Here is a 57203-nt window from a genome sequence, read left to right as displayed (position 1 = left end):
AAATGAAGCCTGACGCGGCCGCCAAGGCCTGGCTGAAAAAGAATCCACAGGTGCTCGATACCTGGCTCGCTGGCGTGACCACCATTGACGGTAAACCAGGCCTGGAGGCCGTGAAAGCCAAGCTCGCGCAGCCTTGATTTAGGAAGCATCGCTTACGCCGGGCGAGTTCGCTCGCCCGGGCTGTTTATTTCCTTGCATGCGGACGTTCACTACCATGCTGATTGATCAGAAAATACCCTTAGGCCAGTACATCGCGGGCTTCGTTGAATGGTTGACGCAAAACGGCGCCAGCACCTTCGACGCAATCGCCGTGTCACTGGAAACGATGATCCACGGCGTGACTTTCGCGCTGACCTGGTTCAACCCGCTGGCATTGATCGGCCTCATCGCGCTACTGGCACACTTCATCCAACGCAAATGGGGCCTGACCGTTTTCGTCATTGCCTCCTTTCTGCTGATCCTCAATCTGGGGTACTGGCAGGAAACCATGGAAACCCTCGCCCAGGTGTTGTTCGCCACCCTGGTGTGCGTGCTGATCGGCGTGCCGTTGGGCATCGTCGCCGCGCATAAACCGATGTTTTACACACTGATGCGTCCGGTGCTCGATCTGATGCAGACCGTGCCGACCTTCGTGTACCTCATTCCTACCCTGACCCTCTTCGGTCTGGGTGTGGTCCCGGGTCTGATCTCGACGGTAGTGTTCGCGATTGCCGCGCCTATCCGCCTGACCTACCTGGGTATTCGCGATGTTCCGCAGGAATTGATGGACGCCGGCAAAGCCTTTGGCTGCTCGCGCCGTCAACTGCTTTCACGGATTGAACTGCCCCACGCCATGCCAAGCATCGCGGCCGGTATCACCCAGTGCATCATGCTGTCGTTGTCGATGGTGGTGATTGCGGCACTGGTGGGCGCCGACGGCCTGGGCAAACCCGTGGTCAACGCACTGAACACTGCTGATATCGCCCTGGGCTTCGAAGCAGGCCTGGCGATCGTACTGCTGGCGATCATGCTCGACCGTATCTGCAAACAACCCGACGCTAAAGTAGGGGGTGACGCATGAGCATTATTCGCTTCGAAGACGTGGACGTGATCTTCTCCAAAGACCCGCGCGAGGCGCTCAAACTCCTCGACCAGGGCATGACCCGTGACCAGATCCTGAAAAAGACCGGGCAAATCGTCGGCGTTGAAAAAGCCACTCTGGACATCGAAAAAGGTGAAATCTGCGTACTGATGGGCCTGTCCGGCTCCGGCAAATCCAGCCTGTTGCGCTGCATCAACGGCCTCAACACCGTCAGCCGTGGCAAGTTGTTCGTCGAGCATGAAGGCAAGCAGATCGACATCGCGTCCTGTACCCCGGCAGAGCTGAAAATGATGCGCACCAAGCGCATCGCAATGGTGTTCCAGAAGTTCGCCCTGATGCCTTGGTTGACGGTGCGCGAGAACATCAGCTTCGGCCTGGAGATGCAGGGCCGGCCGGAGAAGGAACGGAAAAAACTGGTCGATGAAAAACTCGAACTGGTGGGCCTGACCCAGTGGCGCAACAAGAAACCCGATGAGCTTTCCGGCGGTATGCAACAGCGTGTGGGCCTGGCCCGAGCGCTGGCGATGGACGCCGACATTCTGCTGATGGACGAACCGTTCTCGGCCCTCGACCCGCTGATCCGCCAGGGCCTGCAAGACGAACTGCTGGAACTGCAAAGCAAGCTGAACAAAACCATCGTGTTCGTAAGCCACGACCTCGATGAAGCCCTGAAGCTCGGCAGCCGTATCGCGATCATGAAAGACGGCCGGATCGTCCAGTACAGCAAGCCGGAAGAGATCGTGTTGAACCCTGCGGACGATTACGTGCGCACCTTCGTCGCCCACACCAATCCGCTGAACGTATTGTGCGGTCGCAGCCTGATGCGCACCCTGGACAAGTGCAAACGCATCAACGGTTCGGTGTGCCTGGATCCGGGCGGCGATTCGTGGCTGGACCTGGCCGAAGGCAACACCATCAAAGGCGCACGCCAGAACGGCTCAAGCCTGGACCTGCAGAACTGGATACCGGGGCAAGCGGTTGAAGGCTTGGGTCGTCGACCAACGCTGGTGGACTCCAACATCGGCATGCGCGATGCGCTGCAGATTCGTTACCAGACCGGCAATAAGCTGGTGCTGCACGACAACAACAAGGTGGTCGGGATTCTCGGCGACAGCGAGCTGTACCACGCGCTGCTCGGCAAGAACCTGGGGTAAGCAGCAGACACAAAAACGCCGCGAGATGATCGCGGCGTTTTTGTTAATGCAGATATTTGGCTTGGAATACTGACAACTGTGGCGAGGGAGCTTGCTCCCGCTTGAGTGCGCAGCACTCACAAATTCTTGGGGTCGCTTCGCAACCCAGCGGGAGCAAGCTCCCTCGCCACAACAGCTTTACCGCATCACTTCTGATCTCAGCTATAAACCCGGCCAAGAAGCTGCCGATGGCTTTCAAACTGATCGAGCACGTCACGGGTGATCTGATCCTGAGTGAAGCCCATCAGGTCATAGTCCTGGCTGCCGTTATGCAGGTACACCTCGGCGCGGTAGTAACGTGCGCGCGGTTCATCGGCGCTTTCAGCAGACACCGTGTCACTCGCCGCCGCCAGATAACCGTCCAGGCTCACTTCGTAGACAAAAGGGTTGCCCTCTTCCATCTCGATCCGCACGCCCATGCAGCGTTTCGACTTGCCCAACAGCGTCTGCACATCCAGACCCTGAGCACGCAATTGCACAGCCGCATCTTCCAGCGCCGGGCTGACTTGCTTGTCCATGAAGCGCTGAACGATCGACTGGTTCGGTTGCAGATCCAGTTGGGTCAAACGCTCGCTGAAACCACGACGACCACGCGCTGCCAGCTCCGCTTGCTCCTGTTCGATTTGCACGTCCTGGCGCATGGCCTTGTGCAAGCCAAACATGAAGAACACCAGCACTACCGAGAACGGTAGCCCCGCCAGCACCACCATGGTTTGCATGGCTTCGAAGTTACCGGCGAACAACAGACCGATGGTCACCAGGGTGATCACCGCCGACCAGAAAATCCGCAGCCAGTGTGGCGCATCTTCGTCGACGTTGCCGCCCTTGCACGAAAGATTGGCCATCATCACCGCGCCGGAATCCGCCGGGGTCAGGAACAGCACGAAGCCGACAAAAATCGACACGCCGATCACGATCTTCGACGCCGGGTAATGCTCAAGCAACTGATAGATCGCCATCGACGGCTGTTGCAGCGCCGTCTTCCCGAGCTCCACCGCCCCATGGTTCATCACCAGGTCCAGAGCCGAGTTACCGAAGATCGACAGCCAGGCCAGGGTGAAGCCCAGCGGAATCAGCAGCACACCGGCTACCAGTTCACGCACCGAGCGACCACGGGAAATGCGCGCGATGAACATGCCTACGAATGGCGCCCAGGAAATCCACCAGGCCCAGTAGAACAGGGTCCACAGGCCCAACCAGCGGTCGGACTTCTCACTGTCGCCTTCATACACATAGAGGTCGAACGTCTTCAGCACCACGCCGTTCAGGTAGTCACCGATGTTCTGCACAAAGCCGTTGAGCAGGTGCAGGGTCGGGCCGAACAACAGCACGAAAATCAGCAGACCGCTGAACAGCACGATGTTCAAGTTGGACAGACGGCGAATACCGTTTTCCACGCCGGACACAGCAGCGATGGTCGCCACCGTGCTCATCACGATGATCACGATCAGCAGGTTGGTATTGCTGTGTTCCATGCCAAACAGGTTTTCCAGCCCCGACGACACTTGCAGCGAACCAATCCCCAGGTTCGTCACCAACCCCAGCAAGGTCACGAACATGCCGAAGCCGTCCACCGCATGACCGGCCGCGCCTTTGACCCAACGCTCGCCGACCAGTGGATACAGCGCCGAACGCAATGCCAGCGGCTGGTTATGACGGTAAGCAAAGTACGCCACGGCCAGACCGACCAGGGCGTAGATCGCCCAGCCATGCAGCCCCCAATGCAGGAACGTCAGCTGCACCGCCTGACGGGCCGCAAGGTTGCTGCCGGCCACGCCTTCCGGCGGATTGAAGTAATGGTCCAGCGGTTCGGAAGCACCGAAGTACAGCAACGAGATGCCGATACCCGACGAGAACAACATCCCCGCCCAGGCGCCGTAGCTGAAGTCCGGGGTGTCGTCCTTACTGCCCAGTTTGAGTTTGCCGTAGGACGAAAACGCCAGGCCCACCACAAAAACCAGATAAGCGGCGATCACCACCATGTAGTACCAGCCGAAGCTGCGGGACAACCAAGCCTGGGCAATGCCGAGCATTCTGCCGGCCTCTTGCGGGGCGATGATCAAAATGGCGGTCAACAGCAGGATCAGCGCGGTAGAGGTGTAGAACACCCAACCGTTGACCGTCACCTTCTCGGGCGGGGTCTTTATTAGAGAGGCAGAACTCATGGCACAGAGGCTCCGGCAGTGCGAGAGAAGAACACAAGGCAACGCGGTACCCGACCAATCGGTTAGTTGGCAGCCGACCGGCGGGTGATATAAAGACACCCCGAAAAAAGCCCGAAACCCTTGGAACGCCTGTGCGTATAGGTTTCGAGCATTTTTGGATGTCGTTTTTCCGCCAACTACACGTAGGAAAAACCCGTAGGTAGCGACGATTTGTCGCAGATCTTATTCTTTGTTGATTGAACGTTCAATCAAAACAAAATAGACTGGCCTTCAATCCGGTAGCCGTTTTTCGTCCACCGGAAGGCCTAAGGAGATGTGCAAGATGCCCAAGGTCGGTATGCAACCCATCCGCCGCCAGCAATTGATCGAAGCCACGTTACAGGCCGTCGATCAGGTCGGCATGGGGGACGCCAGCATTGCGCTGATCGCCCGTTTGGCCGGTGTCTCGAATGGCATCATCAGTCACTACTTTCAGGACAAGAACGGCCTGATCGCCGCCACGATGCGGTATCTGATGAGCGTCCTCAGCGAGAACGTCACCACGCGCCGTCAGGCGATGGCAGATGACAGCCCACGGGCACATCTGCAGGTGATTATCGAAGGCAACTTCGACGCCAGCCAGGTCAATGGCCCGGCAATGAAAACCTGGCTGGCCTTCTGGGCCACCAGCATGCACCAGCCGTCTTTGCACAGGTTGCAGCGGATCAACGATCACCGTCTGTATTCCAACCTGTGCTGCCAGTTCCGCCGTGCGTTGCCGCTTGATCAAGCACGCAGCGCCGCCCGTGGCCTGGCAGCCCTCATTGACGGTTTGTGGTTGCGCGGCGCGCTGTCGGGAGACGCTTTCGACACCGAGCAGGCGCAACGGATCGCTTACGAATACATGGATATCCAATTGGCCAAGCAGGTGAGTTAGAGCACACATAAAACCGCTCAGCCCCTGAACCGCTACCGACCGCGATGCCAATGCTATACGGCACGCCCGGTGGTCAACGCCAACCACTTAATGCTCTTGCGAGGACACTATGGCCCGTTTCGAACTGCAAAAACTCTACATCGATGGCGGTTACTCCGACGCCAGCAGCGACGCCACCTTCGAAGCCATCAACCCGGCTAACGGTGAAGTCCTCGCAACTGTACAGCGTGCGACCAAGGAAGACGTTGAGCGCGCTGTGGTCAGCGCCGAAAAGGGCCAGAAAATCTGGGCTGCGATGACTGCCATGGAGCGTTCGCGCATCCTGCGTCGTGCCGTCGACATCCTGCGCGAGCGCAACGATGAACTGGCCGCCCTGGAAACCCTGGACACCGGCAAGGCGTACTCCGAAACCCGTTACGTCGACATCGTCACCGGCGCCGACGTGCTGGAATACTACGCAGGTCTGGTACCGGCCATCGAAGGCGAGCAGATTCCGCTGCGCACCACGTCTTTCGTTTACACCCGTCGCGAGCCGCTGGGCGTCGTGGCCGGTATCGGCGCCTGGAACTATCCGATCCAGATCGCTTTGTGGAAATCCGCGCCTGCCCTGGCGGCCGGTAACGCGATGATCTTCAAGCCAAGCGAAGTCACTTCCCTGACCACGCTGAAACTGGCCGAGATCTACACCGAAGCTGGCGTTCCGGCTGGCGTGTTCAACGTTCTGACCGGCAGTGGCCGTGAAGTCGGCACCTGGCTGACCGAACACCCACGCATCGAAAAAATCTCCTTCACCGGCGGCACCGACACCGGCAAGAAGGTCATGGCCAGCGCTTCCGCCTCGTCGCTGAAAGATGTGACCATGGAACTGGGCGGCAAATCCCCACTGATCATCTTCGACGACGCCGACCTGGATCGCGCCGCCGACACCGCAATGATGGCCAACTTCTACAGCTCCGGTCAGGTCTGCACCAACGGCACTCGCGTGTTCGTGCCAAGCCACCTGAAAGCCGCTTTCGAAGCCAAGATCGTTGAACGCGTTGCGCGCATCCGCGTTGGCAACCCGGAAGACGAGAACACCAACTTCGGTCCTCTGGTCAGCTTCGCCCACATGGAAAGCGTGCTGGGTTACATCGCCAAAGGTAAGGAAGAAGGCGCTCGCGTCCTGTGCGGCGGCAGCCGTCTGACCGACGGCGAATTCGCCAAAGGCGCGTTCGTGGCTCCGACCGTGTTCACCGACTGCACCGACGAGATGACCATCGTTCGCGAAGAAATCTTCGGCCCGGTGATGAGCATCCTGACTTACGAAACCGAAGAAGAAGTGATCCGTCGTGCCAACGACACCGAATTCGGCCTGGCGGCTGGCGTCGTCACCAAAGACCTGAACCGCGCTCACCGCGTGATTCATCAACTGGAAGCCGGTATCTGCTGGATCAACGCCTGGGGCGAGTCCGACGCCAAGATGCCGGTCGGCGGCTACAAGCAGTCGGGTGTTGGCCGTGAGAACGGCATCAGCTCGCTGAATAACTTCACACGCATCAAATCGGTACAGGTCGAACTGGGCGATTACGCCTCGGTTTTCTGATCTGACGCGGTTCTGGAGTCGCGGTCCTTTGTGGCGAGGGAGCTTGCTCCCGCTGGGTTGCGAAGCGGCCCCGACTCCTGGCACCGCATTGATTCAGACAGAACACGGTCGCTGATTTGCGACTGCTGCGCAGCCGAGCGGGAGCAAGCTCCCTCGCCACAAGTGAGTGGTGTATCGGCGACCCGCGACCTGACCAACTTCAAAGAGGGTGCATTCAATGTCCCAAGAATTCGATTACATCATCATCGGTGCCGGCTCGGCCGGTAACACCCTGGCGACCCGTCTGACTGAAGACGAAGGCGTCACCGTCCTGCTGCTCGAAGCGGGCGGCCCGGATTATCGTCTGGATTTCCGCACGCAAATGCCGGCCGCCCTGGCGTTCCCGCTGCAAGGTCGTCGCTACAACTGGGCGTATGAAACCGATCCAGAGCCACACATGGACGGTCGCCGGATGGAATGCGGTCGGGGCAAGGGCCTGGGTGGTTCTTCGCTGATCAACGGCATGTGCTACATCCGCGGTAACGCGATGGACTACGACAACTGGTCGAAGCTGCCCGGTCTGGAAGACTGGAGCTACCTCGACTGCCTGCCGTATTTCCGCAAGGCGGAAACCCGTGACATCGGCCCGAACGACTACCACGGTGGCGACGGTCCGGTCAGCGTGACCACGCCGAAAGCCGGCAACAACCCGCTGTTCCACGCGATGGTTGAAGCAGGCGTGCAAGCCGGTTACCCGCGTACCGAAGACCTGAACGGCTACCAGCAAGAAGGTTTCGGCCCGATGGACCGCACCGTGACGCCGAACGGCCGTCGCGCCAGCACCGCTCGCGGTTACCTGGACGTCGCCAAGAAGCGTTCGACCCTGACCATCGTCACCCATGCCCTGACCGACAAGATCCTGTTCGAAGGCAAACGTGCGGTCGGCGTGCGTTACCTGATCGGCGCCGCTGAAGAGCGCGTTGAAGCCCGCGCCCGCAAGGAAGTGCTGCTGTGCTCCGGCGCCATCGCTTCGCCGCAGATTCTGCAGCGCTCCGGCGTTGGCCCGGCGGAATTGCTGAAGAAACTCGACATTCCGGTAGTCCACGACCTGCCGGGCGTCGGCGAAAACCTGCAAGACCACCTCGAGCTGTACCTGCAATACGCCTGCACCCAACCGGTCTCGCTGTACCCGTCGCTGCTGCTGCACAACCAACCGGCCATCGGTGCCGAGTGGCTGTTCAACGGCACCGGCATCGGCGCCAGCAACCAGTTCGAGGCCGGTGGTTTCATCCGCACTCGTCCGGAATTCGATTGGCCGAACATTCAGTACCACTTCCTGCCTGTCGCGATTAACTACAACGGCAGCAACGGTGTGAAAGAGCATGGCTTCCAGGCGCACATGGGTTCCATGCGTTCGCCAAGCCGTGGTCGCATCCAGGCCAAGTCCAAGGACCCGCGCCAGTACCCGAGCATCCTCTTCAACTACATGGCCACCGAGCAGGACTGGCAGGAATTTCGCGATGGCATCCGCCTGACCCGTGAAATCATGCAACAGCCAGCGCTGGACGCCTTCCGTGGTCGCGAAATCAGTCCGGGCATCGACGTGCAAACCGACGAGCAGCTGGACAAGTTCATCCGCGAGCACGCCGAAACCGCGTTCCACCCGTCCTGCTCGTGCAAGATGGGCACCGACGAAATGGCCGTGGTCGATGGCGAAGGTCGTGTGCATGGCCTGCAAGCCCTGCGCGTGGTCGATGCCTCGATCATGCCGATCATCACCACCGGCAACCTGAACGCGCCAACGATCATGATGGCCGAGAAAATCGCCGACAAGATCCGTGGTCGCAAGCCGTTGCCACGTAGCAAGGCTGCTTACTACGTGGCCGGTGATGCACCCGTGAAGGGTAAGCCAGTGCGTGAAGTGGGGCAGACTACTCAGTAACAATTAGCGCACTTGTTTCAACCAAAACCGCCAACCTTCCTGGGTTGGCGGTTTTTTTTGGCCACAAACTTCACACATCAAACAACATCCCTCATCCGGCAACTAAAAATCAATTAAAACACCTCAACAAAACTCGTAACACTTGTATTCCCCACGAACTTAAGAACCTCCATTACAATCCGCCCCGGCGCTTCAGCCGGATAAAAATAATTTTAATGGAGACCAAGACATGCCTGACATCGACCTTACTAAGGAAGCGAGTTATTTTCGAGAAAAAATATCCAAAGAAAAAACAATTACCCTGGACTTCGGTTACTTGACCGGCGTTATTGAATCCTGGTGGAATAAAAACAACCATCAAGAAACGCACATCTTAAAAACACAATTGGTTAACCTTTTTTTAACTTACCTACGTGCTGAAGACACCTTCTATTTTGACAAGGTAGGACTGGCAAATGGATGCGCGGCCGTCTGCATTAAAAATGTATTCAGCCTTGACTCACCCAAACTTGCCTTGACCGTGCATGAGGCATTGGCTGACCTGTTTCATCTCACCGATATAAAATACGAATACGAAGAACACAAAGCGCTGTATCTAAAACCCTTTGCAGAAAAATATCGAGAATGGGGTAATGGTCATGGCGATATCACACCGCACTCCGATGACCTGTATGAAAACCTAAATGTTGATTACCTGGCTCTGACCGTTTGCCGTGATATTACAAAAACCCCCACCGCCTATTACTTCCCAAGCGATCTACTATGTGACTTGAATGACGAGGAAATGCACGAATTATTGACGATGCAAGCAACGTTCATTTCTGGCAAAAATGTCAGTGGCTTAAAAAAACGGGTTCGTCATGTAGTTGAGTTCTCTGAACTCTACGGTTTTCATTTTTCGCTGGATTTCCGCATTGATTCGGAGAATGGAGAGCGGATGCGCGCAACAGATGGCGGCCAGCACCTGCTGGACAAAATCCGGGCAGGCCTGCCAAACGCAAAATGCCATGTTTCAACAGCCGAAACCGGCACGTTCCTGATCGTGGCCAACCACAAGATATTGCATGCCCGTCCGATGCTGAACATCGATGCCAGCGAGGCTCGCGAACAAGCGCACACCTCGACATTCAACACAACACCTCGATTACTGTTCCGAAGCAAGGGCCCTAGAAAGCATTACTTCCCGCTGGATGAAACAACCTATACGCGGGAAGCCCATTGATGGTGACTCAAGATACGTCCGCTCGTTCTTCGGCCGTCACCGTTTTTGTTGAAGGTGCACGTGACGCAATAACATTTGGCGTCGCGTTCATTTTTCTCTACTTATCCATAGGCATTTTAAGCGCAACGCAGTCGTTATCGCTAAGCCAGGCGCTTGCAACCACCCTGTTAATATTTTCCACGCCACTGCAATTTCTGCTAATACAAAGCCATAACGACGGATGGATATTGCTCCCTATTATCGTGGTGCTCAACGCTCGCTTCGTACTACTTTCCGCAACACTTGCTCCCTATATAAGAAACACTTCCACCATGAAGTCCATGGCTTCCTTGATTCTGATCACACCGTCGATATTCACAGGGTGCGTTACTCGATTCAAGCGAAAAACCGAACACCCCTTCACTTACATGATCGGCCTTGGCATTCCCATATTTGCTGTATCGATTATCTGCACCTACATCGGTTTCATCGCCGGTGCAGAACTCACCTCACCGGTCATCTATGCAGCGATGACACTTCTGCTACCGCTACAATTTACCGCTTTGGCCGGCAAGCATTGGCCTCACTATTCTGAAGTATCGAGTTACTGGCTTGGCTTTATCGGTGCGCCACTGCTGGTCTATCTATTCAAGGATTACAGCTTGCTCTGCACACCTTTTATAATCGGTGGATTGATCGTGTTAATTGAAAACAATTACAAAAAACGAGGTGACCTAGCCCCATGACAATCTGGCTCCTAATTGCATTTTCCGCCTTTACCGCTTTTGCATTTCGTGCCCTTCCGTTTGCATTCAAAAACAGCACCGCACTAACGCAAACCCAAGGTTCCTTTTATCGATTCATCAGCTACAGCGCGCAAGCGATGTTGGGAGTCATCATTTACGACACTGCATTCAACAAAAGGGATGCTCTGACCCTGATACAGCAATTTGAAACGCTGGATGCACTGAAGCTGTTCTTGCTGGTCGGCACCTTCATCGTGGTCGCAAAAACAAGAAAAATTCTGCCTGCTTTTTTTGCAAGCCTATTCATTTATGTTGCAGCTTTCGTTTATTTGAACGGCTAAAAGCAGTCCTTTGCCTGACAGGGGGATTGTTCGCGAGCAAGCTGCAATGGCTGTTCGCGAACTGAATCGTCAGCCAAGTCGTCATGCGCCGTCTGCACTTTCTTAATCCTTCCCGAATCTGATCCAAACTTGATCCTCCCCCCGTGCAGGCCTACTCTAGCGCCACGCAATCGTTTCACTCCTCCCCTCGCAACACCGCTTCGTCGTCACGCCATACCAAGGAGGTTCCCGAATGTTCGATTTCCATCCCCAGCTCAAGCAGCGTTTTGCTGCCTTGCGCACGGGCGCTGAATTCTTTTCGCTGCGTTATGTGCGCGAGTCCGGCCAGTACCTGTCGGTGCGCAAGAACGTCGCCGAACCGCCAAGCCTGAGCCGCGATGAAGGCGCGATGCTGACCGTTCGGGTCAATGGCGTCGAAGCCTATGCCGCGACCAACGATCTGTCCCAATCCGGCCTGCAAGCCGCGCTGGAGAAAGCCGAGCAACAAGCCCGTCGACTCAAGCCTCACGCCCTGCTCGACCTGCGCGAGCAAGCCGTCTCCAGCGACCGCGCCGACTATTTCTCGCCCAACTTCGACCAACCCTTTCCGTCCCTGAGCGATTGCTACCAACTGCTCGGCGCCGAATCCGCCGCCGTGCCCAAGGACGAGCGGCTGGTGAACTGGCAGGCGAGCATCGGCATCACCAACGTCGAGCAAATCTACCTCAACAGCGCCGGCGCCGAACTGCGTCAGGCCCAGCGCTTCGTCTACCCGAGCGTGGACGTCACCGCCTACGACGGCAGCGACAGCCAGACCCGCACCCTCGGCCGCGAGAACTTCGGCCAGCAGGGCGGCTTTGATGTGATCAGCCGTTGCGGCCTGATCGGTGCCGGCCCGAAAGTCGCCGATCAGGCACTGCAATTGCTGCTGGCGCCAAACACCCCGCAAGGCCCGCGCGATCTGTTGCTGATGCCTGATCAGATGATGCTGCAGATCCACGAGTCCATCGGTCACCCGCTGGAACTGGACCGCATCTTGGGCGATGAGCGCAATTACGCCGGCACCAGTTTCGTCAAGGCAGAAGACTTCGGCAGCCTGCAATACGGCTCCGAACTGCTCAACGTGACGTTCGACCCGGACATCCCGGAACAGCTCGCCAGCTACGGGCATGACGACGATGGCACTGCCGCCAGCAAGCAATTTCTGATTAAAGAAGGTTTGTTGCTGCGGCCATTGGGCGGTGCGCTGTCGCAATTTCGCGCCGGCATGGATGGCGTTGCCAACAGCCGCGCGTGCGGCTGGAACCGTCCGCCGATCGACCGTATGGCCAACCTCAACATCGAGCCCGGCGATCAGCCGCTGGAACAACTGATCGGCAACATCGAGCACGGCATTTTGATGAGCACCAACCGTTCTTGGTCCATCGATGATGCGCGCAACAAGTTCCAGTTCGGTTGCGAATGGGGCCAGTTGATCGAAAACGGCGAACTCAAGGGTGTGGTGAAGAACCCGAACTACCGGGCGATTTCCGCACAGTTCTGGAAAAGCCTCAGCGCCGTCGGCGATGCCAACACCGTCAAAGTGCTAGGCACGCCGAACTGCGGCAAGGGCGAACCGAATCAGGTTATCCGCGTCGGCCATGCGTCGCCGGCCTGTGTGTTCAGCCATGTTGATGTGTTTGGAGGAGACGCCTGATGAGTACATCTAATAAAAGCCAGGCCGAATCCTTCAAGGCATTGGTCACTTGGTTGCGCGACGCGATTTGCGAACCAGAGCAGTTCACCCTCAGCTACGCCGCCGAGTCGTCGGCCTTCGTGCGCTTCAACCATGCCAAAGTCCGTCAGGCCGGGCAGGTGCAGCAGGCGAGTGTCGGGTTCAAACTGATTAACGAGGGTCGTCATGCCGATCTGAATATCACGCTGTCGGGCGACCCCGAAGTCGATCTTCAGCGTCTGGCCGAAGGCCTGCAACAGTTGCGCGAAACCCTGCCGCTGTTGCCTCAGGATCCGTACCTGCTGCTTAACCAGAACGACTGGCAGAGCAACAACGTGCAGGAGCATCCGCTACCGGACACCGAGCAAGTGGTCGCTGAAATCACTCAAGCTGCCGAGGGGCTGGATCTGGTCGGCTTCTATGCCGCCGGGCCGATCAGTCGCGGTTTCGCCAGCTCCTCGGGCGCGTTCGGCTGGCATCAGGCCAACAGTTTCAACTTCGATTTCAGCCTGTTTCATGAAAACGGTCAGGCAGTGAAAGCCAGTTATGCCGGGCACGACTGGAACAGCGAAGGGTTTGCCAAACGCTTCCAGCAGGCCCGCGAGCAACTGGCGTTTCTGGGTCGGCCATTGCGCACGCTGCCGCCCGGCGAATACCGCGCCTACCTGGCGCCGGCAGCACTGGAAGAAATCATGGGCATGTTGAGCTGGGGCGGGTTTTCGGCCCAGGCGATTGCCAGCAAACAGAGCCCGTTGCAGAAGTTCTACGCCAGCGAAACCTGTTTCAGCCCCGACGTAGGGTTGAGTGAGCAGATCAGCGGTTCCTTGAGCCCGGCGTTTTCCGACGAAGGTTATCCTCGCGATGATCTGGGGTTAATCACCAAAGGCATGGCCAATGCCCGACTGATCAGTTCCCGCAGCGCCGCTGAATACGACCTCACTGCCAACGGCGCCAGCAGCCATGAATACCCGACGGCGCTGGTCATGCAAGGCGGCAACCTGGAGCAGGCGGAGATCCTCAAGCGCCTCGGCACCGGGCTCTACATCAGCAACCTGTGGTACCTGAACTACTCGGACCAACCGGCGGCGCGCCTGACCGGCATGACCCGGTTTGCGACCTTCTGGGTCGAGAACGGCGAGATCCAGGCACCGGTCAGCACCATGCGTTTCGATGACAGCGTCTACAGCCTGCTCGGTTCGCAGCTGGAAGCGTTGACCCAGGAACGTGAGCTGATGTTGTCGGCCAGCACCTACAGTCAGCGGGCGACTGCTTCAGCGTTGTTGCCCGGCGCGCTCGTCAGCCGATTGACCCTGACACTGTAAAAAACATCGCGGGCAAGCCCGCTCCCACATGGACGGTGAGCATCCTGTGGGAGCGGGCTTGCCCGCGATGAAGCCACCACGGACTACCTGATTCACACAACCAAGAGGTCCCATGCCCAACCGCCCCCCCCTCGACGCTGTCACCGCCCGCTGGGTACCGTGGGTTGTGGCCATTGCCTTCTTCATGCAGTCCCTCGACGGGACGATCCTCAACACCGCCCTCCCCGCCATGGCCCGGGACCTGGCCGAAGACCCGCTGCGCATGCAGGGCGTAATCATCGCCTACATGCTCACCGTCGCCTTATTGATCCCCGCCTCCGGCTGGATCGCCGACCGCTTCGGCACCCGGAAAATTTTCTTCGGCGCGATCCTCCTGTTCAGCTTCGGCTCATTGCTCTGCGCTTTGTCGAGCACCCTGAGCATGCTCATCGGCGCCCGGGTGATCCAGGGCTTGGGCGGCGCCTTGATGCTGCCGGTCGGGCGACTGGTGGTGCTGCGCGCGTATCCGCGCTCGGATCTGGTGCGGATCATGGGGTTCATTACCATTCCCGGCCTGCTCGGCCCGCTGATCGGCCCGACCATGGGCGGCTGGATGGTGCAATACCTGACCTGGCACTGGATCTTCCTGATCAACCTGCCGGTGGGCGTCCTCGGTTGCTACGCGGTATGGAAATTCATCCCCGACCTGCGCGGCACTGAGCGCACCCGCTTCGATAGCCTGGGCTTTTTGCTGTTCGGCGCGGCGATGGTGCTGATCACCATTGCCATGGAAGGCCTCGGCGAACTGCACCTGCCGCACTTGCGGGTGATGTTGCTGCTGTTTGGCGGCATGGCGTGTCTGGCGGCATATTGGCTGCGGGCCGGGCACGTCGATAATCCGCTGTTTGCGCCATCGTTGTTCAAGACCCGGACCTTCGCCGTGGGCATCCTCGGCAATCTGTTCGCTCGCCTCGGCAGCGGTGCGTTGCCGTTCCTGGTGCCATTGCTGCTGCAAGTGGCGCTGGGTTACTCACCGTCACAGGCCGGGATGAGCATGCTGCCTCTGGCTGCGGCCGCGATGGTCGCCAAGTCGGTGGCGCGGCCGCTGATCGAACGTTTCGGCTACCGCACCGTGCTGACCGGCAATACGCTGGCGCTGGGGATCATGCTGGCAAGCATGGGCCTGGTCAGCGAGCAGACGCCGTATTGGCTGCTGCTGGCTCAGTTGGCAGTTCTAGGGGCGATCAACTCCTTGCAGTTCACCGCAATGAACACCGTCACCCTGATCGACCTCGACGACGCCAGCGCCAGCAGCGGCAACAGTTTGCTGTCGGTGGTCGCGCAATTATCCCTGAGCCTCGGTGTGGCCTGCGCCGGCGCCCTGCTCGGCGGCTTCACGGCGGAGATCGGCAACGACGGCGTGGACACGGTCCTGGGCGCGTTCCAGCTGACGTTTGTGACAGTCGGAATCATGGCGATGCTGGCTGCAACGATCTTCTCGCAGCTGTCTAGAACTGACGGACGGCGCGTCAGGGGTCCGGAAGAACACATCGAGCCTTAGTTTCCAGACGATAAGTGCCTGCGCTCGACCATGCTGCGTTGAAAACAGGCTCGAAATGCTCATTGGCTAAAGCCAAGTCGAGTGCGACCCCAGCCGTTTCTCGTCTATTTTCGCCTTGCCTGGTCTGCGCTCGGCGACTTCTCGTCTGGAAACTACGGGCGAATGGCCATGGGACTGATACACTGCGCGACATTTTGTTTTGCAGGCCCGTCCCGTGACCACCATCGCCACCGCTTTTAATACTTTGCCGCTGTCCGCCGCCATGCTGGCTAACCTCGACTCCCTCGGTTATGCCCAGATGACGCCGATCCAGGCGCAAAGCTTGCCGGTGATCCTCAAGGGGATGGACCTGATCGCCCAAGCCAAGACCGGCAGCGGCAAAACCGCCGCCTTCGGTATTGGCCTGCTGAACCCGATCAATCCGCGCTTCTTCGGTTGCCAGGCGCTGGTCATTTGCCCGACTCGCGAGCTGGCTGACCAGGTTGCCAAGGAAATCCGTCGTCTGGCCCGTGCCGAAGACAACATCAAGGTACTGACCCTGTGTGGCGGCGTGTCTTTCGGCCCGCAGATCGGCTCGCTGGAGCACGGCGCGCACATCATCGTCGGCACTCCGGGACGCATTCAGCAGCACCTGCGCAAGGGTTCACTGGTGCTTCATGGCCTGAACACGCTGATCCTCGATGAAGCCGACCGCATGCTCGACATGGGTTTCTACGATTCCATCGAAGAAATCATTGCCCAGACCCCGGAGCGCCGCCAGACCCTGCTGTTCTCCGCCACGTATCCGGTGGGCATCAAGCAACTGGCGTCGAAATTCATGCGCACTCCTCAGATCGTGAAGGCCGAGGCGTTCCACGACGATACGCAGATCGAGCAGCGCTTCTACGAGATCTCTCCGGAAGAGCGTATGGACGCGGTAGTCAAAGTCCTCGCGCATTTCCGTCCGGCGTCCTGCGTTGCCTTCTGCTTCACCAAGCAGCAGGTTCAGGAAACCGTTGATCACCTGACCTCCAAAGGCATCTCCGCCGTCGGTCTGCAGGGTGATCTGGAACAGCGTGACCGCGATCAGGTATTGGCCATGTTCGCCAACCGCAGCACTTCGGTGCTGGTCGCCACCGACGTCGCCGCGCGCGGTCTGGACATCGATATGCTGGACATGGTGATCAACGTCGAACTGGCCCGTGATTCGGAAATCCACATTCACCGTGTCGGCCGTACTGGCCGTGCCGGTGAGAAAGGCATCGCGATCAGCCTGGTCGCCCCGTCCGAAGCCCACCGCGCCCAGGCCATCGAGCAGCTGCAGAAGTCGCCGTTGAGCTGGGATCAGTTGGACAACCTCAAGTCCCAGGGCGGCGCACCGCTGCTGCCGGTGATGAGCACGCTGTGCATTGGTGCGGGCCGTAAAGACAAAGTTCGCCCGGGCGACATTCTCGGCGCACTGACCGGCGATGCCGGCATCCCGGGCGCCCAGGTCGGCAAGATTGCGATTTTCGACTTCCAGGCCTATGTGGCCGTGGAACGCGGGATCGCCAAGCAAGCCTTGCAGCGTTTGAACGACGGCAAAATCAAAGGCCGCTCGTTGCGCGTGCGCATCCTGTAATAACAGCGCACTTCCCTGTGGGAGCGGGCTTGCCCGCGATGAGGCCAGCACATTCAACATCAATGTTGTCTGTCAGTCCGCCATCGCGGGCAAGCCCGCTCCCACATTGGTTTGCCAGTGAATTTAAAATTTGGGTGAGGACACCGTTTTGCGCTCTACCGAAGTCGTGATCATTGGCGCTGGCGCCGCAGGGTTGATGTGTGCGCTGACCGCCGCCGAGCGCGGGCGCAAAGTGATGTTGCTCGACCATGCGAACAAGGCCGGCAAGAAAATCCTGATGTCGGGCGGTGGACGCTGCAATTTCACCAACATGTACACCGAACCGAGCAATTTCCTCTCGCAGAACGAACACTTCTGCAAATCCGCGCTGGCGCGCTACACCCAGTGGGATTTCATCGGTCTGGTGGCCAAACACGGCGTGCCGTATCACGAGAAGAAACTCGGCCAGTTATTCTGCGATAACAAATCCAGCGACATCCTCGGCCTGCTGCTCGACGAGTGCGATCAGGTCGGCGTCAGCCTGCACCTGGACACCTCGATCCAGCACATCGAAAAAATGGAAAGCGGCTACTTGCTGCAAACCACCCTCGACCAAATTACCTGTGAGTCTCTGGTGATCGCCACCGGAGGCCTGTCGATTCCGACCCTCGGCGCCACCGGTTTCGGTTATCAAGTGGCCAAGCAGTTCGGTCACGACCTGCTGCCGACCCGCGCCGGCCTCGTGCCGTTCACCATCACCGATCAGCTCAAGGAGCTTTGCACCGAGCTGTCCGGTACATCGGTGGATTGCCTGGTGAGCTGCAACGACCAGAGTTTCCGCGAGAACATCCTGTTCACCCACCGCGGCCTCAGCGGCCCGGCGATCTTGCAGATCTCGTCGTTCTGGGAGTCCGGCGACACGGTGGAAATCAACCTGATGCCGGATCACGACGTGCCTAGCTGGCTGCAACAGCAGCAGGCCGAACGTCCCAACAGTGAGCTGAAAACCCTGCTCGGTGAAATCTTCACCAAGAAGATGGCCAACCTGCTGGCGGACAACTGGTTCGTCTCCAAACCGATGAAGCAGTACACCCACGCCGAACTGGCGGACATCGCCGAAAAACTGGCGAGCTGGAAGGTCGTGCCGGCCGGCACCGAAGGCTACCGCACTGCTGAAGTGACCCTGGGCGGCGTCGATACGCGGGAAGTGTCGTCCAAGACCATGGAATCGCTGAAAAGCCCCGGCCTGTATTTCATCGGCGAGGTGCTCGACGTCACCGGGCATCTGGGCGGCTTCAATTTCCAGTGGGCCTGGGCCTCCGGTTACGCCGCCGCGCAGTACGCCTGACTCACGAAACCTGAATGTGAAATGCGGTCAATTGTGGGAGCTGGCTTGCCTGCGATAGCGGTCTGACAGTCAACATAGAGGTTGAATGTACCGGCCTCTTCGCGGGCAAGCCCGCTCCCACAGGTTTCTCTGCCAACCACAGAATTTTTGATCGGCAACAGATCCCTCGTACTCCGGGAACAGATTTTGCTGTCAGATGTGATCGGCGCCATTGCGTCGGCGTCATTAGTGGCTCAATTTAGCGTCATTGCCTCGGAAGGCCTTCGCACTTCATGTCATCGACCACATTTCGGCAGTCTCTGCGTCGCCTCTGGGCGCTGGATAAATTCAGCTACAGCGTTCGGGTATTCATTGCCCTGACCGGCAGCATGGCGCTGTGTTGGTATCAGGATGAAATGGGGCTGCTGATCCCGTTGTTCCTGGGGATCATCGCCAGCGCCTTGGCCGAAACGGACGACAGTTGGCAGGGTCGCCTCAACGCACTGGCCGTGACGCTGGTGTGTTTTATGGTCGCGGCCCTGTCCGTCGAACTGCTCTTCCCCTACCCCGTCCTCTTTATCATCGCTTTTGCACTGGCCAGCTTCTGCCTGACCATGCTCGGCGCGCTGGGCGAACGTTATGGCGCGATTGCTTCGGCGACGCTGATTCTGTCGGTCTACACCATGATCGGCGTGGACCAGCGCGGTGGCGCGGTCACTGATTTCTGGCACGAACCGGTGCTGCTGGTGGCCGGTGCGGCCTGGTACGGCTTGCTCTCGGTGCTGTGGCAGGCGCTGTTTTCCAACCAGCCGGTGCAGCAAAGCCTGGCGCGGCTGTTCCGTGAACTGGGTTACTACCTGAAGCTGAAATCGTCGTTGTTCGAACCGATCCGGCAGCTGGACGTGGAAGCGCAGCGGCTGGAACTGGCCCAACAGAACGGTCGGGTGGTGGCGGCCCTGAACGCCGCCAAGGAGATCATTCTGCATCGGGTCGGCGACGGTCGACCGGGCGTAAAAGTCAGCCGTTATCTGAAGCTGTACTTCCTCGCCCAGGATATCCACGAGCGCGCCAGTTCCTCGCACTACCCCTACAACGCGCTGGCCGAAGCATTCTTCCACAGCGACGTGCTATTCCGCTGTCAGCGCCTGCTGCGCCAGCAAGGCAAGGCTTGCCGCGCGCTGGCCGAATCGATCCAGATGCGCCAGCCGTTCACCTATGACGCAAGCTTCGCCGAGGCCCTGAGCGACTTGCACGCGTCCCTCGAACACCTGCGCATCCAGAGCAATCCGGCCTGGCGCGGTCTGCTGCGTTCATTGCGAGCATTGGCTGCCAACCTCGGCACCCTCGACCGTTTGCTCAGCGACGCCAGTAACCCTGATGCGCTCGCAGACGCCACCGATAGCAGCCTGCTCGACCGTTCGCCACGCAGCCTCAAGGATGTCTGGATACGTTTGCGCACGCAGCTGACGCCGACCTCATTATTGTTCCGCCACGCCCTGCGTCTGCCCCTGGCGTTGAGCATCGGCTACGGCATGGTGCATTTGATCCACCCATCGCAAGGTTACTGGATCATCCTCACCACGCTGTTTGTCTGTCAGCCGAACTACGGCGCCACCCGCCGCAAACTCGGGCAGCGAATCATTGGCACCGCCATTGGCCTGACCGTGGCCTGGGCGCTGTTTGATCTGTTCCCGAACCCGTTGATCCAGTCGAGCTTCGCCATTGTTGCCGGCGTGGTGTTCTTTACCAACCGCACCACCCGCTACACCCTGGCGACTGCCGCGATCACCCTCATGGTGCTGTTCTGCTTCAACCAGGTGGGCGATGGTTATGGGCTGCTTCTGCCGCGACTGTTCGATACCTTGCTCGGCAGCCTGATCGCCGGGCTGGCGGTATTCCTGTTCCTGCCGGACTGGCAGGGTCGACGCTTGAACAAAGTGCTGGCCAACACCCTGACCTGCAACAGCATTTACCTGCGCCAGATCATGCAGCAATACGCCGTCGGCAAAAGCGACGACCTGGCTTATCGCCTGGCCCGACGCAACGCGCACAACGCCGATGCCGCGTTGTCGACGACGCTGGCCAACATGCTGATGGAGCCGGGGCACTTCCGTAAGGAAGCGGATGTCGGGTTCCGTTTCCTGGTGCTGTCGCACACCTTGCTCAGCTATTTATCGGGGTTGGGAGCACACCGCGAAACCCAACTACCGTCGGATGTACGCGAGCATTTGATCGACGGCGCCGGTGTGAACCTGGCCGCCAGCCTCGACGAAATCGCCAAAGGCCTTACAAGCAAGCAGCCGGTTGCGATTCAGAGTGATGAGGAAGAAGCCCTGGCCAATACGCTTGAGCAGATGCCGGATGAGATCGATGAGGGGCAGCGGTTGGTGCAGACGCAACTGGCGCTGATCTGCCGGCAGCTGGGGCCGTTGCGGACGTTGGCGGCGCATCTCATTAAAGACACTAGCGAAGCCTGAGATTTGTAGTGACTGGCCTGACGTCATCGCGGGCAAGCCACGCTCCCACAGGTTTGTGCAAGTCCTGTGGGAGCCGGGCTTGCCCGCGATGAGGCCAGCAACTTCAACACAAACACCGGATCAACCCCATTACATCCCATGCTGCTTGAGCAACTTCTCATAACTCCCATCAGCCTTCATCGCCGCAATCTCACGGTCAAACCCGGCGACGATCTGTTCATGCTGCGGGTTCTTCAGGCTCACCAGAATATGCAGGCTGTTCTCGCTCAACGGCTTGGGCAAAAACTCCACGGCATTGCGCACCTTGGATGATTCCCGAGCCAGGTAATACCGGGCGACGAATTCGTCTTCCAGGGTCAGCTTGACCCGGTCGGCCGCGACCATGCGCACGGCCATGGCGAAGCTATGCACGGGGACTTTCTGCAGCGACACATCGTCGTCGAATGCTTGCGAGTAGGCATAACCGCGTACCACCGCTATCGGGTAGGTTTGCAGTTGTTGCAGGTTGCTGAATTCGATCGGCGCGTCTTTGCGCTTGAGAAAGCGCACACGGTTGAGCAGGTACTCACCGGAAAACTGCCCCAGCTTCGTGCGCTCCTCGGCGTACCAGGCGTTGACCAGCACGTCGTAACGCCCCTCGCCTACCCCAAACAAGGCTCGCGCCCACGGCACCTGTTCGAAATCACTGGCAAAACCGGCCCGGGCCAGCGCGGTGCTGACGATGTCTGTGGCCAATCCGCCATTGACCAACGTCGCGTCGGTAAAAGGTGGCCAGGAATCGGCTACCAGACGCAGCTTTTCCGCTGCCGCGCTCTGTGTCAGCAACAGCAATCCAATCAAAGCAAACGCTCGATGCAATCGCGGCATGCCAGAAAATCCTTAGCGGGCGGGTTGCCCGACGTGTTTCTCAGCCAAAACTCCAAGGCCCCTCTACCGGCGAAACCCAGGTCCTAACATTAGCTTATCGACAACATTGCACAGCGCTTCACCGCAGATTACACAAAGAAGACAATCTCGCGAGAAATGAATGATGGCATTTTGGCCTTTGTCACAGATTTCTCTGCCATCAAGACATCCCGCGTCAGGACGCCTAGTATCGAAGCAACGTTGTTCAGGGAATCTGAAGATGACAATCGATTGGGTCTGCAAACACCACAGCGATCTGGGGAAAGAGCAGCTGTACGCCATTTTGCAGTTGCGCGTCGAGGTGTTCGTCGTAGAGCAGAAATGCCTTTATCAGGACATCGATGGCCAGGACCTGGAAGGTGATACCCGCCATTTGATGGGCTGGGACGGGGATCGACTGGTGGCCTATCTGCGCTTGCTCGACCCGGAACTACAGGGCGGCGACGTAGTGGTTGGCCGGGTGATCATTGCTCCCGCTGCACGCGGCACCGGGCTTGGGCATGAGATGATGAGCCAGGCGTTGAAACAGGCCGAAAAGCACTGGCCTGAAGTGCCGATCTACCTCTCGGCCCAGGCGCATTTGCAGGGGTACTACGGACGGTACGGGTTTGTTGTGGTAGGCGAGGAATATTTGGAGGATGACATTCCGCATATCGGGATGCGTCGATCTTGAGGGCCTCTTCGCGGGCAAGCCCGCTCCCACAGGGATCTGTAGTGTGACTACCTTCTATGCCACACAGTTGAACCTTGTGGGAGCGGGCTTGCCCGCGAAGGCGTCAGCCCCGTCACCACAACAACTCAGGGATATTCCAACACTGCTTTAATCTGCCGCAGATTACGCTCGATCCAGCCCCGATCAATCGCCCCCCACTCGCGAATCCGATAGCTTCCTGCATGGTTACGCGCGCCTTCTTCCTGCTCGAATTCACAAACGATATCCAGATCCGCCAATGCCGCAATGGTGTCCTGGGCCGTGCGCCGGGGCATGCCGGTGACTTCGGTCAACGCCGGGACGCTGCTGGCCAGCCCGCTGTCGATCAGGTACGCCACGTATAACCGGCGGTAGAAGCTGCTTTTGGTCTTGCTCACGTCCATCCATGCGCTCCTTGTTAGAAGATCAAAAGATCGCAGCCTTTGGTAGCGCCCACAGGCACGTAGGGGCTGCCGAAGGCTGCGATCTTTTGATCTTGATTTTCTATTGCATCTCCCGCCACGTCAGGTACACCCGCAGATCGAACTCCACCTGGTGATACCCCGGCAACATGTGTTCGCACAACTTGTAGAACGCCTTGTTGTGATCCGACTCTTTGAAGTGCGCCAACTCATGCACCACGATCATTTTCAGAAACTGCGGCGCCGCGTCCTTGAACAACGAGGCGATGCGAATTTCTTTCTTGGCCTTGAGTTTGCCGCCCTGCACCCGGGAAATCGCAGTGTGCAGGCCGAGCGCGCGATGGGTCAGGTCCAGACGGTTGTCGAATAACACCTTGTCGATAGCCGGGGCATTACGCAGGTATTCCTGCTTGAGATCCAGGGCATAGGTGTACAGCGCCTTGTCGCTCTGCACCCCGTGCTTTTCCGGATAGCGCTGGCTCAGGTAATCGCCTAGCCGCCCTTCGGCGATCAGCTGGCGCACTTGGTCCTGCAAAGCAGCGGGATAGGCCTGGAGGTATTTCAACGCGGTCATTGGGGCGGCAACACGAGTCACGAAAAGATCGCCAAGTGTAACGAATTCAACTCGTCAGCGCGCTCCAGTCGAACGGTTCAACAAAGTGACGAGTGTCCTCGGCCATCAGCGGTCGCGCGACCAGGAACCCCTGCACGTACTGGCAACCGTTGGCTTGCAGCCATTCATATTGCGCCACTGTCTCCACCCCTTCGGCAATCACCAACAGACCGAACTGTTTGCACAGATCAATGACACTGCGTGCCAGCGCCGCATCCCGTTCGGACCCCGGTAACCGGGCGATCAAATGCCGGTCGAGTTTGAGCGTGTCCAGTTCCAGGTCGCGCAAGTGCGCCAGCGAACAGGCCCCGGAGCCAAAATCATCCAGCGCCACCCGCACTCCCAAATTGCGCAGCAAACGCAGCTGCTTGCGGGTTTCGTCGGGGTTAAGCATCAAGGCCTCTTCCGTGACCTCGACCTCCAGCTGCCGCGGCTTCAAACCATGACGTTCCAATACCTGGCGCAGCTCGGTGACCAGGTTGGGCAAACCGAACTGCGTGCTGCTCAAACTGACGCCCAGCACCAAGTCTTCGGCAAACAAGGTTTCCCAGGCTTTTCGCTGTTTGGCCCCTCGATGGTAAATCCAGCTGCCCAGGCGACTGATCAACCGCGCCTCTTCCAGCAACGGCAAAAACAGCCCCGGCGGAACATCGCCGACACTCGGATGCTGCCAACGCAGCAACGCCTCGAACCCGCGAATCTGCCCGTCGGCAATGGCCACTTGAGGCTGATACACCAGATTGAAATCTCGGTTCTCGATAGCCGTGCGCACGCTCTCTTCGAGCATCAGCCGCGAGCGCGCCCGGCCATTCATTTCGTGATCGTAGAAGCGATATTGCTGACGCCCGGCACGCTTGGCTTCGTACATGGCGATGTCGGACGCGCGCATCAACCCGTCGAGATTAGCGCCGCAATCGGGGTAAGTGGCAATGCCGATGCTGGCGCCCAGGGCGATGTCCATGCCTTCGATTTGCTGGCAGATCGATACCCGCTCGATGAGCTTCTCGGCAATCTTCGCCGCTTGCTCGGGGTGCTCAAGATCCAGCAGCGCGGTGAACTCATCGCCACCCATCCGCGCCAGAATATCGAAGGGCCTCAGGCAGGCCTTCAGCTGCTCGGACACCCAACGCAGCACCCGATCGCCAGCATCGTGGCCGAGGGAATCATTGACCCGCTTGAAGCCGTCGAGGTCCAGGTACAACAGCACCCACGTGCTGTCAGAGCGTTCGCCGCGCAGCAGCAGGTTTTCAACAGTCTGATAGAAGCCCCGGCGATTGAGCAGCCCGGTCAGCGGATCGGTCACCGCCTGGAACTCCAGCTGCTGATGCAGATGGCGCACCACCGACATGTCCAGCACCGTCACCACCATGGCCTGTTGCTCGGTGGGCAAAGGCGCGCAGGACAACGCCACCGGCACTTGCTGGCCGGGCGCCGTACGCAGTAACGCATCGTGCAGGCGCAGGGTCTCACCGCGTTTGTAGCCGGTAAACAATTCGGAGTCGGCCCAGATCGGAATGTGCGGTTTTTGCAGGAAGTCCAGAAACTCTTTGCCTTGCAGTTCGTGCACCGTGGCATTGAGCAGGCGAGACATTGCCGGGTTGGCAAAGCGAATCAGCCCATCCTCACCCACCACCAGAATGCCTTCGGCGGCGTTATCCAGCACCGAGGCATTGAAGGCTCGGGCGACTTCCAGGTCATGGCTCAACTGCTGCAAGGCACGGCGATTACGCTGATGCTCGAGCAGGGCCTGGACTTTGGGTTTGAGAATTTGCGGGTCAAACGGTTTGAACAGGTAATCCACCGCGCCACTGGCGTAGCCCTTGATCACGGCGTCCTGAGATTGTTCGTTGGCGGTAAGGAAAATGATCGGCGTGAGGCGGGTACGCTGGCTGCCACGCATCAAGTGCGCCACTTCGAAACCGTCCATACCTGGCATCTGCACATCCAGCAGCACCAGGTCGACGTCGTGTTCGAGCAACAGGCTGAGCGCTTCAAAGCCGGAAGCCGCGGTGATGACCTGCCAGTCCTGGCGCTGTAACAACGCGCGCATGCTGATCAGGTTTTCGGGGTAATCATCAACAATTAAAAGGATTGAGCTGCCTTCAGCTGGCGTAGGTTGTGCGCATTCCATGCTGCATCTCTTGTGCTGGACCTCAGGCCGGTCTCTTGTGAAAACCGGGCACATAGTGCGACTTCACTCTAGACCCGGATCCACGAAAGCAGAAGCAGCGAGAGTGCCATCACTTCGGTAAAGTTTCGCATAGCCGACTAACGGTCATTCCTACAGCCCCCGTAAACCGGGAGAGATGGCATTTCGACAGGATGTTGACGTCAACCATCTGCCAAACGGGCATTAACAAACAACCGTTCAACGCTTATAAAGACGGCCCGAAGGCGCGTGTTAGAGCTTCTGGCACGTGCGTACAGAAAAAAGTGGAAGCTCGAATATGATCGATCTCGCAACCTGGAACCTCAGCGTTCCTGTCGGCAGTCCGCCATACACCGTTGAAACAACCAAACTGGTGGACGGCTTCAAGGATCAATACTTCCACTCCGACACCGGCACCTTGTTTTTCTGGTCCCCGGTAACCGGCACCCGCACCGAAAACGCGGTTTACCCCCGAACCGAACTCCGCGAAACCTACAGCAACGGCACGCTGAAAAACTGGTACTACCCCGACGCGGACAACTCCCTGCGTGCGACCCTTACGGTCAGCAAGGTACCCAGCACGGGCAAGATCGTCATTGGTCAGATCCATGCCTACAAAAGCCAGAAGCCCATGGTGAAGCTCGAGTATCAATACAAGGACTCCAGCGAAACCGGAAACATCGTCGCCAAAGTCCGCATGCACCCCGACGACGACACCGCCCGGGTCATCACCATCGCCACCGGCGTGAAACTCAATCAGGAATTCTCCTACCTCATCCACCTCAGCCCCGGCGGTGCATTGGGCATCAGTGCGGCGGGTTACTCATGGGACACCGACATCAGCGCGATGTGGCGTGATAAACCGCTGTACTTCAAGGCTGGCGTTTATGTGCAGGACAACAGCGGGTATACCAGCGAAGGCGGAGAAGTGACGTTCAGCAAGCTGGATATTGATCACGATACGTAAGCGACTCGATCCCCTGTAGCGGCTGCCGAGCCTGCGAGGCTGCGTTCGGCCGCGAAGCGGTCGCAGTCCGGTGCATGCGTTTACCTGAAAAAACGCAGAGTCTGATTTTGCGACTGCTGCGCAGCCGAACGCAGGCTCGACAGCTGCTACGGACACCACAACAAACCGGGCATCCGCAAAACTCGTAGGATTGTTCCGACTGTGGCGAGGGAGCTTGCTCCCGCTGGGCTGCGAAGCAGCCCCAAACCCTGCCACCCAATTCCTCAGACACACCACACCGCCCGGTTTTACGACGGCTGCGCCGCCGAACGGGGGCAAGCCCCCTCGCCACACTGACCGTGCATGGTCCTACAGCCCGGTTGCAGCCGCCTGAGTCGCTGCCTAAAGTTGGTCTGTCGCTGACATCGTTGGCGATAGGGTTTCGCAGCCCTAGCGATACGTGTAGTAACCTAGCGCCCCGAAAAAAGACGGGCGCATCAGCGCACGTCCTCCTTTTTATGGTGGCTGTGTGTGGGAGACCTCCGGGTCTGCCGGGTTCCTCGTATCCTCGGTCTGCGAACCCGCACACAGCTACCACCCCATTCGATTCGCAGCGAACGGAAGTAGCTCTTCTTTTAGATTCGAGGAAGATTTACTTATGACCATGAACAACCCGCCCCGCCGCTTCACCCCCATGTCCCAATTCGCCACCGACTACCCCGTCCTGCTCATCGACAGCCACGCCCCGCTACGCGAACTTCACAACTGCGTCAGCGAACGCCTCAACGCCGTCCTCAAATACCTGAACCTCGTGGCCTGCACCAGCCTGCCTGACTACGCCGAGAACGACATCAACACGGTCACCAACATTGCGCGGATCATGATCCAGGACATTGCCGATGTGTTTGGGGTGATTGAACAGCGTGGGTTTGATACACCTAAAGATCAGTAATCAACTTTCAGGCGATAAAAAACCCGCAGTGCTGCGGGTTTTTGTTACGTGCTTCTAGAGTCGGCCCGGATCAACCTTCACTTCTTTAGGGTCCTTAGCATTTCCCCTCGAACACCCGTGATCTCGGCAGGGGCAGCGGGAGGTTTGCTATCCGACTTGGACTGAGTTTTTTTGTGTCTTCCGAGCTTGGCTTCCTTGTACTCATGTCTATTCACTCCATACTTAGTGGAAATTGGAGTTTGTTCAAATCAGTACAAATCGCCAACTAATAAAACTGACAGTTATTTAGATCAATTGGTGATAGACAGGGATTTTCAAATACCGATTAAATAAATCTGTCCCCTTTCCTTTTTGACATCACCCCCCTCGCAAACGAAGCATTAGATGCAACGTCGAATCTCCGACGATTTTATAATCAGATAACGTCCCCCCATCTTCGAGTTGCTTACCAGCAAAAATGAGACGTTGCTGATCAGGAGGAATTCCTTCTTTATCTTGGATTTTTGCCTTTACATTCTCGATGCTATCGCTGGGTTCCACTTCAACCGCAATAGACGTAATAGAGCCACCTTGTAATGTTCTTATAAAAATTTGCATACGAAACGCTCCGAATTTATTTGCCTTTCTGACTTGCAAACAGGATTACAACTTCCCTAGCAACATCCTCCATCACTTTCAAAACATTAACACCTGTTAGAAATAACGGTTTTTTATAAATTATTTGAGAAAGGGGACAGAAAGAGACAGAAAGGGGACAGATTTATTGGCAGCTATGCTTCCTTCATCACCTCAAGGACGTAGGAGGCTATATGCCAAGAATGGCACGTGTTGTATTACCCCAATATCCGCATCATGTCGTGCAGCGAGGCCATAACAAGCAGGTAGTATTCGCTGTACCAGAGGACTTCGAACGTTACCTCGCTAACTTGCGGGAGCTGAAGACACAACTTGATGTAAAAGTGTATGCCTTCTGCCTGATGACCAATCATGTCCATCTATTACTGGCGCCAGGAGATTCAGCTGCCGGTCTCGGGCAATTGATGAAAGGCCTGGCGGGCCGCATGACGCGTTATCGCAACAAGCTGGAAGGTCGTTCCGGCACGTTATGGGAGAGCCGTTACAAATCCAGTGTCGTTCAAACCGACACCTATTTACTGGCTTGCAGCCGATACATCGAACTCAACCCGGTGCGAGCGCAAATGGTTGAGCGCGCGCAGGACTATCCGTGGTCGAGCCTGCACCTACGATTCAACACTCTCCCAGCAGACAATTGGCTGGATGAAAATCCTGGCTTCATCGCACTCGGCACCTCTCAGGCCGAACGACTTGCCATGGCTACGGTTTGTTGGGTCACACGGACGTTGTAGTCGTAGTCGGTCGGGGTCTTGCCGTCTTCGCCGAAGGAGCCGTCCATCATCACCGAGCTGAAGCCCAGTTGAATGGAGCGCTGGCAGACCAGGGCTGGTGCCGTGGTCCCGGTGAAAAAAATGCTATCGACCGGATGTTGTGTATACGATACATTTAGCTATCAATGTTACGGTAACAGAACATGGACTATTCTCTGTTGATTACCCGCCTCGGCAACCAATTACGCCAAAAACGCATAAGCCGTGGCCTGACGCAAGCACAGATTGCCGAACTGGCGGGACTGACAAGATACAAAGTCATTGCTGTAGAGAAGGGCACCCTTTCTGTCGGCATGATCGCCTATGCGCGCGTCCTGGGCGCCCTGGATTGTGAACTCGCTGTCGTTCCGGCCGCTATGCCGACACTTGAAGAGCTTGGGGATTTGTTCGAATGAAAATGACCTCTCTCAAAGTCAGCACGCCAGAGGGAAATAGCGGCAGGCTTCTCACCAGTGCCGAGGGTTTCACTTTCCGATATCACGAAGATGCATTGCCCGGCATGGCAATCAGCTTGTCGATGCCCGTACGGCCTGACGAGTTTCGTCGGCGCGAACTGCACCCTATTTTTCAGATGAACCTGCCGGAAGGCTATGTACTGGAGCAGCTGCGCAATCGCTTGGCCAAAACTGTAAATGTCGATCCGATGCTGTTGCTGGCGCTTTCCGGCAGCACTTCGCCCATCGGCAGGGTTCAGGTGCGCTCTGAAGCGGTTGACGCCTTGCTGGAGGAACAACAGTTTCCGGGAGAAAAACTCGAAGAGATTCTGACGTGGGACGGTGCGGAAGATATCTTCGCTGGCATTCTTGATCGCTACATCCTGCGGGCAGGCATTTCAGGTGTTCAACCCAAGGTGTTGGTGCCGGAACAGCAAGAAACCGAATTCCCACGAGTGACATCGAAAACCTCGGACCTGATCATCAAAAGTGGCCGAGACGAATTTCCCGGTCTGGCGATCAACGAGTTCCTTTGTATGTCTATTGCGAAGGAGGCGGGTCTTCCCGTTCCTCAGTTTTACCTTTCCGATAATGCCAAGCTGTTTGTCATGCGTCGTTTTGACCGCGACGATCAACTCAACCCGATTGGCTTCGAAGACATGGCGGCGTTGATGGGGCTCTCGGCCGACCAGAAGTACAGCAAAAGTTATGCGGCAATCGCCAAGGCGGTTCGTGTGTTCTGCCCAGCAAAACACTTGCGGTCCTCCCTTGATCAACTCTTCGATAGCGTGGCCCTGAGTTGCATTGTAGGAAATGGCGACGCTCATTTGAAGAACTTCGGCCTGCTCTATTCCGAGCCGACGCAACGCGATGCTCGCCTGGCGCCGGCTTACGACATCGTCAACACTACGGCCTATATTCCGGAGGATGTTTTGGCGCTGGATCTGACGGGTAACAAATCAATGTTTGCCTCGCGGCAAGGGCTACTGGAGTTTGCGCACACCTGTGAGATCGAGCAACCCAAGGAGCGCATTCAGCGATTGCTTGCTGCACTTGAGGTGGTGCTTGAGCGTTATCCCCAGCATCGGGAAAAAGCGCCTCATGTAGTCAGTGCCATTGAGCAAGCGGCAGCGCCATTTTTTCTGACTTTCGGGTAGTTTTATTACCGCCCATAAAAAACCCGCATCGCTGCGGGTTTTTTATTGCCACTCAAACACTAAAGGCTTAATTCACCTTAGCGTTCAACTCACCGTTCAAATACCGCTGATACATCCCTTCCAACGAGATCGCTTTGATCTTCGAAGCATTACCCGCAGTACCAAACGCCTCATAACGCGCAATACACACATCACGCATCGCAGTCACAGTCGCGCCGAAGAACTTACGCGGATCGAACTCGCTAGGGTTGGTAGCCATCAGGCGACGCATCGCACCGGTGGATGCCAGACGCAGGTCGGTATCGATGTTGACCTTGCGCACGCCGTGCTTGATGCCTTCGACGATTTCCTCAACCGGTACGCCGTAGGTTTCTTTGATGTCGCCGCCGTACTGGTTGATGATCGCCAGCCACTCTTGCGGAACCGAAGACGAACCGTGCATCACCAGGTGGGTGTTCGGGATGCGTTTGTGGATTTCTTTGATGCGGTCGATGGCCAGCACGTCGCCGGTAGGTGGCTTGGTGAACTTGTAGGCGCCGTGGCTGGTGCCGATGGCGATGGCCAGGGCATCGACTTGGGTGCGTTTGACGAAGTCAGCGGCTTCTTCCGGGTCGGTCAGCATTTGGCTGTGATCCAGAACGCCTTCGGCGCCGATGCCGTCTTCTTCACCGGCCATGCCGGTTTCCAGCGAACCCAGGCAGCCCAGCTCGCCTTCTACCGATACGCCGCAGGCGTGAGCCATGGCAACAGTTTGTTGGGTAACGCGGACGTTGTAGTCGTAGTCGGTCGGGGTCTTGCCGTCTTCGCCGAGGGAACCGTCCATCATCACCGAGCTGAAGCCCAGTTGGATGGAGCGCTGGCAGACGTCAGGGCTGGTGCCGTGGTCCTGGTGCATGCACACCGGAATGTGCGGGAATTCTTCGATTGCCGCCAGGATCAGGTGACGCAGGAACGGTGCACCGGCGTATTTGCGAGCACCGGCCGAAGCCTGGACGATCACCGGGGAGTCAGTCTTGTCAGCGGCTTCCATGATGGCGCGCATCTGCTCAAGGTTGTTGACGTTGAAGGCTGGAACGCCGTAGCCGAACTCGGCTGCGTGGTCCAGCATCTGGCGCATGCTGATAAGTGCCATTGTGTGTGTCTCTCCCGGTTGAGGGTCGTTAATCGTGCCAGCCTGCCGTAGCGGCGGCGGCTATTCAAGTTATTGCAGATCGGGGGTTGGCCCGGGCTGCGAATTCGGTAATGCAAAATCTCAAGAACTACAGAGAACCACTGTGGGAGCGGCGGTGCGACGATTCGACTTGCTCGCGAATGCGGTTATACATTCAACATCTATGCAAGCTGATCCACCGCCTTCGCGAGCAAGCCCGCTCCCACATTTGGATCACTGTGAATCAAATCAATCGTCTTACTCGGCTTTACAACCGCGGCCAATCAAATCATTGGTGGCGACCCAGTACACCAGGCCTTCCTCACCTTTTACGTGAAACGCCAGCATGTCGTTGCTGTACAGCGAACCTTCGGCGCCCGGTTCAAGCTTCAAGCGGTAGACCTGATCGGCACCGCCCAGGCGCACGTCGACTTCCTTGCGGCTGACATCAGTGTAGCGCCAGAGCACTTTGGCCTGGCTGTCGCAGGTCCACGTAGTCCAACTGTCCGCAGGCTCGGCAGCGTTGAACAGGTTCAAATTGGCGCAACCTGCCAGCAATGCCAGTGCCGCAACGGCAATAAAGCGTTTCATCCGTGTTCCTCGACTGACGGCACACGCTGCCAGCCTTGAGTAAAGAGTCAGACCCCTCAAGGGCAACCATGTTCCTTGGCCGGGGTCTGTGTCTCATATTTGTCCAGGCCATCCGGCCCGGAACGCTTGTTGATCACCGGGTTGGTTTCCGCTTGCCAGTCGGCCTGGTAGCAGCCTTTTTCCTGTGTTTGCGGCGCGGGTTCCGGCGTGGCTTTCGGGTTACTCCCGCAAGCCGCCAGCATACCCGCGGCGATCAACAGCACTAAGGTCCTGACCATGTGAACACTCCTTTGCCTGGTCAAATGCGCGGCCTCAGGCCTTGGCCCGGCTTTCCAGGACTTCAACGGCCGGCAGGACTTTGCCTTCGACGAATTCGAGGAACGCGCCGCCGCCGGTAGAAATGTAGGAGATCTGCTCGGCAACGCCATATTTATCGATGGCTGCCAGGGTGTCGCCGCCGCCAGCGATGGAGAACGCCGAGCTTTCGGCGATGGCCTGGGCCAGCACCTTGGTGCCGTTACCGAACTGGTCGAATTCGAACACGCCCACCGGGCCGTTCCACAGAATGGTCTTGGACGACTTCAGCAGCTCGGCAAAATTCGCCGCGGTCTGTGGGCCGATGTCCAGGATCATGTCGTCGGCAGCCACGTCGGCAATCAGCTTGACGGTCGCGGTCGCGCTTTCAGCGAATTCCTTGGCAACAACCACGTCCACTGGCAATGGCACGCTGACTTTGGCGGCGATTTCACGAGCGGTGTCCAGCAGATCCGGCTCGTACAGCGATTTGCCGACCGGGTGACCGGCAGCGGCCAGGAAGGTGTTGGCGATGCCGCCACCGACGATCAGCTGGTTGCAGATCTGGCTCAGGCTGTTGAGCACGTCGAGTTTGGTCGACACTTTGGAGCCGGCAACGATAGCCGCCATCGGCTGCGCCGGGGCGCCCAGGGCTTTGCCCAGTGCATCCAGTTCAGCAGCCAGCAACGGGCCAGCGGCAGCGACTTTGGCGAACTTGGCCACGCCGTGGGTCGAACCCTCGGCGCGGTGAGCGGTGCCGAAGGCGTCCATCACAAACACGTCGCACAGGGCGGCGTATTGCTTGGCGAGTTCGTCAGCGTTCTTTTTCTCGCCCTTGTTGAAGCGTACGTTTTCGAACAACACGATGTCGCCGGCTTTCACGTCGACGCCGCCCAGGTAATCGGACACCAGCGGCACTTCGCGGCCCAGCGCCTTGCTCAAGTAGTCAGCCACTGGCTTGAGGCTGTTCTCGGCCGAGAACTCGCCTTCGGTCGGACGGCCAAGGTGCGAGCAGACCATCACGGCCGCGCCTTTTTCCAGGGCCAGCTTGATGGTCGGCAGCGAAGCCAGGATTCGCGCATCGCTGGTGACAACACCGTCCTTGACTGGGACGTTGAGGTCTTCGCGGATCAGTACGCGCTTACCTTGCAGATCGAGGTCGGTCATCTTCAACACGGTCATGGGTCGCATTTCCTGGATAGCTGTTTTAGAGAGCAGGTTTTGGTTGGGGTGCAGCTGTTTGCAAATAGTGTTCTGCAACGTCCAGCATTCGATTGGCAAAACCCCATTCGTTGTCGAACCAGGCCAGGATGTTCACCAGCCGTGGGCCGGAAACGCGGGTCTGACTGGCATCGACGATGGCCGAATGTGGGTCATGATTGAAATCACAACTGGCGTGAGGCAACTCGGTGTAGGCCAGAAGGCCTTTGAGCGGGCCATGGGTGGCGGCCTCGCGCAGAATCCGGTTGACCTCGGTGGCGTCGGTATCGCTTACGGTCTGCATCGTAATGTCGAGGCAGGACACGTTAACCGTCGGCACCCGCACGGCTTTGGCCTGAATTCGCCCGGCAAGTTCCGGCAGCAGGCGTTCAATGCCTCGCGCCAGACCAGTGGACACCGGAATCACCGACTGGAACGCTGACCGGGTGCGGCGCAGGTCTTCGTGGTGATAGGCGTCAATCACCGGCTGATCGTTCATGGCCGAGTGGATGGTGGTGATCGACACATATTCCAGACCAATGGCCTGGTTCAGCAGGCGCAACAGCGGCACGCCGCAGTTGGTGGTGCAGGAGGCGTTGGACACCAGCAGCTCGTCGCCGATCAGGCAATCCTGGTTCACACCGTAGACGATGGTGGCGTCGACATCCGCCTCGCTGGCCATCGGCTGGGAAAACAGCACCCGGGGCGCACCAGCATCGAGGAAACGCTGGCCATCCTGACGGGTGTGGTAAGCGCCGGAGCACTCCAGCACCAGATCGACGCCCAGCGACGCCCAATCGATGCCTTCGGGGGTGGCACTGCGCAGGACCTTCACGCAGTCGCCATTAATATGCAGACAATCGCCCTCGACCTTCACTTCGCCGGGAAAGCGCCCGTGAGTGGAGTCGAAGCGTGTCAGGTATTCGATGCTGGCCATGTCGGCCAGATCGTTGATCGCGACAATTTCAAACCCGGCCGTCGAGCCTCGCTCAAACAACGCACGCAAGACGCAACGACCAATCCGGCCGTAGCCGTTGAGTGCAACTTTGTAAGGACGCGGTTGAGGCATGGGGTTCTCGATTACCGTGGTGAATCCTTTAGTGTTGCGTTGCCTGACCGACCGCTATCGCGGGCAAGCCCACTCCCACAGGACCTATGGAGATCCTTGTGGGAGCGGGCTTGCCCGCGATGGCGTCAGTCCAGACGACACACTTTCTGGATCAGTCTTCCAGCAGCTCTTCAGCCTGACCCAGAATGTTTTCCAGGGTGAAGCCGAACTCTTCGAACAAGGCAGGCGCAGGCGCCGACTCGCCGTAGGTGGTCATGCCGATCACGCGACCTTCCAGGCCCACGTACTTGTACCAGTAGTCCGCGTGGGCGGCTTCGATGGCGATACGGGCGCTGACCTGCAACGGCAGAACCGCTTGCTTGTAGCCGGCGTCCTGAGCTTCGAAGACGCTGGTGCACGGCATCGAAACAACACGCACCTTGCGGCCTTGCTCAGTCAGTTTGTCGAAGGCTTGAACGGCCAGGCCGACTTCCGAACCGGTGGCGATCAGGATCAGCTCAGGCTCGCCTGCGCAGTCTTTCAGCACGTAGCCGCCACGCGCGATCTCTTCGATCTGGATTGCATTGCGGGTCTGGTGCTGCAGGTTCTGACGGGAGAAGATCAGTGCCGACGGACCGTCGTCACGCTCCAGAGCAAATTTCCAGGCCACCGCCGATTCAACGGCATCGGCTGGACGCCAAGTGTCGAGGTTCGGCGTGCAGCGCAGGCTGGCCAGCTGCTCGATCGGCTGGTGAGTCGGGCCGTCTTCGCCCAGACCGATGGAGTCATGGGTGAACACATAGATGATGCGTTTCTTCATCAGCGCCGACATGCGCACTGCGTTGCGAGCGTATTCCATGAACATCAGGAAGGTCGCGCCGTAAGGCACCAGACCACCGTGCAGGGCCACGCCGTTCATGATCGCGCTCATGCCGAACTCGCGAACGCCGTAGTACATGTAGTTGCCGCTGGCGTCTTCGGCGGTGACGCCTTTGCAACCTTTCCACAGGGTCAGGTTGGAACCGGCCAGGTCAGCCGAACCGCCGAGCAGTTCCGGCAGCAGCGGGCCGAACGCGTTCAGGGCGTTCTGGCTGGCTTTACGGCTGGCGATGGTTTCGCCTTTGGCCGCGACTTCAGCGATATACGCCGAGGCTTTTTCAGCGAAGTCAGTCGGCAGATCACCGCTCAGACGACGAACCAGTTCGTTGGCCAGCTCCGGGAAAGCAGCGGAGTAAGCAGCGAAACGCTGATCCCACTCGGCTTCGGCCGCGCGACCGGCTTCCTTGGCATCCCATTCGGCATAGATGTTGGCCGGGATTTCGAACGGGCCGTGGTTCCACTTCAGTGCTTCACGGGTCAGAGCGATTTCCGCGTCACCCAATGGGGCGCCGTGGCAGTCTTCCTTGCCTTGCTTGTTCGGCGAGCCGAAACCGATGGTGGTCTTGCAGCAGATCAGCGTCGGTTGCTCGCTTTTGCGCGCAGTGTCGATGGCGATCTTGATTTCTTCCGGGTCATGACCGTCAACGTTGCGGATCACTTGCCAGTTGTAGGACTCGAAGCGCTTCGGCGTGTCGTCGGTGAACCAGCCTTCGACTTCGCCGTCGATGGAGATGCCGTTGTCATCGTAGAAGGCGATCAGTTTGCCCAGGCCCAAGGTACCGGCCAGGGAGCTGACTTCGTGGGAAATGCCTTCCATCATGCAGCCATCACCCAGGAACACGTAGGTGTGGTGATCAACGACGTTATGGCCAGGACGGTTGAACTGCGCCGCCAGGACTTTTTCCGCCAGGGCGAAACCCACGGCGTTGGCCAGGCCTTGGCCCAGTGGGCCGGTGGTGGTTTCAACGCCCGGGGTGTAACCGAATTCCGGGTGACCCGGAGTGCGGCTGTGCAGCTGGCGGAAGCTTTTCAGGTCATCGATCGACAGGTCGTAGCCGGTCAGGTGCAGCAGCGAGTAGATCAGCATCGAGCCGTGACCGTTGGACAGCACGAAGCGGTCACGGTCGGCGAATGATGGATTGCTCGGATTGTGCTTCAGGTAGTCACGCCAAAGTACTTCGGCGATATCCGCCATACCCATAGGGGCACCGGGATGGCCGCTGTTGGCTTTTTGCACGGCATCCATGCTGAGGGCACGAATGGCGTTGGCACGCTCACGACGGCTGGGCATCGCTGTTCTCCTGCGGATATTGAATCGAGAGTGAATAAAACGAAACGGAAAAAAGGCGAGCATTTTCCCTCACCGACCGCCTTCGGGGCAATGACAGATAGTCATCCGAAGACGTTTTTCCAATGGATAACGACGTATTCGACGGGTGAAACCTTTCCGCCGTTCGTTTGCTGACTGAACCTAACGCTGAGAAGTGCCATCTATCGAGCAATATCAAAACTTTTTGATATTGCTCTTGCGGTGATTTCTGAGCGTCACTAGACTGCTGGCCTTATGAATTTACGCGTGCCTTCCATTCGACATGACGATTGCGATGAGCTGGCGGCCCTGTGCAAGGCCGGCGGCGATCCTCTGCGGCTGAATGTATTGCGCGCGCTGGCCAACGACTCGTTCGGCGTACTGGAACTGGCGCAGATCTTCGGCATCGGTCAGTCCGGCATGAGTCATCACCTCAAGGTTTTGGCCCAGGCCGATCTGGTGGCGACCCGTCGTGAAGGCAATGCGATTTTCTACCGTCGCGCCCTGCCCCACACCGATCTGCTGGGCGGCAAGCTGCATACCGCGCTGCTGGAAGAAGTGGACAACCTGACCCTGCCGACTGACGTTCAGTCGCGGATCGGTCAGGTCCACGGGCAACGGGCGGCGGCCAGCCAGGACTTTTTCTCACGGGTGGCGGAGAAGTTTCGCGCCCAGCAAGACTTGATTGCCGGCCTGCCGCAATACCGCGAAAGCGTGGTGGCACTGCTCGACAAGCTGAGTTTCGGCCCCGGCGCCACAGCCATCGAAGTGGGCCCTGGCGATGGCGGTTTTCTGCCGGAGCTGGCGCGTCGTTTCGCTCAAGTCACGGCGCTGGACAACAGCCCGGCGATGCTCGATCTGGCTCGTCAGGTCTGTGAACGTGAAACGCTGGCTAACGTCAGCCTGCAATTGGCCGATGCATTGAACGGTGTAAGCCTCAAGGCTGATTGCGTTGTACTGAACATGGTACTGCACCATTTCGCCGCGCCGGCCGAAGCACTCAAGCACATGGCCGAGTTGCTGCAACCGGGCGGTAGCCTGCTCGTGACAGAGTTATGTAGCCACAACCAGAGTTGGGCCAGGGAGGCCTGCGGTGATCTCTGGTTGGGGTTTGAACAGGACGATCTGGCCCGTTGGGCCACCGCTGCGGGACTCGTTCCCGGGGAAAGCCTCTATGTAGGCTTACGTAATGGTTTCCAGATTCAGGTCCGCCATTTTCAGCGACCGGCTGGCGACACTCACCATCGGTAAATTCAGGAAAAAATCGAGATGAGCGAATACTCCCTCTTCACCTCCGAGTCCGTGTCCGAAGGGCATCCGGACAAAATCGCCGACCAGATTTCCGATGCGGTGCTGGACGCCATCATTGCTGAAGACAAGTTCGCCCGCGTGGCGTGCGAGACTCTGGTGAAAACCGGCGTGGCAATCATCGCAGGTGAAGTCACCACGTCGGCCTGGGTCGATCTGGAAGACATCGTCCGTAACGTGATTCTCGACATCGGCTACAACAGCTCCAATGTCGGCTTCGACGGTGCAACTTGCGGCGTGATGAACATCATCGGCAAGCAGTCCCCTGACATCAACCAGGGCGTCGACCGTGCCAAGCCTGAAGACCAGGGCGCCGGCGACCAGGGCCTGATGTTCGGCTACGCCAGCAACGAAACCGACGTGCTGATGCCAGCACCGATCACCTTCTCGCACCAGTTGGTTCAACGTCAGGCTGAAGCCCGGAAATCCGGCCTGCTGCCTTGGCTGCGCCCGGACGCCAAGTCGCAAGTGACTTGCCGCTACGAAGGCGGCAAGGTTGTCGGTATCGACGCCGTTGTACTGTCGACCCAGCACAACCCTGAAGTGTCCTACAAAGACCTGCGCGAAGGCGTGATGGAACTGATCGTCAAGCACGTACTGCCTGCCGAACTGCTGTCCAAGGACACCCAGTTCCATATCAACCCGACTGGCCAATTCATCATCGGTGGCCCGGTTGGCGACTGCGGCCTGACCGGTCGCAAGATCATCGTCGACAGCTACGGCGGCATGGCCCGTCACGGCGGTGGCGCATTCTCCGGCAAGGATCCATCGAAGGTTGACCGTTCGGCGGCCTACGCCGGTCGTTACGTGGCCAAGAACATCGTCGCTGCCGGCCTGGCCGAGCGTTGCGAGATTCAGGTTTCCTACGCGATCGGTGTTGCTCAGCCTACGTCGATTTCGTTGAACACCTTCGGCACCGGCAAAATCAGCGACGACAAGATCGTCAAACTGGTTCGCGAAGTGTTCGACCTGCGTCCTTACGCAATCACCACCATGCTCGACCTGCTGCACCCGATGTACCAGGAAACCGCTGCGTACGGCCACTTCGGTCGCACTCCGGCAACCAAGACTGTGGGCGAAGATACTTTCACCACCTTCACCTGGGAAAAAACCGACCGCGCCGAAGACCTGCGTGTCGCGGCTGGCCTGTAAGACTTCCCCGGCGGTACCCAAAGCCCCGCACGGTTCGCCGTGCGGGGCTTTTTATTGCCTTGCTGCTTGAGACCGCATCGCCGCCTCTGCCTCATGCCAGAAACACTCAGCAAAAAAACCACCCTTCGCGCCTGCCAGTACTGATCTAGCCTTCAAGCATCCCAACGAGCAAGGACGCTCTCGATGCTACCCAACCTGCGCCTGTTTTTCGGTTTTCTACTGACCTTCAGCTGCCTGACCACCAATGCCGCCGAATGCCCCGACTGGCCGCCCGCCCGCGCACTAGACGAAATCACTACCCTGCAACTGCAAATCGATCGCTGGGACGACAGCTACCACCGTGAAGGCCAGTCGCTGATCGTCGATGAACTCTACGATCAGTCCCGCGCGCGACTGAGCGAATGGCGCGAGTGTTTTGATTCAGGCCCCTCCGACGAACCATTGCGTACGGCTGGCGGCACGGTTGCTCACCCCATCGCCCACACCGGCCTGGAAAAACTAAGCGACGGGCGCGCCGTCGAAACCTGGCTAAAAGATCGGGGAGAGGTCTGGGTTCAGCCCAAGGTCGATGGCGTGGCGGTGACATTGGTCTATCGCAACGGCTGGTTGCACCGGGTAATCAGTCGGGGGGACGGGGTAAACGGCCAGGACTGGACTGCCTCGGCGCGCCAGATCGCCGCCATCCCTAAAAAACTTTCGCAGTCGCTGGACTTGCTCCTGCAAGGCGAACTCTATTGGCGCCAGACCGAGCACGTACAAGCCCAGGCTGGCAGCCTCAATGCCCGCGCCACGGTGGCGGGGTTGATGGCGCGCAAGGCGCTAAGCCCAGAGCAAGCGACTGGTATCGGGTTGTTTGTCTGGGACTGGCCACAAGGCCCAAAAAGCCTGCCGGCACGGGTGGCGGCCCTGGATGAGTTGGGGTTCCCCAGCACGGCGCCCTACAGTCAGCCGATCGAGGCATTTGCCGATGCCGAACGCTGGCGCGATCACTGGTATCGCACGCCCCTGCCTTTTGCCAGCGATGGGGTCGTGTTGCGCCAGAACCAACGCCCGCCGGCCGAACGCTGGCAGGCGAAAACACCTTACTGGAGCGTCGCCTGGAAATACCCTTTTGCTCAGGCGCTGGCCGAGGTGCGCAAGGTCCGCTTCAAGATCGGTCGGACTGGACGGATCACACCGGTGCTGGACCTGGTACCGGTGATGCTCGATGACCGACAGATCAAACGCGTGAGTGCCAGTTCCCTGCAACGCTGGGAAGCGCTGGACATTCGCCCGGGCGATCAGGTCGCCATCAGCCTGGCGGGGCTGACCATCCCCAGGCTCGATGGTGTCGTATTGCGCAGTACTGAACGCCCGGAATTGAATGTACCGCTGGCAGCAGACTTTCACTCTTTAAGCTGCTGGCAACCAACATCCGGATGCGAAAGCCAATTCCTCGCACGCCTGGCCTGGCTCAGTGGTAAACAGGGGCTGGCATTGCCTCATGTCGGACCAGGCACCTGGGAGAAACTGCTCAAGGCCGAACGCCTCGGCAGTCTGCTCGATTGGATGACCCTCGATGGGCAAGAGCTTGCTAACATTGACGGCTTCGGTGAGCGCAGCAGCGCTCGTCTTTTGGACAGTTTCAACAGCGCCCGGCAACGCCCATTCGCTCGCTGGCTCAAAGCCCTGGGTTTGCCGCCGACTGGCCAGGCACGCCTCGCCGATACATGGCAGGCGCTGGCGCAACGAACCACCGAACAATGGCAGGCCGAGGCCGGCATCGGTCCGGGACGCGCAGCGCAATTGAGCGCATTTTTCCGCGACCCACAGGTCCTGGCCTTGAGTGAGACATTACGTGTTGCCGGGATTGACGGTTTCTAGACGCCAGGCCGCTCTGATAACCGGGAACCCAAAGGTGCCGATGCGCTCAAACAGCCCATCGCTATATCGAATTTTTCACCTGGAGCTTTTATGAAACTTCTTTCACCGCTCGCCGTGTTGACCCTGTGCAGCGTGATGGCCGCTCCATTGATGGCCGACGAAGATGCCCCGGGCCTGACCGGCTGCGCCGCAAAAAAACAGGGCATCATCAACCAGATCGAACTGGCCAAGTCCCGCGGCAACGCCGATCAGCAGGCTGGCCTGGAAACTGCCCTGAACGAAGTCACTGCCCATTGCACCGACGCTTCCTTGAAGAAGGAACGGGAAAACAAGGTGCTCGACGCCAAGCACGAAGTCAGCACGCGTCAGGCCGACCTCGAGAAGGCGATGAAAAAAGGCGACGCCGAGAAGATCAACAAGCGCAAAGACAAACTGGCTCAATCGCGCAAGGAATTGCAGGAAGCGCTGGATGAGTTGGATAAGTAGTCTGGCTTGAACAAGGGGCTTTTGTGGCGAGGGGGCTTGCCCCCCGACTGCGCAGCAGTCGCAATCCAGCCAATGCAATCTGACAGATTGATTGCGGTTGCCATTTTGGGGCTGCTTCGCAACCCAACGGGGGCAAGCCCCCTCGCCACAGGAGAGCGCCGCAAATCAATGATCCCGAAACTCTTTATGGCAGGCACTACAGGCGTCTTCGACTTTCTGTACCGCCGGCCCCAGGTTGCTGACCTTGTAGGGCTGAACCTTGCTGGCAATCACCAGTTCACCGGTGGCGCCTTCAAGGGTGCGGGCCATTTCCTGGAAGCGTGACTGCTTCTGCCAGACATCATTTTTGGCGCTGGTGTGATCCTCTTCGCGCACCTGCGGGAAATGTTTCCACGGCTCATGGGACAACGCGTCGAGCTTCACCGCGCCGTCGGCGAATTTCGGGCCATCGAACGGAATACGTCCGCGCAACATGCCGCCCAGGTCTTCGCCGGTCTTGAGCATCTGCTTGAAGATCGCCTTGCGCTGACCCAGCGGCGAGTTCGGGTCGACACCCCCGCAGGCGGACAAGGTCAGGCAGGCCAGCAATACAACAGAAAGTCTTTTAAGAGTCATGGTGGCTTCAGGTCACTGGAAACGGCGGCCAGTATCCTCGCGTCACCGGCAAAGACCAATAGCCCTATTATCAATACGGGTTGTTTGAGCGCATGGAGCACTCAGGCAACCGACAAAGGAATTACTCCATGAACAGCCGTTTCAAGGCATGGCGTCACAACCTGGCCTGGACCCTTCCGATGGTGGCCGTGCTGGCAGGTTGCACCGGCGGCGACAGCAGCAAACCGAAAACCCATGCACTGGCGACCTACTCCAGCGCCACCTGGGAAGCGCTTCCGGCGGTGTCCGACAACGACCTCGTCGCTGGCTTCGGCTCGTGGCGCAGCGCCTGCACCCGACTCAAGGCCGATCCGGTCTGGGGCGGCACCTGTGCTGCTTCCGTCAATGTGCAGCCAACCGCCAATGACATCCGCGGATTCCTCAAACAGAACCTGGACGTCTATGGCCTGCGTGCCGCCAATGACAACCCCAACGGCCTGATTACCGGTTACTACGAACCGGTATATCCCGGCAGCCTGACCCAGACCGAAGCAGCCAATATTCCGGTATACGGTGTACCCGAGGATATGATCATCGTCTCGCTGGACAGCATCTATCCGGAACTCAAAGGCAAACGCCTGCGCGGCAGACTCGAAGGTCGCGTGCTCAAGCCGTACGACGATGCGGCAACCATTGAAACCAACGGTGTGAAGGCGCCGGTGATTGCCTGGCTGACCGACCCGATGAACCTGCAGTTCCTGCAAATCCAGGGCTCGGGGCGCATCCAGCTTGATGACGGTCGTCAGTTGCGCATCGGTTACGCCGACCAGAATGGCCACCCGTATCGGCCCATCGGCCGCTGGCTGGTGGACCAGGGTGAGTTGAAGAAAGAAGACGTGACCATGGGCGCTATCAGCACCTGGGCCAAAGCCAATCCGATGCGCATTCCCGAACTGCTGGGCAGCAACCCCAGCTACGTGTTCTTCACCCGCAACCCCGACAGCAACGAAGGGCCGCGTGGTTCGCTGAATGTACCGCTGACCGCAGGTTATAGCGCGGCGGTGGACCGCAAGGTGATTCCGCTCGGCAGTCTGTTGTGGTTATCGACCACACGCCCGGACGGCAGCGCATTGGTGCGCCCGGTGGCCGCGCAAGATACTGGCGGTGCAATTGCCGGCGAGGTCCGCGCAGACCTGTTCTGGGGCACGGGGGAGGCAGCCGGGCAATTGGCCGGCGACATGAAACAGCAGGGGCAGATCTGGATGCTCTGGCCTAAAGGGGCGGCGTTGCCACAAGTGCCTCAAGTTGCCGATGCGGTTAAAGCAAGCCCTTGAATTCTGCGGCGACTGATAGATAGCAATCGCGGGCAAGTCGAATCGTCGCACCGCCGCTCCCACAGGGATTGCACATAACCTGTGGGAGCGGGCTTGCCCGCGATGAGGTCGGTAAAAACACCGAAGTAGTGTCAGACAGACACAACAAAGAAACTGACAATCAACCCCATGCCAATGGCCCACACCAGCGACCGCAGAATCGCCCAGTCCGCCAGATAGCAAATGATGTACAGCAGTCGACTGGTGATAAACAACACCGCCAGCACATTGATCGTCACCAGATCGGCATTACCGGCCAGGTGCGCGACGATTACCGCTGCAGCAAACGCCGGTGTCACTTCGAAGCTATTCAACTGCGCCGAATGCGCACGCCTGGCCACCCCTTCGAGCGAATCCAGAAATGCCCGCGGATCGTGATTCTGTTTCAGCCCGAACTTGCCGCCGCTGAACTTGGCGACGCCTGTGCATAGATACGGCAAACAGATCGCAATCAAAATGCACCACAGAGCAACCGTCATAACGCAGTCCCTTCTTCAAAGTTATAGAGAGTCGAGTTAAATCAGGGGCGACTAAAACTTCATCACCAACATGCCGATCAGCACCAGCCCACAGGCTAAGAGCCGGGGTCTGCCGAAAGGTTCTTGCAGGTAGCGCATACCGAACAGCACCACCAGGATCACACTGATTTCGCGCAGCGCCGCTGCTTCGGCAATCGAACCGAGCTGCATGGCCCACAGCACCAGAGCGTAGCTGAACAGTACGCAAAACCCGACCGCCACCCCCAACCGCCACTGCTCACGCCAGAACAGCATGAACGCCGGCCGCTTGAGCACCATCGCCAGCAATGGGAACGGCCAGGCGCTAAGCAAGGTGACCCACACCAGGTAGTCCAGCGGGTGCGACCAGCGCCGTAAAGCCTGGCCATCGATGAAGGTGTAGCAACCGATGCACAACCCGATCAGCGCCACTACCGGCAGCATTGACCACGGCAGACGCTCCCCGCCACCGCCCTGCCAGAGCAGGCACAACATGCCGAGCGGGATCAGCAAAATGCCGAAGATCTGCTGAGCCGTCAGTACTTCCCCGGCGAAGATCAGTGTCAGTGCCAGCACCACTAGCGGTGACAGGCCACGCATCAACGGGTAGACCAAGCCGAGATCGCCGACCCGATAGGCCTGGATCAACAGGTAGCGATAGAGCAACTCGAATGCTGCCGACGCGAGAATCCACGGCCACATCTCCAGTGGCGGCAACACCACGAAGGGCAGCATCAGGACGACAAACAGCAGCGCCACGCTGTCCATGCAGGCCACCACCAACAGCCGCTCCGCGCTGAATTTGATCAGGGTATTCCACACCGCGTGCAACAGCGCCGCCACCAACACCAGAACCGTCGCAAGCACGGCACACTCCTTATTTTGCCCCCACCCTCCCCTGCGGCAGCTCCTACAAGGCTGGGGGCAGAGAATTGATTCGCCATATATCCGCAGCTGTTTATACTGCAAGCGACCACGCCGCACTCAGTTGCGCACACACTATTCCAATAATTCCTGCCTCTGCCCGCTCTCACCGAGAACGGTCGTCGGCCTGCGTATGCCTGATCAAAGCGTCAAGACTACCGACAGAGACCTTGCGCATGCCACTCGCCTTGCTTGCACTGGCCGTTGCCGCCTTCGGCATTGGCACCACTGAATTCGTCATCATGGGCTTGTTGCCCGATGTCGCCCGCGACCTCGCCGTGAGCATTCCTCACGCGGGCCTGCTCATCACCGGTTACGCCCTGGGCGTGGTGTTCGGTGCGCCGATCCTCGCGGTCGGTACCGCCAACATGCCGCGCAAAGCCACGCTGTTGGGCATGACGCTGATGTTCATTCTCGGCAATATCCTCTGCGCCCTGGCGCCGAACTACGCCACTTTGATGGCCGCACGGGTGATCACCGCGCTGTGCCATGGTGCGTTCTTCGGCATCGGCTCGGTGGTCGCCGCCGGTTTGGTGGCACCGAACAAACGAGCGCAGGCGATTGCCATGATGTTCACTGGCCTGACGTTGGCCAACGTACTGGGCGTTCCCTTGGGCACCGCGCTCGGGCAATACGCTGGCTGGCGCTCGACGTTTTGGGCGGTGTCGGTGATTGGTGTGATCGCGGCCATCGCACAGTGGGTTTGGCTGCCCAAGGAAATCCCCATGGACAAAGCCAACCTGGCCAGCGAGTTCAAAGTGCTGGGTAAGGTCAACGTGCTGCTGGCGCTGGGCATGAGCGTGCTGGCGTCCACCAGTCTGTTCAGCGTGTTCACCTATATCGCGCCGATTCTGCAAGACATTACCGGTGTCAGTCCGCATGGCGTGACGATCATGTTGCTGTTGTTCGGGGTCGGTCTGACGGCGGGCAGCATGCTTGGCGGCCGACTGGCGGACAGTCGTTTGCTGCCTTCTCTGGTGGGTATGGCGCTGGCTGTGGTTGTCGTGCTGGCCGCTTTCAGTCAGACCAGTCACTCAGTGATCCCGGCGGCGATCACGCTGGTGTTGTGGGGCATCTTCGCGTTTGCGTTGTGCCCGATCCTGCAATTGCTGATCATCGATCAGGCTCATGAAGCGCCGAACCTCGGATCGACGTTGAATCAAAGCGCATTCAATCTTGGCAACGCAGCTGGGGCATGGATTGGCGGGCTGGTTGTGGCCAGTGGCGCGGACTTGGCAGATCTGCCATGGACCGGCGCACTGGTCAGCGGGTTGACGGTGCTGACAGCGTTGTTTTTCATCTACCTGCAGCGTCGCAGTGCTGTCACGGTCAATGTGTCCGGCTGACAGAATCAGTTTTTGCCACTGATCATTTTTTGATCTTCTGCGGCTCGGGTTCCTCGCCCCGCTCCGCAGATGTCTTCGGCGGCCCGCTTTCACTGCGAATCTGCGCATGACTGATCAGCGCGAAGATAAAACTGCCACCGATAATGTTCCCCACCAGCGTCGGCCCAGCGAATACCAGCCAAAAATCCTTCCACGGCAACTCGCCGGCAAACACCAGATACGAGACCTCGACCGACCCAACCACGATGTGAGTGAAATCTCCCAGCGCCATGAAATAGGTGATGAGGATGATGATCCACATCTTGGCGCTTTCCATGGACGGGATCATCCAGACCATGGTGGCGATCATCCAGCCGGAGATGATGCCTTTGGCGAACATTTTGCTCGCGTCGTTCTCCATGACCTTGCGCCCGATGTCGAGGAAGGCCAAATCGGTCTTGGTGTCGAAAATCGGCAAGTGCAGCATCACGTACGCCACCAGCAAGGTGCCGCAGAGGTTGCCCACCAGCACGACCGTCCACAGTCGAAACAGCCGACCGAAATTACCCAGCGTAGGCTTGCTCATGATCGGCAGCACGGCAGTCAGGGTGTTTTCGGTGAAGAGTTGTTGACGGGCCAGAATCACCGCGAGAAAACCTGCGCAGTAGCCGAAACTGGCGATCACCTTGAAGCCTTCGCCGTCCGGCAGACGCGAGTTGAGCAGCCCCATGCCCATCAGTGACAAGCCCATGGTCAAACCCGCAGCCAGGGCTGACCACCACAGCGCCGCAACGCTACGCTCGAGTTCCTGATTACCTTGGGTGCGAATGATTTCGTGCAGCACCGCCGCGCGCGGTGGCTGGTTCTTGTCGACCTCGCGCTGTTCTTGCGCCGAGAGGTCCGGGGTCTTGCCGTCTTTGGGCGTGTCCATATAGCTCCTGAACCAGTGGCGTGTCGTTTAATTACGACACGCGGGGTTCGGGGCTGTTCACTGCCCGGCGAAACGAAGCAAACCCTGTGGCGAGGGAGCTTGCTCCCGTCGGGGCGCGAAGCGGCCCTAAAACCTGCCATCGGGTTCTTTCAGACAGACTTCACTGTCGACTTACGACTGCTTCGCAGCCGAGCGGGAGCAAGCTCCCTCGCCACAGAGCGGCAATCACTCGCCAATAACATCATCCTTGAACTGGTCTTTGACGTACCTGATTTCGGTCCGGCCGTGCGGCGCGGGAAGGCCGTCTTCGCCCAGGTTCACGAAGACCATCTTCTCCACCGTCAGGATGCTCTTGCGGGTGATCTTGTTGCGCACTTCGCAGGTCAGCGTGATCGAGGTGCGACCGAACTCGGTGGCGGTGATGCCCAGTTCGATGATGTCGCCCTGGCGCGAGGCGCTGACGAAATTGATTTCGGAAATGTACTTGGTGACCACGCGCTGATTACCCAGCTGGACGATGGCGTAGATCGCCGCTTCTTCGTCGATCCAGCGCAACAGGCTGCCGCCGAACAGCGTGCCGTTGGGGTTGAGGTCTTCGGGTTTTACCCATTTGCGGGTGTGGAAATTCATACTCACTCCTGACCGTCTTGCCGATTGATGCCGGCCATCATGGCAGAGCCCGGACTAGAGCTCTATTAAGCATCGACTATGGTCTCGATTACCGTTCGGACATTGACCAACAGAAAGGCTTTGGAAGTATCGTCTACACGGCTATAATCGCCACCGTTTCAAAACGGTCATCTTCACGTGGCCCGCATGGCCAGTTTTTCAGCTCAAAATTCGGATGCCAGAAGTCCAGAGCCAAGGCGCTGTGACGAGTCATAGCCAGCTATGGCGAGGAACAGCAACGCAGGATCTGGGCTTATGGCGCCGAAGTTGAGCTGAAAAAACTGGCCATGCGGGCCACCTGATACCGTTTTCCCGCCACCTGTCCGAGGGGCGCTGCAGCAGGTTCGACCTGTCAGGCTCGGATGGGGCGTTGACTGGCCACGGCCAGACACTAAACGCACAACGGCGCCCATTCGCATACATTACGAATGGAGGCTCATCATGAGCGCTGTTATCACGCCTGTAGATTTTAACGATTACAAAGTCGCCGACATGTCCCTGGCTGCCTGGGGCCGTCGCGAAACCATCATCGCCGAATCCGAAATGCCAGCCCTGATGGGTCTGCGCCGCAAGTATTCCGCCGAGCAACCGCTCAAAGGCGCGAAAATCCTCGGCTGCATCCACATGACCATTCAGACTGCCGTGCTGATCGAAACCCTGGTTGCCCTGGGTGCCGAAGTACGTTGGTCGTCCTGCAACATTTTCTCGACTCAAGACCAGGCCGCAGCCGCTATCGCCGCTGCCGGTATCCCGGTTTTCGCCTGGAAAGGCGAGACTGAAGAAGAGTACGAGTGGTGCCTGGAGCAAACCATCCTCAAAGATGGCGCGCCTTGGGATGCCAACATGATCCTCGACGATGGCGGCGACCTGACCGAGTTGCTGCACAAGAAATACCCGGCGATCCTGGACCGCGTCCACGGCGTCACCGAAGAAACCACCACCGGCGTTCACCGCCTGCTGGATATGCTGGCCAAGGGCGAGTTGAAAATCCCGGCCATCAACGTCAACGACTCGGTGACCAAGAGCAAGAACGACAACAAGTACGGCTGCCGTCACAGCCTGAACGACGCGATCAAGCGCGGCACCGACCACCTGCTGTCTGGCAAGCAAGCGCTGGTCATCGGTTACGGTGACGTGGGCAAGGGCTCGGCCCAGTCCCTGCGTCAGGAAGGCATGATCGTTAAAGTGTCCGAAGTCGACCCGATCTGCGCCATGCAAGCCTGCATGGACGGTTTCGAACTGGTTTCGCCGTTCATCGACGGTATCAACAACGGTACCGAAGCGAGCATCGACAAGGCACTGCTGGGCAAGATCGACCTGATCGTGACCACCACCGGCAACGTTAATGTTTGCGACGCGAACATGCTTAAAGCCCTGAAGAAGCGCGCTGTTGTCTGCAACATCGGTCACTTCGACAACGAAATCGACACCGCTTTCATGCGCAAGAACTGGGCATGGGAAGAAGTGAAGCCACAGGTTCACAAGGTTCACCGCACAGGTGCAGGCAGCTTCGACGCACAGAACGACGACTACCTGATCCTGCTGGCCGAAGGCCGCTTGGTTAACCTGGGCAACGCCACTGGCCACCCAAGCCGCATCATGGATGGCTCGTTCGCCAACCAGGTTCTGGCTCAGATCTTCCTGTTCGGCCAGAAGTACGCCGACCTGTCGCCAGCCCAGAAAGCCGAGCGCCTTACCGTTGAAGTACTGCCGAAGAAACTCGACGAAGAAGTGGCCCTGGAAATGGTCCGCGGTTTCGGTGGCGTGGTCACTCAACTGACCAAGCAACAGGCTGACTACATCGGCGTGACCGTCGAAGGCCCGTTCAAGCCGCACGCTTACCGCTACTGATTGGTCCTGCTGCCTGCTCTCCCTTGTGAGAGCGGGCTTGCTCGCGAAGGCGGTTTAGCATTCAACATTAATGTCGTCTGACCCACCGCCTTCGCGAGCAAGCCCGCTCCCACATTGGGATGTGCAAGCGTCCGGCTTACGTGTTTCCAAGGATATGACCATGTCCCAAGACCGTCGCTACAGCTTCGAGTTCTTCCCCACGAAGACCGATGCTGGACATGAAAAACTGATCGCCACTGCCCGTCAGCTGGCGGCTTACAACCCCGACTTCTTCTCCTGCACCTACGGCGCTGGCGGTTCGACCCGTGATCGCACCCTCAACACCGTGTTGCAGCTTGAAAGTGAAGTCAAAGTCCCTGCCGCACCGCATCTGTCTTGCGTGGGCGACAGCAAGGCTGACCTGCGCGGCCTGCTGAGCCAGTACAAGGCAGCCGGCATCAAGCGTATCGTTGCCCTTCGCGGTGACCTGCCCTCGGGCATGGGCATGGCCAGCGGCGAGATGCGTCACGCCAATGATCTGGTTGAATTCATTCGTGAAGAGACCGGCGATCATTTCCACATCGAAGTCGCCGCCTACCCGGAGATGCATCCGCAAGCGCGCAACTTTGAAGATGATCTCAACAACTTCGTGCGCAAGGCTAACGCCGGCGCCAACAGTGCGATCACCCAGTACTTCTTCAACGCCGACAGCTACTTCTACTTCGTCGAGCGTGTACGGGCGAAGGGTGTGAACATCCCGATCGTGCCGGGGATCATGCCGATCACCAATTACAGCAAGCTGGCGCGCTTTTCCGACGCTTGCGGTGCGGAAATCCCGCGCTGGATCCGCAAGCAGCTGGAAGCCTACGGCGACGACACCCAGAGTATTCAAGGCTTTGGTGAGCAAGTCATCACCGAGATGTGCGAACGCCTGTTGCAGGGTGGAGCTCCAGGGCTGCACTTTTACACACTGAACCAGGCTGAGCCGAGTCTGCTGGTGTGGAATAACCTGAAATTGCCGCGTTAATCGACGTTAAAGCAAGATCAAAAGATCGCAGCCTTCGGCAGCGCCTACAGAGGTACGTACCCCCCTGCAGGAAATGCCGAAGGCTGCGATCTTTTGCTTTCCCGCGCCCCTTTATTGTGCAGTCATATCCTGAGATAGAGCTTCTGGATCCGGTTTCTGGCTCTTTATGATTTCTCGTCGTAATCTCAACCTATGCCCCTGATCGCTCAGTTACTGACCGTGCTTCTGTTCACTTGCCTGAGCCTCACCGCTCGGGGCGAGAAGCTACGTATTGTCACCGAACCCTGGGCGCCTTACGTGTATGAGGAAAACGGAAAATCGCTGGGGCTGGACTACGAAACCACGGCCATCGTCTTCAAACGCCTGGGGATCGACGTGGAATGGCAGTTCCTCCCGTGGAAGCGTTGTCTGTCGATGCTCGAGCAAGGCCAAGCGGATGGCGTGCTGGATATTTTCTACAGCGATGAACGCGACGCGACCCTGCTCTACCCCAGCGAACCGCTCTCGCAAGTGGAGTTCGTGATGTTCTACGCCAACGAGCGAGCGTATCCGTTTCGCACGCTGGATGATCTGAAAGGCCTGACCATCGGCACCTCACCGGGCTACCTGTACAGCAAGGACTTCAGCGAATCGACGCTGTTCACCCAAGAGCCGGCCCCCACCCATGAAGCCAACTTCGGCAAGCTGGTGCGCGGCCGCATCGACCTGCTGATCACTGATCGCCGAGTTGGCCAGTATTTGCTCGATCAACTGAATATCCGCGACAAGATCACCGAAAACCCGATCATCATCAGCCAGCAAAGCCAGTTTCTGGCGGTACGCCGCAATGCCGGGATGGATTTGTTGGTGCAGCGTTTCGGTGCCGAGCTCAAACGCTTCAAGCGCGAGCCGGCCTACGCCGAACTGAGCGCCCGCTATGGCGCCGGCCCGACCACCGAAGCACGGGCCGCCAGCGCCAGTGCAACCGGCGGAAAAACCGTTGAGCAGCAGGAAAGCGGCGCGCAGTGATTGCTCTGTTATACTCCGGCCTTCCCGCCAGGCTCACGCCCGGACGCTCGGACTTGTTCAAGGCATCTCGATCCCGCTACAGCGCAGCTTCTCAGCCCGCGCGAGCGCTCCAGACGAGCCTTCGAGGCCCAGCAGGACCGGACGGGATTGCGTCCTCTTAAACGCGATTCGCGCCAGGCAAGACTCCCATTGGGCCAAGCCCTAACTAAAACAGGATTACTCATGTCCTTTGCTTCCCTCGGTCTCTCCGAGGCTTTAGTCCGCGCCATCGAGGCAGCGGGCTATACCGAGCCTACTCCGGTGCAACAGCGGGCCATTCCCGCCGTGTTGCAAGGTCGCGACCTGATGGTTGCGGCACAGACAGGTACTGGTAAAACCGGCGGCTTCGCCCTTCCGATTCTGGAACGGTTGTTTCCCAACGGTCACCCGGACAAATCCCAGCGTCATGGCCCGCGCCAACCGCGCGTACTGGTCCTGACCCCAACCCGCGAACTCGCGGCCCAGGTGCATGAAAGTTTCAAGGTCTATGCCCGTGACCTGAAGTTCGTCAGCGCCTGCATCTTCGGCGGCGTCGGCATGAACCCACAGGTTCAGGCCATGTCCCGCGGTGTCGACGTGCTGGTGGCCTGCCCAGGTCGCCTGCTCGACCTCGCCGGCCAAGGCAGCGTCGATTTGTCCCACGTGGAAATCCTCGTGCTGGACGAAGCCGACCGCATGCTCGACATGGGCTTTGTCCATGACGTGAAAAAGGTTCTTGCTCGTCTGCCGAGCAAACGCCAGAACCTGCTGTTCTCGGCGACGTTCTCCAAAGACATCACCGACCTTGCCGGCAAGCTGCTGCACAACCCGGAACGCATCGAAGTCACGCCGCCGAACACCACGGTCGAGCGGATCGAACAACGCGTATTCCGCCTGGCCGCCAGCCACAAACGTTCGTTGCTGGCGCACCTGATCACCGCGGGCGCCTGGGAACAGGTGCTGGTGTTCACCCGCACCAAGCACGGCGCCAACCGCTTGGCCGAGTACCTGGACAAACACGGCCTGACCGCTGTCGCGATCCACGGTAACAAGAGCCAGAACGCTCGCACCAAAGCCCTGGCCGACTTCAAGGCCGGCGAAGTGCGCATCCTGGTCGCCACCGACATCGCCGCTCGCGGCCTGGACATCGACCAGTTGCCCCACGTGGTCAACTTCGAACTGCCAAACGTCGACGAAGATTACGTGCACCGTATCGGCCGTACCGGCCGTGCCGGTCGTTCGGGCGAGGCGATCTCGCTGGTCGCCCCGGATGAAGAAAAACTGCTGAAAAGCATCGAGCGCATGACCAAGCAGAAGATTGCCGACGGCAACCTGATGGGCTTCGATTCCAGCGCTGTAGAAGCCGAGAAACCAGAAGTTCGCGAACGTCCGGATGTGCGTAACCCGCGCAACCCACGTGGCCCGCGCGGTGACGGTCCGAACGGCAGCGGTGGTGGTGGCGGTCGTAAAGACAAAGGCAAGGACAAGGGCGGTAAGGAAAAACCTGCTGCCACTGGCCGTGGCGATCGCCCTGCCCGTGAACACAAGCCCCGCGAAGGCACCCCGGCCCGTGAGCAACAACGTCCGGCACCTCGCGCCGCCGCTGACCGTGCTCCGGACGAGTTCCTGGACGACGACGTCGATAACTTTGGTAATCGCGTCGACTACGTGCCTCAAGCCAAACCTGCTCAGGGTCGTGGTCGCCGTCCGGGCGCTCCGGCACAAGGCGCAGGTGCAGGTGCAGGTGCTCCGCGCACCAGTCAGCCACAAGGTCGCCAGAACGGTCCGCGCAGCAGCAGCGGCGCAACCACCGGCACTCCGCCGGCCAAGCGCAGCGGCCCACGCAATGGTGCTCCGCGTGACGGCCAGGCCCGTCGCGAAGAGTCCCGCAACCGCCGCCCGGCCCGTGACGAACAACCTCGTTCGGAACCAGCCGTGCAGAACCCGCGTGGCCCGGCACCGAAGATCATTCACAAGGAGTCGAAAAGCGATCGCTTCCCGACACCTGAGCAACTGGATCAACTCCCAGGCCGTCCGCGCGGCGAAAAACCAGCCTTGCTGACCCGCAATCGCTGATTTATCGCTGATATGAAAAATGCCCCGGATCGCAAGATCAGGGGCATTTTTTATGCTGGCGAAGAACCCTGTGGGAGCGGGCTTGCCCGCTCCCACAGTGGCTCGGCACCGTCCGTAAGGATTCTGGCAGACCATAAAAAACGCCCCGGATCGCGAGATCAGGGGCGTTTTTTGGGTTCAAACAGCGAAATTCACTTCGCTTTCACACCTTCAAACGTAACGTACAACTCAACCGCGTCGGACGCTGGGCCCAAATCTTTCTGCTTGCCGAAATCGGAACGCTTGATGCTGGTGGTACCTTCGAAGCCGGCACGGTAGCCGCCCCATGGATCCTTGCCTTCACCCAGGAAGGTAGCTTTGACTACGATTGGCTTGGTCACACCCAGCAGAGTCAAGTTACCGGTAACGTCGGCAGTGTCTTTGCCAGCGGCGTTTTTGCCGGTGGATTTGACGCTGGTGGAAACGAACTTGGCGTCGGCGAATTTGCCCACATTCAGGAAGTCACCGCTGGCAATGTGCTTGTCGCGCTCAGCGTGGTTAGTGAACACGCTGGCGGTGCGTACATTGAACTCGATCTTGCTGTCTTCAGGTTTGGCGGCGTCAAAGCTGAACTTGCCGTCGATGTCCTTGAAGGTACCGGTAATATAGCTGTAACCCAGGTGACTGATCTTGAAATCAACGAAGGCGTGCTGACCTTCTTTGTCGACAACGTAATCGGCCGCCATCACATTAGCGGACAGCAGAGCAGAACCGATTGCCAGAGCGGCGAGCGTCTTTTTCAACATGCTTTCTATTCCTTTGGAGTCGAGGTTGAACATCAGGCTTTGCGTCCCAGCATTCGCGTCAGGGTCGCATCACGATCGATAAAGTGGTGTTTCAATGCTGCCAACGCATGGAGGCCGGAAAAAATTACCAGCGCCCAAGCCAGGTACAAATGGATCACACCAGCGATGTCTGCCTGGTCCGGTAGTCCGGAAACCAGTGCAGGAACTTCAAACAGGCCAAACACCGGAATCCCGACACCGTCTGCGGTGGAAATCAGGTAACCGGCAATCATCACAGAGAACAGCCCGAGATAGAGGAAGGCATGGCCGAACACGGCGCCAAGACGCGTCATGCGGCTATAACTTTGCAGGGGCGGTGGAGGTGGGCTGATAAAGCGCCACAACACCCGCAGCAACATGACTGCGAACAACACCAGGCCAATGCTCTTGTGCAAATCCGGCGCATCTTTACGCCAGGCGCTGTAGTAGTCGAGACCGACCATCCACAACCCCAATGCGAACAGACCGAAGACCGCGAGCGCCACACCCCAGTGCACGAAGATGCTGACCCAACCGTAGCGGGAAGAAGAGTTACGTAGCTGCATTGCCCAAATCCTGTAAGAACTGCGCCCAAGACTATCGAGTTATCTATCGACTTAAAGCGGAAAATTTCGCTCTGAAACATCGAGAAATACGATCATGACCTTGGGGTCGAGATGTTAAGAGAGTGTTAACCGGGCGAAAAAACCTACAGACGCTGTCCAATATTCCGTTCCAAAAAACCTTACCACTCGTCAGAACTGTCATATCTGACAGTAGCTACCATTCAGGTCATTGATGAACCTGATCTCGGGCGTTTGTCCGAGCGTCTGAACAGGAGTTCTACCATGAGTCACCATTCGAGTTCATCCCCCGTAATTTCTGGCAACCTATCCAATTCGATACCCGTAGGGGAAGGACCGCGTGGGATAGCCATCAACGACGATGGATCACGGGTTTTTGTTTGTAATTACATTTCAGGCAATGTGTCAGTGATCAACACCCGGAACAGAAAGGTAATTCGCACCATCGCCGTCGAGCGTTATCCCCAAAACATTGTTCTTGCCCATGGAGGGAAAAGAGCTTACGTGACCAACTACGGTTCAAGTTCGGTTTCAGTTATTGATACTGAAACCTATGCAGTGGGTAACGTCACGGTGGGAAGATATCCTCGGGGAATCGTCGTCAGCCGAGACGGGAAGCATGTTTACGTCACCGTTCGACAAGATAAAGAGTGGCTGGCAATTATTGATACCCGCACTTATGCGGTGAGCAGAGTGCGAGGACTACCCTCTCCCTCCATAAGTGTGGATATCAGCCAGGACGATTCACGTCTTTATATTTCCAGCACAAACTCTCCTGATGGCCCTTATCAGGACGCACTAACGATCATCAACAGCAAGACTTTCAAAGTTCTGGATATCATCAGAACCGAAAAATATCCGTCAGCGATTACCGTCAGCCCCGACGACAGAGAAGTGTATATCGTGTGCCTGGACGCTCGAAAACTGACCGTACTGGACCCTAAGTCATCGACCACCAGGCATTTCGATTTTGTGACGTGCGAAGGGAAAATAGTGTTCGGCGAAAAAAACGCATATGCCGTTGATCAAATCAAAAAAGAGGTCGTCGAAATTAATACCGCCACGTATGAAATTGTTCGCCGGGTGCCCATCCCTGGTGCTTCCGAACCGTATGACATGGTTCTTGATCAACATGATCATGCTTATGTCAGCGACTACCAAAGCGACGAAATACATAGTGTCGATCTAGCTTAACGTCAAAGCTAAATCAGCAGTCGGCTTTGGGGCGACATACCCAAGACATAAAAAAAGCGCGGCATCACTGCCGCGCTTTTTTTGATTCCAGGACTTACTGCGTCTTGGTTTCAGTTGTCGCCGGGGTCTTCGCAGCAGTACTGACCGCTGGTTTCTTTGTTGGCTCAGTCTTTTTCGCCGTCGCCTTGACTGGAGCTTTTTTGGCCTCGGTTTTGGCAGCAGGTTTTTTCACTGGCGCTTTGGCCGGTGCTTTCTTGGCAGGCTCTGCTTTCACCGGTGCAGCAGGTTTCGGCGCCTCAACCGGTGCTGG

At 58.4% G+C, this 57203-nt stretch carries 51 protein-coding genes, 2 pseudogenes and 1 riboswitch (2 of these 54 cut by a window edge); of the genes and pseudogenes, 32 read left to right on the top strand and 21 right to left on the bottom strand.

Annotated elements, in window-relative coordinates; translation table 11 throughout:
• The 3 genes from ACZ3HH_RS09770 to choV form a co-directional block, all read left to right on the top strand.
• A protein-coding gene (locus ACZ3HH_RS09770) for a choline ABC transporter substrate-binding protein (protein ID WP_465804223.1) crosses the window boundary here: on the top strand, positions 1–137 show its final stretch. 814 nt of this gene lie to the left of the window's left edge; 137 of the gene's 951 nt are visible here — the last part of the coding sequence; its start codon lies off the left edge, out of view; the stop codon is at positions 135–137.
• A gap of 77 nt (positions 138–214) precedes the next feature.
• Positions 215–1060 (top strand): choline ABC transporter permease subunit, encoded by an 846-nt coding sequence (gene choW, locus ACZ3HH_RS09765; protein ID WP_123359168.1) that lies wholly within the window; start codon positions 215–217, stop codon positions 1058–1060.
• Positions 1057–2235 (top strand): choline ABC transporter ATP-binding protein, encoded by a 1179-nt coding sequence (gene choV, locus ACZ3HH_RS09760; protein ID WP_465804222.1) that lies wholly within the window; start codon positions 1057–1059, stop codon positions 2233–2235. The genes choW and choV overlap by 4 nt, the downstream gene beginning before the upstream one ends.
• 197 nt (positions 2236–2432) lie before the next feature.
• Here choV and ACZ3HH_RS09755 read toward each other — a convergent pair whose 3' ends face one another.
• Positions 2433–4382, bottom strand: coding sequence for a BCCT family transporter (locus ACZ3HH_RS09755; protein WP_465804335.1), 1950 nt, complete (start codon positions 4380–4382; stop codon positions 2433–2435).
• 379 nt (positions 4383–4761) lie between these two features.
• Between ACZ3HH_RS09755 and betI the strand changes: the two genes are divergently transcribed.
• The 12 genes from betI to yccS all read left to right on the top strand — a co-directional run bounded on the left by betI (position 4762) and on the right by yccS (position 21084).
• On the top strand, positions 4762–5355 hold the full coding sequence (betI, locus tag ACZ3HH_RS09750; RefSeq protein WP_465804221.1) for a transcriptional regulator BetI: 594 nt from the start codon (positions 4762–4764) through the stop codon (positions 5353–5355).
• A gap of 109 nt (positions 5356–5464) precedes the next feature.
• A complete protein-coding gene (gene betB / locus ACZ3HH_RS09745; protein ID WP_465804220.1) occupies positions 5465–6937 on the top strand; it encodes a betaine-aldehyde dehydrogenase in 1473 nt (490 codons plus the stop codon).
• Between the two features lie 217 nt (positions 6938–7154).
• The gene (gene betA / locus ACZ3HH_RS09740) at positions 7155–8858 is read left to right on the top strand and encodes a choline dehydrogenase (RefSeq protein ID WP_465804219.1); all 1704 of its coding nucleotides are present in this window, start codon (positions 7155–7157) and stop codon (positions 8856–8858) included.
• Between the two features lie 229 nt (positions 8859–9087).
• A complete protein-coding gene (locus tag ACZ3HH_RS09735) occupies positions 9088–10080 on the top strand; it encodes a hypothetical protein (protein WP_465804218.1) in 993 nt (330 codons plus the stop codon).
• Positions 10080–10805, top strand: coding sequence for an AzlC family ABC transporter permease (locus tag ACZ3HH_RS09730; protein ID WP_465804217.1), 726 nt, complete (start codon positions 10080–10082; stop codon positions 10803–10805). Before ACZ3HH_RS09735 ends, ACZ3HH_RS09730 begins: the two co-directional genes overlap by 1 nt.
• Positions 10802–11146, top strand: coding sequence for an AzlD domain-containing protein (locus ACZ3HH_RS09725; RefSeq protein ID WP_465804216.1), 345 nt, complete (start codon positions 10802–10804; stop codon positions 11144–11146). The genes ACZ3HH_RS09730 and ACZ3HH_RS09725 overlap by 4 nt, the downstream gene beginning before the upstream one ends.
• Before the next feature lie 232 nt (positions 11147–11378).
• Positions 11379–12821: a TldD/PmbA family protein gene (locus ACZ3HH_RS09720; protein WP_465804215.1), complete on the top strand. Its 1443-nt coding sequence runs from the start codon at positions 11379–11381 to the stop codon at positions 12819–12821.
• Positions 12821–14161, top strand: coding sequence for a TldD/PmbA family protein (locus tag ACZ3HH_RS09715; RefSeq protein ID WP_465804214.1), 1341 nt, complete (start codon positions 12821–12823; stop codon positions 14159–14161). Before ACZ3HH_RS09720 ends, ACZ3HH_RS09715 begins: the two co-directional genes overlap by 1 nt.
• Before the next feature lie 112 nt (positions 14162–14273).
• Entirely contained in the window at positions 14274–15701 is a 1428-nt protein-coding gene (gene mdtD, locus ACZ3HH_RS09710; RefSeq protein WP_465804213.1) for a multidrug transporter subunit MdtD, read from the top strand.
• Positions 15702–15963: 262 nt separating this feature from the next.
• On the top strand, positions 15964–17301 hold the full coding sequence (gene dbpA, locus ACZ3HH_RS09705; RefSeq protein ID WP_229768771.1) for an ATP-dependent RNA helicase DbpA: 1338 nt from the start codon (positions 15964–15966) through the stop codon (positions 17299–17301).
• A gap of 148 nt (positions 17302–17449) precedes the next feature.
• Complete coding sequence (locus tag ACZ3HH_RS09700) at positions 17450–18628, top strand: BaiN/RdsA family NAD(P)/FAD-dependent oxidoreductase (RefSeq protein ID WP_465804212.1); 1179 nt, start codon at positions 17450–17452, stop codon at positions 18626–18628.
• Positions 18629–18900: 272 nt separating this feature from the next.
• A complete protein-coding gene (gene yccS, locus ACZ3HH_RS09695; protein WP_465804211.1) occupies positions 18901–21084 on the top strand; it encodes a YccS family putative transporter in 2184 nt (727 codons plus the stop codon).
• 129 nt (positions 21085–21213) lie between these two features.
• Here yccS and ACZ3HH_RS09690 read toward each other — a convergent pair whose 3' ends face one another.
• A complete protein-coding gene (locus ACZ3HH_RS09690; protein ID WP_465804210.1) occupies positions 21214–21951 on the bottom strand; it encodes a substrate-binding periplasmic protein in 738 nt (245 codons plus the stop codon).
• 259 nt (positions 21952–22210) lie between these two features.
• On the opposite strand from ACZ3HH_RS09690, the gene ACZ3HH_RS09685 reads away from it, so the two are divergent.
• Complete coding sequence (locus tag ACZ3HH_RS09685; RefSeq protein WP_465804209.1) at positions 22211–22663, top strand: GNAT family N-acetyltransferase; 453 nt, start codon at positions 22211–22213, stop codon at positions 22661–22663.
• A gap of 125 nt (positions 22664–22788) precedes the next feature.
• Here ACZ3HH_RS09685 and ACZ3HH_RS09680 read toward each other — a convergent pair whose 3' ends face one another.
• The 3 genes from ACZ3HH_RS09680 to ACZ3HH_RS09670 all read right to left on the bottom strand — a co-directional run bounded on the left by ACZ3HH_RS09680 (position 22789) and on the right by ACZ3HH_RS09670 (position 25847).
• Positions 22789–23085, bottom strand: a complete 297-nt coding sequence (locus ACZ3HH_RS09680) for a winged helix-turn-helix domain-containing protein (protein WP_253546559.1) — start codon at positions 23083–23085, stop codon at positions 22789–22791.
• A gap of 100 nt (positions 23086–23185) precedes the next feature.
• Positions 23186–23677, bottom strand: coding sequence for a M48 metallopeptidase family protein (locus ACZ3HH_RS09675; protein WP_123719645.1), 492 nt, complete (start codon positions 23675–23677; stop codon positions 23186–23188).
• 46 nt (positions 23678–23723) lie between these two features.
• Positions 23724–25847, bottom strand: coding sequence for a putative bifunctional diguanylate cyclase/phosphodiesterase (locus tag ACZ3HH_RS09670; protein ID WP_465804208.1), 2124 nt, complete (start codon positions 25845–25847; stop codon positions 23724–23726).
• A gap of 316 nt (positions 25848–26163) precedes the next feature.
• On the opposite strand from ACZ3HH_RS09670, the gene ACZ3HH_RS09665 reads away from it, so the two are divergent.
• Together ACZ3HH_RS09665 and ACZ3HH_RS09660 are read left to right on the top strand one after the other, a co-directional pair.
• The gene (locus tag ACZ3HH_RS09665; protein WP_465804207.1) at positions 26164–26832 is read left to right on the top strand and encodes a polysaccharide lyase family 7 protein; all 669 of its coding nucleotides are present in this window, start codon (positions 26164–26166) and stop codon (positions 26830–26832) included.
• Positions 26833–27469: 637 nt separating this feature from the next.
• The gene (locus ACZ3HH_RS09660) at positions 27470–27763 is read left to right on the top strand and encodes a fructose-bisphosphate aldolase (protein ID WP_465804206.1); all 294 of its coding nucleotides are present in this window, start codon (positions 27470–27472) and stop codon (positions 27761–27763) included.
• A 357-nt stretch (positions 27764–28120) separates the two neighbouring features.
• Here ACZ3HH_RS09660 and ACZ3HH_RS09655 read toward each other — a convergent pair whose 3' ends face one another.
• On the bottom strand, positions 28121–28360 hold the full coding sequence (locus ACZ3HH_RS09655) for a ubiquitin-like protein (RefSeq protein ID WP_465804205.1): 240 nt from the start codon (positions 28358–28360) through the stop codon (positions 28121–28123).
• Positions 28361–28572: 212 nt separating this feature from the next.
• On the opposite strand from ACZ3HH_RS09655, the pseudogene ACZ3HH_RS09650 reads away from it, so the two are divergent.
• Positions 28573–29088, top strand: a pseudogene (locus ACZ3HH_RS09650) (transposase); the annotation flags it as partial.
• 2 nt (positions 29089–29090) lie between these two features.
• Here ACZ3HH_RS09650 and ACZ3HH_RS09645 read toward each other — a convergent pair.
• A pseudogene (locus tag ACZ3HH_RS09645) lies at positions 29091–29244 on the bottom strand (class II fructose-bisphosphate aldolase); the annotation flags it as partial.
• 68 nt (positions 29245–29312) lie between these two features.
• Between ACZ3HH_RS09645 and ACZ3HH_RS09640 the strand changes: the two are divergent.
• Both ACZ3HH_RS09640 and ACZ3HH_RS09635 read left to right on the top strand, forming a co-directional pair.
• Entirely contained in the window at positions 29313–29564 is a 252-nt protein-coding gene (locus ACZ3HH_RS09640) for a helix-turn-helix domain-containing protein (protein ID WP_465804204.1), read from the top strand.
• Positions 29561–30760 (top strand): type II toxin-antitoxin system HipA family toxin, encoded by a 1200-nt coding sequence (locus ACZ3HH_RS09635; protein WP_465804203.1) that lies wholly within the window; start codon positions 29561–29563, stop codon positions 30758–30760. The genes ACZ3HH_RS09640 and ACZ3HH_RS09635 overlap by 4 nt, the downstream gene beginning before the upstream one ends.
• Positions 30761–30827: 67 nt before the next feature.
• Here the strand turns inward: ACZ3HH_RS09635 and fba are convergent, their stop codons facing one another.
• The 6 genes from fba to tkt form a co-directional block, all read right to left on the bottom strand.
• Positions 30828–31892 (bottom strand): class II fructose-bisphosphate aldolase, encoded by a 1065-nt coding sequence (fba, locus tag ACZ3HH_RS09630; protein WP_465804202.1) that lies wholly within the window; start codon positions 31890–31892, stop codon positions 30828–30830.
• Between the two features lie 276 nt (positions 31893–32168).
• Positions 32169–32501: an MliC family protein gene (locus tag ACZ3HH_RS09625; protein ID WP_038981062.1), complete on the bottom strand. Its 333-nt coding sequence runs from the start codon at positions 32499–32501 to the stop codon at positions 32169–32171.
• Between the two features lie 56 nt (positions 32502–32557).
• Positions 32558–32779, bottom strand: a complete 222-nt coding sequence (locus ACZ3HH_RS09620; RefSeq protein WP_123719649.1) for a hypothetical protein — start codon at positions 32777–32779, stop codon at positions 32558–32560.
• Between the two features lie 34 nt (positions 32780–32813).
• Complete coding sequence (locus ACZ3HH_RS09615; protein WP_007894933.1) at positions 32814–33977, bottom strand: phosphoglycerate kinase; 1164 nt, start codon at positions 33975–33977, stop codon at positions 32814–32816.
• Between the two features lie 25 nt (positions 33978–34002).
• On the bottom strand, positions 34003–35064 hold the full coding sequence (gene epd / locus ACZ3HH_RS09610; protein ID WP_465804201.1) for an erythrose-4-phosphate dehydrogenase: 1062 nt from the start codon (positions 35062–35064) through the stop codon (positions 34003–34005).
• A 151-nt stretch (positions 35065–35215) separates the two neighbouring features.
• Positions 35216–37213: a transketolase gene (gene tkt / locus ACZ3HH_RS09605; RefSeq protein WP_465804200.1), complete on the bottom strand. Its 1998-nt coding sequence runs from the start codon at positions 37211–37213 to the stop codon at positions 35216–35218.
• A gap of 273 nt (positions 37214–37486) precedes the next feature.
• On the opposite strand from tkt, the gene ACZ3HH_RS09600 reads away from it, so the two are divergent.
• The 4 genes from ACZ3HH_RS09600 to ACZ3HH_RS09585 all read left to right on the top strand — a co-directional run bounded on the left by ACZ3HH_RS09600 (position 37487) and on the right by ACZ3HH_RS09585 (position 42040).
• Positions 37487–38482: an ArsR/SmtB family transcription factor gene (locus ACZ3HH_RS09600; protein ID WP_465804199.1), complete on the top strand. Its 996-nt coding sequence runs from the start codon at positions 37487–37489 to the stop codon at positions 38480–38482.
• A gap of 18 nt (positions 38483–38500) precedes the next feature.
• The gene (gene metK / locus ACZ3HH_RS09595) at positions 38501–39691 is read left to right on the top strand and encodes a methionine adenosyltransferase (RefSeq protein ID WP_465804198.1); all 1191 of its coding nucleotides are present in this window, start codon (positions 38501–38503) and stop codon (positions 39689–39691) included.
• Positions 39692–39874: 183 nt separating this feature from the next.
• Complete coding sequence (ligB, locus tag ACZ3HH_RS09590; RefSeq protein ID WP_465804197.1) at positions 39875–41554, top strand: NAD-dependent DNA ligase LigB; 1680 nt, start codon at positions 39875–39877, stop codon at positions 41552–41554.
• A 90-nt stretch (positions 41555–41644) separates the two neighbouring features.
• Positions 41645–42040, top strand: coding sequence for a DUF1090 domain-containing protein (locus ACZ3HH_RS09585; protein WP_007894925.1), 396 nt, complete (start codon positions 41645–41647; stop codon positions 42038–42040).
• Between the two features lie 165 nt (positions 42041–42205).
• On the opposite strand, the gene ACZ3HH_RS09580 is transcribed toward ACZ3HH_RS09585, so the two are convergent.
• Entirely contained in the window at positions 42206–42655 is a 450-nt protein-coding gene (locus ACZ3HH_RS09580) for a c-type cytochrome (RefSeq protein WP_465804196.1), read from the bottom strand.
• A 128-nt stretch (positions 42656–42783) separates the two neighbouring features.
• On the opposite strand from ACZ3HH_RS09580, the gene mltA reads away from it, so the two are divergent.
• Positions 42784–43968 carry a murein transglycosylase A gene (mltA, locus tag ACZ3HH_RS09575; RefSeq protein WP_465804195.1) on the top strand — a complete coding sequence of 395 codons (1185 nt, stop codon included), beginning with the start codon at positions 42784–42786 and terminating at the stop codon, positions 43966–43968.
• 131 nt (positions 43969–44099) lie between these two features.
• Here mltA and ACZ3HH_RS09570 read toward each other — a convergent pair whose 3' ends face one another.
• Both ACZ3HH_RS09570 and ACZ3HH_RS09565 read right to left on the bottom strand, forming a co-directional pair.
• Positions 44100–44486, bottom strand: coding sequence for an MAPEG family protein (locus ACZ3HH_RS09570; RefSeq protein WP_095052557.1), 387 nt, complete (start codon positions 44484–44486; stop codon positions 44100–44102).
• 51 nt (positions 44487–44537) lie between these two features.
• A complete protein-coding gene (locus ACZ3HH_RS09565) occupies positions 44538–45371 on the bottom strand; it encodes an EamA family transporter (protein ID WP_465804194.1) in 834 nt (277 codons plus the stop codon).
• A gap of 233 nt (positions 45372–45604) precedes the next feature.
• Here ACZ3HH_RS09565 and ACZ3HH_RS09560 point away from each other — a divergent pair, with 233 nt between their 5' ends.
• Entirely contained in the window at positions 45605–46774 is a 1170-nt protein-coding gene (locus ACZ3HH_RS09560; RefSeq protein ID WP_447795014.1) for an MFS transporter, read from the top strand.
• A gap of 22 nt (positions 46775–46796) precedes the next feature.
• Here ACZ3HH_RS09560 and ACZ3HH_RS09555 read toward each other — a convergent pair whose 3' ends face one another.
• Both ACZ3HH_RS09555 and ACZ3HH_RS09550 read right to left on the bottom strand, forming a co-directional pair.
• The gene (locus ACZ3HH_RS09555; protein ID WP_465804193.1) at positions 46797–47684 is read right to left on the bottom strand and encodes a formate/nitrite transporter family protein; all 888 of its coding nucleotides are present in this window, start codon (positions 47682–47684) and stop codon (positions 46797–46799) included.
• Between the two features lie 225 nt (positions 47685–47909).
• Positions 47910–48314, bottom strand: coding sequence for an acyl-CoA thioesterase (locus ACZ3HH_RS09550; RefSeq protein WP_030130199.1), 405 nt, complete (start codon positions 48312–48314; stop codon positions 47910–47912).
• A gap of 358 nt (positions 48315–48672) precedes the next feature.
• A riboswitch (S-adenosyl-L-homocysteine riboswitch) is annotated at positions 48673–48771 on the top strand.
• A gap of 23 nt (positions 48772–48794) precedes the next feature.
• Here ACZ3HH_RS09550 and ahcY point away from each other — a divergent pair.
• From ahcY to ACZ3HH_RS09530, 4 genes are all read left to right on the top strand, one after another.
• A complete protein-coding gene (gene ahcY, locus ACZ3HH_RS09545; protein WP_030130196.1) occupies positions 48795–50204 on the top strand; it encodes an adenosylhomocysteinase in 1410 nt (469 codons plus the stop codon).
• A gap of 160 nt (positions 50205–50364) precedes the next feature.
• Positions 50365–51210 (top strand): methylenetetrahydrofolate reductase [NAD(P)H], encoded by an 846-nt coding sequence (gene metF / locus ACZ3HH_RS09540; protein WP_465804192.1) that lies wholly within the window; start codon positions 50365–50367, stop codon positions 51208–51210.
• Positions 51211–51402: 192 nt separating this feature from the next.
• On the top strand, positions 51403–52218 hold the full coding sequence (locus ACZ3HH_RS09535; protein ID WP_465804191.1) for a substrate-binding periplasmic protein: 816 nt from the start codon (positions 51403–51405) through the stop codon (positions 52216–52218).
• Between the two features lie 222 nt (positions 52219–52440).
• Complete coding sequence (locus ACZ3HH_RS09530; RefSeq protein WP_465804190.1) at positions 52441–54312, top strand: DEAD/DEAH box helicase; 1872 nt, start codon at positions 52441–52443, stop codon at positions 54310–54312.
• Between the two features lie 191 nt (positions 54313–54503).
• On the opposite strand, the gene ACZ3HH_RS09525 is transcribed toward ACZ3HH_RS09530, so the two are convergent.
• Positions 54504–55097 (bottom strand): YceI family protein, encoded by a 594-nt coding sequence (locus tag ACZ3HH_RS09525; RefSeq protein ID WP_253546516.1) that lies wholly within the window; start codon positions 55095–55097, stop codon positions 54504–54506.
• Between the two features lie 32 nt (positions 55098–55129).
• On the bottom strand, positions 55130–55681 hold the full coding sequence (locus ACZ3HH_RS09520) for a cytochrome b (RefSeq protein ID WP_465804189.1): 552 nt from the start codon (positions 55679–55681) through the stop codon (positions 55130–55132).
• Positions 55682–55963: 282 nt separating this feature from the next.
• Between ACZ3HH_RS09520 and ACZ3HH_RS09515 the strand changes: the two genes are divergently transcribed.
• On the top strand, positions 55964–56893 hold the full coding sequence (locus tag ACZ3HH_RS09515) for a YncE family protein (protein ID WP_465804188.1): 930 nt from the start codon (positions 55964–55966) through the stop codon (positions 56891–56893).
• A gap of 94 nt (positions 56894–56987) precedes the next feature.
• Here the strand turns inward: ACZ3HH_RS09515 and ACZ3HH_RS09510 are convergent, their stop codons facing one another.
• Positions 56988–57203 carry the 3' portion of a flavin monoamine oxidase family protein gene (locus tag ACZ3HH_RS09510; RefSeq protein ID WP_465804187.1) on the bottom strand. It continues 1557 nt past the right edge of the window, so the window shows 216 of its 1773 coding nt (coding positions 1558–1773); its start codon lies beyond the right edge, outside the window — the gene reads right to left on this strand; it ends in the stop codon at positions 56988–56990.

Source organism: Pseudomonas sp. PME37.24/025, assembly GCF_055556615.1.
Note: the sequence above shows the minus strand (reverse complement) of the source record. Positions and strands in the feature narration are given on the sequence as shown.

What these genes read in the sequence shown, in the direction of transcription:
- yccS (WP_465804211.1), top strand. Translation starts at nt 18,901, where the DNA reads ATGTCATCGACCACATTTCGGCAGTCTCTGCGTCGCCTCTGGGCGCTG.
- ACZ3HH_RS09535 (WP_465804191.1), top strand. Translation starts at nt 51,403, where the DNA reads ATGCCCCTGATCGCTCAGTTACTGACCGTGCTTCTGTTCACTTGCCTG.
- fba (WP_465804202.1), bottom strand. Translation starts at nt 31,892, where the DNA reads ATGGCACTTATCAGCATGCGCCAGATGCTGGACCACGCAGCCGAGTTC.
- ACZ3HH_RS09690 (WP_465804210.1), bottom strand. Translation starts at nt 21,951, where the DNA reads ATGCCGCGATTGCATCGAGCGTTTGCTTTGATTGGATTGCTGTTGCTG.
- betI (WP_465804221.1), top strand. Translation starts at nt 4,762, where the DNA reads ATGCCCAAGGTCGGTATGCAACCCATCCGCCGCCAGCAATTGATCGAA.
- ACZ3HH_RS09665 (WP_465804207.1), top strand. Translation starts at nt 26,164, where the DNA reads ATGATCGATCTCGCAACCTGGAACCTCAGCGTTCCTGTCGGCAGTCCG.
- ACZ3HH_RS09525 (WP_253546516.1), bottom strand. Translation starts at nt 55,097, where the DNA reads ATGTTGAAAAAGACGCTCGCCGCTCTGGCAATCGGTTCTGCTCTGCTG.
- ligB (WP_465804197.1), top strand. Translation starts at nt 39,875, where the DNA reads ATGCTACCCAACCTGCGCCTGTTTTTCGGTTTTCTACTGACCTTCAGC.
- ACZ3HH_RS09660 (WP_465804206.1), top strand. Translation starts at nt 27,470, where the DNA reads ATGACCATGAACAACCCGCCCCGCCGCTTCACCCCCATGTCCCAATTC.
- mltA (WP_465804195.1), top strand. Translation starts at nt 42,784, where the DNA reads ATGAACAGCCGTTTCAAGGCATGGCGTCACAACCTGGCCTGGACCCTT.
- ACZ3HH_RS09720 (WP_465804215.1), top strand. Translation starts at nt 11,379, where the DNA reads ATGTTCGATTTCCATCCCCAGCTCAAGCAGCGTTTTGCTGCCTTGCGC.
- ACZ3HH_RS09520 (WP_465804189.1), bottom strand. Translation starts at nt 55,681, where the DNA reads ATGCAGCTACGTAACTCTTCTTCCCGCTACGGTTGGGTCAGCATCTTC.
- ACZ3HH_RS09725 (WP_465804216.1), top strand. Translation starts at nt 10,802, where the DNA reads ATGACAATCTGGCTCCTAATTGCATTTTCCGCCTTTACCGCTTTTGCA.
- ACZ3HH_RS09675 (WP_123719645.1), bottom strand. Translation starts at nt 23,677, where the DNA reads ATGACCGCGTTGAAATACCTCCAGGCCTATCCCGCTGCTTTGCAGGAC.
- ACZ3HH_RS09560 (WP_447795014.1), top strand. Translation starts at nt 45,605, where the DNA reads ATGCCACTCGCCTTGCTTGCACTGGCCGTTGCCGCCTTCGGCATTGGC.
- ACZ3HH_RS09620 (WP_123719649.1), bottom strand. Translation starts at nt 32,779, where the DNA reads ATGGTCAGGACCTTAGTGCTGTTGATCGCCGCGGGTATGCTGGCGGCT.
- ACZ3HH_RS09550 (WP_030130199.1), bottom strand. Translation starts at nt 48,314, where the DNA reads ATGAATTTCCACACCCGCAAATGGGTAAAACCCGAAGACCTCAACCCC.
- ahcY (WP_030130196.1), top strand. Translation starts at nt 48,795, where the DNA reads ATGAGCGCTGTTATCACGCCTGTAGATTTTAACGATTACAAAGTCGCC.
- betA (WP_465804219.1), top strand. Translation starts at nt 7,155, where the DNA reads ATGTCCCAAGAATTCGATTACATCATCATCGGTGCCGGCTCGGCCGGT.
- metF (WP_465804192.1), top strand. Translation starts at nt 50,365, where the DNA reads ATGTCCCAAGACCGTCGCTACAGCTTCGAGTTCTTCCCCACGAAGACC.
- ACZ3HH_RS09715 (WP_465804214.1), top strand. Translation starts at nt 12,821, where the DNA reads ATGAGTACATCTAATAAAAGCCAGGCCGAATCCTTCAAGGCATTGGTC.
- ACZ3HH_RS09635 (WP_465804203.1), top strand. Translation starts at nt 29,561, where the DNA reads ATGAAAATGACCTCTCTCAAAGTCAGCACGCCAGAGGGAAATAGCGGC.
- ACZ3HH_RS09530 (WP_465804190.1), top strand. Translation starts at nt 52,441, where the DNA reads ATGTCCTTTGCTTCCCTCGGTCTCTCCGAGGCTTTAGTCCGCGCCATC.
- betB (WP_465804220.1), top strand. Translation starts at nt 5,465, where the DNA reads ATGGCCCGTTTCGAACTGCAAAAACTCTACATCGATGGCGGTTACTCC.
- ACZ3HH_RS09680 (WP_253546559.1), bottom strand. Translation starts at nt 23,085, where the DNA reads ATGGACGTGAGCAAGACCAAAAGCAGCTTCTACCGCCGGTTATACGTG.
- ACZ3HH_RS09670 (WP_465804208.1), bottom strand. Translation starts at nt 25,847, where the DNA reads ATGGAATGCGCACAACCTACGCCAGCTGAAGGCAGCTCAATCCTTTTA.
- mdtD (WP_465804213.1), top strand. Translation starts at nt 14,274, where the DNA reads ATGCCCAACCGCCCCCCCCTCGACGCTGTCACCGCCCGCTGGGTACCG.
- tkt (WP_465804200.1), bottom strand. Translation starts at nt 37,213, where the DNA reads ATGCCCAGCCGTCGTGAGCGTGCCAACGCCATTCGTGCCCTCAGCATG.
- ACZ3HH_RS09580 (WP_465804196.1), bottom strand. Translation starts at nt 42,655, where the DNA reads ATGACTCTTAAAAGACTTTCTGTTGTATTGCTGGCCTGCCTGACCTTG.
- ACZ3HH_RS09585 (WP_007894925.1), top strand. Translation starts at nt 41,645, where the DNA reads ATGAAACTTCTTTCACCGCTCGCCGTGTTGACCCTGTGCAGCGTGATG.
- choV (WP_465804222.1), top strand. Translation starts at nt 1,057, where the DNA reads ATGAGCATTATTCGCTTCGAAGACGTGGACGTGATCTTCTCCAAAGAC.
- ACZ3HH_RS09515 (WP_465804188.1), top strand. Translation starts at nt 55,964, where the DNA reads ATGAGTCACCATTCGAGTTCATCCCCCGTAATTTCTGGCAACCTATCC.
- ACZ3HH_RS09730 (WP_465804217.1), top strand. Translation starts at nt 10,080, where the DNA reads ATGGTGACTCAAGATACGTCCGCTCGTTCTTCGGCCGTCACCGTTTTT.
- ACZ3HH_RS09625 (WP_038981062.1), bottom strand. Translation starts at nt 32,501, where the DNA reads ATGAAACGCTTTATTGCCGTTGCGGCACTGGCATTGCTGGCAGGTTGC.
- ACZ3HH_RS09655 (WP_465804205.1), bottom strand. Translation starts at nt 28,360, where the DNA reads ATGCAAATTTTTATAAGAACATTACAAGGTGGCTCTATTACGTCTATT.
- choW (WP_123359168.1), top strand. Translation starts at nt 215, where the DNA reads ATGCTGATTGATCAGAAAATACCCTTAGGCCAGTACATCGCGGGCTTC.
- ACZ3HH_RS09600 (WP_465804199.1), top strand. Translation starts at nt 37,487, where the DNA reads ATGAATTTACGCGTGCCTTCCATTCGACATGACGATTGCGATGAGCTG.
- ACZ3HH_RS09570 (WP_095052557.1), bottom strand. Translation starts at nt 44,486, where the DNA reads ATGACGGTTGCTCTGTGGTGCATTTTGATTGCGATCTGTTTGCCGTAT.
- metK (WP_465804198.1), top strand. Translation starts at nt 38,501, where the DNA reads ATGAGCGAATACTCCCTCTTCACCTCCGAGTCCGTGTCCGAAGGGCAT.
- dbpA (WP_229768771.1), top strand. Translation starts at nt 15,964, where the DNA reads ATGCTGGCTAACCTCGACTCCCTCGGTTATGCCCAGATGACGCCGATC.
- ACZ3HH_RS09735 (WP_465804218.1), top strand. Translation starts at nt 9,088, where the DNA reads ATGCCTGACATCGACCTTACTAAGGAAGCGAGTTATTTTCGAGAAAAA.
- ACZ3HH_RS09640 (WP_465804204.1), top strand. Translation starts at nt 29,313, where the DNA reads ATGGACTATTCTCTGTTGATTACCCGCCTCGGCAACCAATTACGCCAA.
- ACZ3HH_RS09555 (WP_465804193.1), bottom strand. Translation starts at nt 47,684, where the DNA reads ATGGACACGCCCAAAGACGGCAAGACCCCGGACCTCTCGGCGCAAGAA.
- ACZ3HH_RS09615 (WP_007894933.1), bottom strand. Translation starts at nt 33,977, where the DNA reads ATGACCGTGTTGAAGATGACCGACCTCGATCTGCAAGGTAAGCGCGTA.
- epd (WP_465804201.1), bottom strand. Translation starts at nt 35,064, where the DNA reads ATGCCTCAACCGCGTCCTTACAAAGTTGCACTCAACGGCTACGGCCGG.
- ACZ3HH_RS09685 (WP_465804209.1), top strand. Translation starts at nt 22,211, where the DNA reads ATGACAATCGATTGGGTCTGCAAACACCACAGCGATCTGGGGAAAGAG.